This is a genomic window from Streptococcus xiaochunlingii (genome assembly GCF_006385805.1).
Lineage (GTDB): Bacteria > Bacillota > Bacilli > Lactobacillales > Streptococcaceae > Streptococcus > Streptococcus xiaochunlingii.
Map to the genome: position 1 here is coordinate 1 of NZ_VFSG01000003.1, position 57,325 is coordinate 57,325.

A 57,325-nucleotide genomic window follows, 5' to 3' on the forward strand; every position below is an offset into this window, starting at 1 on the left:
AGGCGGTTAGAGGTTCGACTCCTCTAGGGTGCATAAAGCGTAAGCTTTAGTTCGGGAAGTAGCTCAGCTTGGTAGAGTACTTGGTTTGGGACCAAGGTGTCGCAGGTTCGAATCCTGTCTTCCCGATTTATGGCGGTGTAGCTCAGCTGGCTAGAGCGTCCGGTTCATACCCGGGAGGTCGGGGGTTCGATCCCCTTCGCCGCTATACTATTGATCTTGTCGGACCTTTAGCTCAGCTGGTTAGAGCTCTCGGCTCATAACCGAGTGGTCGTAGGTTCAAGTCCTACAAGGTCCATAATTAGCTGGAGGATTACCCAAGTCCGGCTGAAGGGAACGGTCTTGAAAACCGTCAGGCGTGTAAAAGCGTGCGTGGGTTCGAATCCCACATCCTCCTTAATAGTAACGCGGGATGGAGCAGCTCGGTAGCTCGTCGGGCTCATAACCCGAAGGTCGTAGGTTCAAATCCTGCTCCCGCAATATTTGGCTCGGTAGCTCAGTTGGTAGAGCAATGGATTGAAGCTCCATGTGTCGGCGGTTCGATTCCGTCTCGCGCCATTTTCCTTAATAATAAGCGGGTGTAGTTTAGTGGTAAAACTACAGCCTTCCAAGCTGTTGTCGCGAGTTCGATTCTCGTCACCCGCTTTGAACTTTTGTTCATTACCAAGTTTTTAACTTGGGCGCGTAGCTCAGGTGGTTAGAGCGCACGCCTGATAAGCGTGAGGTCGGTGGTTCGAGTCCACTCGTGCCCATTTTGGAGAATTACTCAAGAGGCTGAAGAGGACGGTTTGCTAAATCGTTAGGTCGGGTAACTGGCGCGGGGGTTCGAATCCCCCATTCTCCGTACGAAATCAAGTTAGCTTTCTAGCTAACTTTTTTTGTTACTTTGATACATCAATAGAAATAAAATTGTAACAAAGGCGTAATATAAAATCTTTCATTTTCTGTTATACTAGTTAGTGTCTTATATGAAGGAGTCTTTTATTTTATGAAGAAAAAATTATTAACGACTATTTTACTTACTACAGTTGCTTTATCACAAGTAGGTACAGTTATTTCTGTAGGAGCTGATTCTACTGATGATAAAATTGCTGCACAAGATAATAAGATTGCTGATTTGAGTTCAAAAGAACAAAGTGCGCAAGCACAAGTTGATCAAATTCAAGCTCAAGTTTCTGAAATCAAAAAACAACAAGAAACTCTTAAAGCTGAAAATGAACGTTTGAATGAAGAGTCTGCTAAACTTTCTGCAGAGATTGAAGAGCTCTCTAAGAACATTGTTGCTCGTCAAGAATCATTAGCGAACCAAGCACGTAGTGCTCAAACAACAGGAACTGCTACAAGTTACATTAACGCTATTGTAAGTTCTGGTTCTTTGACTGAAGCTATTTCACGCGTTTCTGCAATGAATGAGATTGCTAGTGCTAATAACAAAATGTTGGAAGAGCAAAAACGTGATAAAGAAGATATCGATGCTAAGCAAAAAGAAAACAACGATGCCATTAACACTGTTATTGCAAACCAACAACAATTAAATGATGATGAACAAGCTTTAGCAACTAAGGAAGCTGAGTTGAAAGTCGCTCAATTGAATTTAGCGGCTGAAAAGTCAACAGCTGAAAATGAAAAGAATGCTTTGCTTGAAGAAAAAGCAGCAGCTGAGAAAGCAGCAACTGAGAAAGCAGCTGCAGAAGCTGCATACCGTGCTCAACAAGAAGAACAGCGTAAGGCTGTAGAAGCATCTGCTAATACTAACTTGCAAGCACAAGTGCAAGCTGCTACTCAAACACCTGCAGCTGAAGGTGCACAACCTCAAGCAACTGTTGCAACTCCTGCTGCAGCACCAGCAGTTCAAACTCAAACAGTTGCTACACCAGCAGCAACTAGTCGTCCAACATACAGCTCTTCTGCAAGTTCTTACCCAGTAGGTGAATGTACTTGGGGTGCGAAAGTATTGGCTCCTTGGGCTGGCGATTACTGGGGTAATGGAGCACAGTGGGCTGCAAGTGCCGCAGCTGCTGGATTCCGTACTGGTAGCCAACCACAAGTTGGAGCTATTGCATGTTGGAATGACGGTGGATATGGACACGTAGCAGTGGTTACAGCTGTTCAATCTACTACAAGTATCCAAGTATCTGAATCTAACTACTTAGGTATCCGTAGCATTGGGAACTACCGTGGATGGTTCAACCCAGTGAATGCACAAGGATCAGTTACTTATATCTATCCAAACTAAAAAATTAAAACACTCACTTTTAGTGGGTGTTTTTTACTATAGTTACTATTTTAATTTTTGATGGATTATGGATTGAAAAATCATGTAAAAAGGGTTACAATGGGTAAAGAGAAGATTTGTACATTTGTACATTGTGGTTAATTTTATGTGGAGGAAATCATGTCGTTTTCGGATTTAATGCTGTTTGCTTTATCTTCTAACCAAGATTTGGCTGAACGTGTCTCTAAGGAGATGGGATTGCCACTTGGTAAGTCGACCGTACGTCAATTTTCAGATGGGGAAATCCAGGTCAATATCGAGGAGTCTATTCGTGGTAAAGAGGTCTATATTCTACAATCTACGAGCTCTCCTGTCAATGATAATTTAATGGAGATTTTGATCATGGTAGACGCCTTAAAACGTGCCAGTGCTCAAACCATTAATGTAGTGATGCCTTATTATGGTTATGCCCGTCAAGACCGTAAAGCTCGTGCTCGTGAGCCGATTACATCTAAATTGGTTGCCAATATGTTAGAGATTGCTGGTGTGGATCGCCTTTTAACCATTGATTTGCATGCGGCTCAGATTCAAGGGTTCTTTGATATTCCAGTGGATCATTTGATGGGGGCTCCATTGATTGCAGACTACTTTGAACGTCGTGGCATGATTGGTTCTGACTATGTGGTAGTCAGTCCAGACCACGGTGGTGTGACGCGTGCTCGTAAGCTAGCTGAATTTTTGAAAACACCGATCGCCATCATTGATAAACGTCGGAGTGTCGATAAAATGAACACCAGTGAAGTCATGAACATCATTGGGAATGTCGAAGGGAAAACTTGTATCCTGATTGATGATATGATTGATACTGCGGGAACCATTTGCCACGCTGCGGATGCACTTGCTGAAGCGGGAGCAGTAGAAGTCTATGCTAGCTGTACGCATCCGGTATTATCTGGTCCAGCTATGGACAATATTCAGAAATCAGCCATTAAGAAGTTGGTAGTATTGGATACCATTTACCTACCTGAAGAGCGCTTAATCGATAAAATTGAACAAATCTCCATCGCAAAACTATTGGCAGAAGCGATTATCCGTATCCATGAAAAACGTCCTCTGTCTCCTCTATTTGAAATTGGAAATGCTAAAAAATCTTAAAAATATAAAAAAAGAGGTTGTAGAAAGCCTCTTTTTTAAGAAAGGAAAAATATGTTTTTCAACTGGTTTAAAAAAGAAAGTAAGATCAATAATCAGAGGGAGGAGTTGCTGAAAGAAGCACAAAAAAATGAGGATAGATTGGATCCTTGTCTCCCCAAAAAGACCTTGCCAAAGAGTGGTGTAGTCAAATAGAGGAAGGAAAATGCCTTAGAAAATCAAATAGTTTGTTTCCTAAAAAAAAATTAAAAAAAGTTTTAAATTAGCTAAAAAATTTGTTGACAGATATATGATATAGTAGTATACTTAAACTAGTTACGAAGTAACGAAATATTTTTAAAATGAAAAAAGGAGATAAAACAATGAAAAAAGTTTTATTATCATCAGTAGCAGCACTTGCAGTATTTGCAGCAGCAGCACCAGTTTTCGCTAACGACGGTCATGTTCACACAGGAAGCCTTGATAACAAAACAGAAGTGACTGGTCCTGAATTCTTCACAAACAGTGAAAGTGGTCTTACTCCAGAAGCTAAAAAAGGTCTTGACAACGTTGATGCTGAATCAACTGAAGCTAAATTCAACGAAAATGGCGAAAAACTTGTACCTGTACCAGGTAAACCAGGTGAATTCGTAGTTGAAGGTTCAGCTAAAGATGCTAAAAAAGAAGCTAAAAAAGAAGAAGGAAAAGCTCCAGCAGCAGCAGGACAAAAAACTCTTCCAAAAACAAGCGCAGTTAAATAATTAAATTATTAATTAGCTCATAAAAATACACTGGGTCCTTGGGCTCAGTGTATTTTTTAGAAAAAATTGAATACTTAGGAGAGTTCTAATTTATGAAACGAGCAGAGAAACAGACGACTTCAAAAGGAAAAGGATTGGGAATTCTCTTTGCCTTAGTAGCCGTTGTAGCACTTGTTCTTGGGTTTATTTTCTTCAATCCATTTGGTAAACAAAAATCCACATCGACACATCAGGAAACTGCGAAATCTACAAGTGGTTCGACTAGTTCTAAACAAGAGGTAAAATATACCCCTAGTCAAGAGGAGAAAGATTACCTAGCAAATCGTTTTGCTCAATTTACTGCAGTTAATCCAGAGACGATTGCTTATGTTTATGCTCCTGGTACGGAGTTAGATGAGCCAGTGGTTCAAACAGGTGATAATGCTACTTACTTAGATAAAACTTTTGATGGTGGCTATCAACCGTATTTAGGTACGGTCTTTATGGATACGGATAACAAAAAAGATTTTAGTGATCGGTTGACATGGTTATTCGGTCATGCTCGTGGGAGCAAGGTTGCAGATCATCGGATGTTTAACGATGTTAACTTCTATGATAACCAAGAGTACTTTGATCAACATCCTTATGTAGTTATTGAAACACCTGAGCGTAAGTATTATTATGAAGCAATGTGCTTGGTCATTGTTCCTGAAACGACTGCTTTCTACCGTACAAGCTTTAAGGATGATGAAGATTTCACTACCCAATTGAAGCATAACTATGAAGGAGCTCGTACCAAGAATCCAAATATCAAAATCAAAGCTTCTGATAAATACCTAGTCTTGTCTACTTGTCGTGAAGAAGATGAAACGATCCGTTCCAATCTCTACCTTCGTCAAATTCCAGATTCAGAAATGAAGGATTTCTTGGCGAAACATGGTGACCAGTTGAATTATGTGGCAACACGTGGTCAATAATAAAAAAGATTTGGAAAATTTATTCAATGAGAGGATTTAGCATGTGCTAAGTCCTTTTTTGATGCGAAAGGTCATTATTGTATCAATTTAGTTGGGGCTAGCCCCTTTTTTGCGATGCTTTTCCATTTATAGTATAATGGTGATAGAACTTTTTTTGGAGGTGGCTATGGATTTAACAAAACGGTTTAATCAAAATTTGAATCGAATCGAGATTTCTTTGATTCGTCAGTTTGACCAAGCCATTTCTTCTATTCCAGGTGTCTTACGTTTGACCTTGGGTGAGCCAGACTTTACGACACCAGATCATGTAAAGGAAGCAGCAAAAGCGGCTATTGACGCCAACCAGAGCCATTATACGGGGATGAGTGGCTTGCTAGCTCTACGTGAAGCTGCTAGTCAGTTTGTAGCTGAAAAATATAACCTACAGTATCGACCAGAGGATGAAATTTTGGTCACGATTGGGGCAACGGAGGCCCTTTCTGCGACCTTGACGGCTATATTGGAACCGGGAGATGTAGTGCTCTTACCAGCACCTGCTTATCCTGGTTACGAACCCATTATTAAACTGATGGGGGCTAGTGTCGTCGAAATCGATACGACAGACAATCGCTTTATCCTCAGCCCAGAGGCTTTAGAAAAGGCCTTAGAAGAGCAAGAGGATCGCGTCAAGGCGGTTATTCTCAACTACCCAGCTAATCCGACAGGTGTCACCTACTCTAAGGAGCAGATGCAGGATTTGGCTAGTGTTTTAAAGAAATATGAAGTTTTTGTCGTTTGTGACGAGGTCTATTCAGAATTAACTTACACAGGTCAGCCTCACGTTTCCTTGGGATCCTATCTACGGGACCAAGCCATTATTATCAATGGCTTATCTAAGTCTCATGCTATGACAGGCTGGAGACTTGGTTTTATCTTTGCGCCTGCTTCCTTGACAGCTCAATTAATCAAGAGTCATCAGTACTTGGTGACTGCGGCGGGGACCATGAACCAGTATGCAGCCATTGAAGCCTTAACGGTTGGTAAAGACGACGCAGAGCCGATGAAACGGGAATACATAGAGCGTCGAGATTATATCATCAAAGAAATGTCTGCCATGGGCTTTGATATTATCCGCCCGGATGGGGCCTTCTATATTTTTGCTAAGATCCCACAAGGATATAACCAAGACTCCTTCGATTTTTTGAAGCTCCTAGCCCAAGAAAAGGCTGTTGCCTTTATCCCAGGAATGGCTTTTGGCCCATATGGAGAAGGCTATGTGCGCTTGTCCTATGCAGCAAGTATGGAAGTGATCCAAGAAGCGATGAGTCGGTTGAAGGAGTTTATGAAAGAACATGCTGGAGAGCATTGAGAGTCGTGGCATCGTCCTCTACCATCGGGATTACCGAGAGGATGATAAGCTGGTTAAAATCTTTACAGAGCAAGCTGGCAAGCTCATGTTTTTCGTGAAACATGCCAATCGTTCTCGGTTGAATTCTATGATCCAACCGTTGACTTTAGCGGATATGTATCTGAAAATCAATGATGACGGACTCAGCTATATCGAAGATATTCATGAGGTTCAAAGCTTCCAAGGGATTAATAAAGATCTTTTTCGTCTTTCCTACGCAACCTATATACTGGCCTTGGCAGATGCTAGTATACAGGATCGTCAACCTGATCCAGCTTTATTTGCTTTTTTAGAGCAGACCTTGCAATTGATGGATCGGGGCTTGGATTATGAAATCTTGACCAATATTTTTGAAATGCAGATTTTATCCCGATTTGGTGTCGCCTTAAACGTTCATGAGTGTTGTGTCTGTCATCGAGTGGGGCTGCCTTTTGATTTTTCATTCCGCTTGGGTGGTGTCCTTTGCCCAGATCATTATGATCGTGACGAAAGACGGGCCCACTGGGATCCCAATGCCCTCTATTTGCTGGATCGTTTTCAAGCTGTGAAATTTAGTGAGTTAGAGACGATTTCTATCCATGATGCGATGAAGAAAGAGTTGAGAAAGTGTCTAGACCAACTCTATGATGAATATGTCGGCATTCATTTAAAAGCTAAGAAATTTATTGATTCCCTGGGAAGCTGGGGAGAGATCTTAAAAGATCAGTCTGGAGGTAAGAAATGAAAAAAATTGCAGTTGATGCAATGGGTGGAGATCATGCTCCACAGGCCCTGGTAGAAGGGGTCAATCAAGCCATACAAGAATTTAAGGATATTGAAGTCATTTTGTATGGGGATGAGGCTAAAATTAAGCAATACCTGACAGCAACTGAACGGGTATCTATCGTCCATACAGATGAGAAAATCAACTCAGATGATGAGCCGACTCGTGCTATTCGTCGGAAAAAGCAAGCTAGCATGGTCTTAGCAGCGCATGCAGTTAAGAATGGGGAAGCGGATGCTATGCTTTCTGCAGGGAATACAGGCGCTCTTCTTGCCTCTGGTTACTTTATTGTTGGTCGGATCAAGGTCATCGATCGTCCAGGTTTGATGTCGACTCTTCCTACCCTTGATGGGAAGGGCTATGATATGTTGGATCTGGGGGCAAATGCTGAAAATACGCCAACACACTTGCACCAATATGCGATTATGGGAGCCTATTATGCAGAGAATGTCCGTGGCATTAAGCGGCCTCGTATCGGTCTCTTAAATAACGGAACAGAGGAAAGCAAGGGGGATCCCCTACGCAAGGAGACCTATCAACTATTAGCAGCGGATCCTTCTCTTAATTTTGTAGGAAATGTGGAAGCGCGTGACTTGATGGATGGAGTTGCTGACGTCATTGTGACAGATGGATTTACAGGTAATGCTGTCCTTAAGACTATGGAAGGAACTGCTCTGGGCCTCTTTAAACAGTTGAAAACGGTCCTTAGTGGTGGTGGCTTGAAAGCCAAGATTGGAGCTTTCCTCTTGAAGAATGATCTACGAGGTTTGAAAAAGACCTTGGATTATTCAGATGTTGGAGGTGCGGTCTTGTTTGGCTTGCAAGCCCCTGTCGTGAAAACCCATGGTTCTAGTGATGCAAAGGCTGTCTATAGCACGATTCGCCAGATCCGGATCATGTTGGAAACAGATGTTATTCGCAAATCTGTGGTTGAATTATCAGAATTGGAGGAAGAGAAATGAGTCGTCATCAAGAAATTTTTAAACTAGTTGAAGGGTTGATTCAAGATAATAAGGGATCTGACTATGAGGTCTCTTTGGATTTGGATTTACGAAAAGACTTGGAAGTGGATTCCGTTGATCTCATGGAATACATTATTTATTTGGAAGAAGCCTATCAAATTAATATCCCAGATAAAGACATTGATGCCATGGCAACTGTTGGAGATATGGTAGACTACGTTTTGAAGAAAACAAGCAAATAAAGTTCGGTTTTTACGAACGAATAAGCATATAAAAATAAGAGGTTGAATCTTTTTGATTCAATCTCTTATTATTTTTGTGTTACAAGCGAACAAGATACGGATTTAACTTGAAAAAACAACCTCTCTGTGATACACTGAAAGGGATAAAAGATGAAAGGCGAACAAGAAGATGTCCGATCAATTAATTTATACGGGGAAAGCAAAAGATATTTATAGTACAGAAGACGAACATGTGATTAAGTCCGTTTATAAGGACCAGGCCACCATGCTAAATGGAGCTCGCAAAGAGACCATTGAGGGGAAAGGTGTGCTCAACAATCAGATTTCGTCTCTTATTTTTGAAAAATTGAATGCTGTGGGTGTAGAGACGCACTTTATCGAACGTATTTCTGATACCGAACAATTGAACAAGAAGGTTACTATTATTCCTTTGGAGGTTGTTCTACGTAATGTGACTGCGGGTTCCTTTTCTAAACGTTTTGGCGTTGAAGAAGGTTTGGACTTGGAGACTCCAATCGTTGAATTTTACTATAAAAACGATGAGTTGGATGATCCATTCATCAATGATGAGCATGTAAAGTTCTTGGAAATTGCCAATGATGAACAAATTGCTTATATCAAGGAAGAAACGCGTCGCATCAATGAATTGCTGAAAGATTGGTTTGCACAAATTGGTCTTCGTTTGATTGACTTCAAATTGGAATTTGGTTTTGATAAGGATGGCAAGATCATCTTGGCTGATGAATTCTCACCAGATAACTGCCGCCTTTGGGATGCGGAAGGGCACCATATGGACAAGGATGTTTTCCGTCGTGATCTTGGTAGCTTGACAGATGTGTACAAGGTTGTGTTGGAGAAATTGCAGGGCTTGAAGTAAAGTTTTACTTGGTCGTCACTACAATCTTTAAGTAGAAATAGATAAAGGAAATAAAATGGATAAACGTATTTTCGTTGAGAAAAAAGCTGATTTTCGTGTGAAATCGGACTCTTTAGTAAAGGAATTACAGCATAATCTTCAGTTGAAAACCTTGAAGGATCTTCGGATTGTTCAGGTTTACGATGTCTTTGATTTGGCAGAGGACTTGTTTGCGCGTGCGGAAAAACACATCTTTTCTGAGCAGGTGACCGATACTGTTTTGGATGAAGCTGCGGTTCAGGCTGATCTTGAGAAGCATGCTTTCTTTGCCATTGAAAGCTTGCCTGGTCAATTTGACCAACGGGCGGCATCTTCACAAGAAGCTTTGCTTTTGCTTGGTAGTTCAAATGATGTAACAGTGAATACAGCACAACTCTACTTGGTTAACAAGGATATTGATGCGAATGAGTTGGAAGCTGTCAAAAACTACCTCTTGAACCCAGTGGATTCTCGTTTCAAAGATATCACTGTTGGCATCGCGAAACAGGATTTCTCTGAGTCTGACAAGACCATTCCAAGCTTGGATTTCTTTGAAACATATACGGCAGAAGATTTTGCACAGTATAAAGCTGAGCAAGGATTGGCCATGGAAGTGGATGACCTTCTCTTCATTCAAGATTACTTCAAGTCTATTGGACGTGTGCCAACTGAGACCGAGTTGAAGGTGTTGGATACTTACTGGTCTGACCACTGCCGTCATACGACTTTCGAGACTGAGTTGAAACACATCGACTTCTCAGCATCTAAATTTGAAAAACAATTGCAAGCGACTTATGACAAGTATATTGCCATGCGTGATGAGTTGGGACGTACAGAAAAACCTCAAACCTTGATGGATATGGCAACTATTTTTGGTCGCTATGAGCGTGCCAATGGTCGTTTGGATGACATGGAAGTGTCTGATGAAATTAATGCCTGCTCAGTTGAAATTGAAGTGGATGTCGATGGTGTCAAAGAACCATGGCTTCTCATGTTCAAGAACGAAACGCACAACCACCCAACGGAGATCGAACCATTTGGTGGAGCGGCTACTTGTATCGGTGGTGCCATTCGTGACCCATTGTCAGGGCGTTCCTACGTTTACCAAGCTATGCGTATCTCAGGTGCTGGTGATATTACAGCTCCAATTTCAGAAACTCGCGCTGGTAAATTGCCACAACAAGTGATTTCTAAAACAGCGGCTCACGGTTATTCTTCATACGGTAACCAAATTGGTCTTGCAACAACTTATGTTCGTGAATACTTCCACCCAGGTTTCGTTGCTAAGCGTATGGAGCTAGGTGCCGTTGTCGGTGCAGCTCCTAAGGAAAATGTTGTCCGTGAAAAGCCTGAAGCAGGTGATGTGATTATCTTGCTCGGTGGGAAGACTGGACGTGACGGTGTCGGCGGTGCGACAGGTTCTTCTAAAGTTCAAACAGTTGAATCTGTTGAAACAGCTGGTGCTGAGGTTCAAAAAGGGAATGCCATTGAAGAACGCAAGATTCAACGTCTTTTCCGTAATGGGGAAGTAACACGTCTGATTAAGAAATCAAATGACTTTGGTGCTGGTGGTGTCTGTGTGGCTATCGGTGAATTGGCAGATGGTCTTGAGATTGATCTAGACAAAGTGCCATTGAAATACCAAGGTTTGAACGGTACAGAAATTGCCATCTCTGAATCTCAAGAACGGATGGCTGTAGTGGTTCGTCCAGAAGATGTAGATGCCTTCGTTGCAGCATGTAATAAAGAAAATATTGATGCTGTTGTCGTTGCGACAGTGACGGAGAAACCAAATCTTGTCATGCACTGGAATGGTGAAACCATCGTTGATTTGGAACGTCGTTTCCTTGATACAAACGGTGTGCGTGTGGTCGTAGATGCTAAGGTGGTTGACAAGGATGTCAAGCTTCCAGAAGAACGTCAAACATCTGCTGAGACCCTTGAAGCGGATACTCTTGAAGTCTTGGCTGACCTCAACCATGCAAGTCAAAAGGGGTTGCAAACCATCTTTGATAGCTCAGTTGGTCGTTCAACAGTCAATCACCCACTTGGTGGTCGCTACCAAATCACACCAACGGAAGCTTCTGTACAGAAATTGCCAGTTCAACATGGCGTGACGCATACGGCTTCTGTCATGGCGCAAGGGTTCAACCCTTATATCGCCGAATGGTCTCCATATCATGGTGCTGCTTATGCGGTCATCGAAGCAACTGCTCGTTTGGTTGCTGCTGGTGCCAACTGGTCTAAGGCTCGCTTCTCTTATCAAGAGTACTTCGAGCGGATGGATAAACAAGCAGAGCGTTTTGGTCAACCAGTAGCTGCTCTTCTTGGATCCATCGAAGCTCAGATTCAACTTGGTTTACCATCTATCGGTGGTAAAGACTCGATGTCTGGTACCTTTGAAGAATTGACAGTACCACCAACTTTGGTTGCTTTTGGGGTAACAACTGCAGATAGCCGTAAGGTTCTTTCTCCAGAATTCAAAGCTGCTGGTGAAAATATTTACTACATTCCTGGTCAAGCTTTGGCACAAGAAATTGACTTTGAACTCATCAAGTCTAACTTTATTCAATTTGAAGCTATCCAAGCTGACCACAAAGTGACAGCCGCATCAGCTGTTAAATATGGTGGTGTGGTTGAAGCTCTTGCACTTGCAACATTTGGGAACCATATCGGAGCAAATGTCGAATTAGCAGACCTTGACACTAGCTTGACAGCCCAATTGGGTGGATTCGTCTTCACATCGCCTGAAGAAATTGTAGGTGTTGCCAAGATCGGACAAACAGTAGCAGACTTTACACTAGTTGTCAACGGTGTAACGCTGGATGGACACAAACTTGACAGTGCCTTCCAAGGTAAATTGGAAGAGGTCTACCCAACGGAATTTGCACAGGCAACTGAGTTGGAAGAAGTACCTGCTGTAGCATCAGATGCTGTGATCAAAGCTAAAGAAACAGTTGAAACACCAGTGGTTTACATCCCAGTATTCCCAGGCACCAACTCAGAATACGACTCCGCTAAGGCCTTTGAAAAAGAAGGTGCAAAAGTCAACTTGGTACCATTTGTCACACTCAACGAAGAAGCGATTGTCAAGTCTGTTGACACTATGGTTGACAATATCGAAAAAGCTAACATTATCTTCTTTGCAGGTGGCTTCTCAGCAGCGGATGAACCAGATGGATCCGCTAAATTTATCGTTAACATCTTGCTCAATGAAAAAGTTCGTTCGGCTATTGATAGCTTCATCGAACGCGGAGGCTTGATCATCGGTATCTGTAATGGATTCCAAGCTCTTGTCAAATCAGGTCTCCTTCCATACGGTAACTTTGAAGATGCAAGCAGTACCAGTCCAACCCTCTTCTACAATGATGCCAACCAACACGTGGCTAAGATGGTGGAAACACGGATTGCCAATACCAACTCACCATGGCTTGCCGGAGTAGAAGTTGGTGACATCCATGCCATCCCAGTATCACACGGTGAAGGTAAATTTGTCGTGACAGCTGAGGAATTCGCAGAGCTTCGTGACAATGGTCAAATCTTTACCCAATATGTTGACTTCGAAGGGAAACCAAGCATGGATTCAAAATACAATCCAAATGGTTCTGTCCATGCGATTGAAGGGATTACCAGCAAGAACGGTCAAATCATAGGTAAGATGGGGCACTCAGAACGTTTCGAAGACGGTCTCTTCCAAAATATTCCAGGAAATAAAGACCAACACCTCTTTGCGTCAGCGGTTCAATATTTTACTGGAAAATAAAAGGTATACAACATGACATACGAAGTAAAATCTCTTAATGAAGAGTGTGGAGTCTTTGGGATTTGGGGACATCCAGACGCAGCAAAACTCACCTATTTTGGTCTTCACAGTCTCCAACACCGGGGACAAGAGGGTGCAGGAATCCTGGCTAATGACCAAGGGATCTTGAGACGTCATCGGGATACAGGTCTTCTTTCAGAAGTCTTTCGGAATCCATTAAATCTGGAGAAATTGACAGGATCTTCTGCTATTGGACATGTTCGCTATGCGACAGCGGGGGAAGCGTCTGTGGATAACATCCAACCCTTCCTCTTCCGCTTTCACGATACGCAGTTTGGTCTGGCCCATAACGGGAATTTGACCAATGCCCAATCGCTCAAATCGGAATTAGAAAAAAATGGAGCCATCTTTAGCTCGACCTCTGACTCAGAAATTCTGGCCCACTTGATCCGTCGGAGCCACAACCCTTCCTTTATGGGGAAAATCAAGGAAGCGCTCAATACGGTCAAAGGTGGGTTTGCTTATCTGATGCTATTTGAAGATAAGCTGATTGCAGCGCTAGACCCCAATGGCTTCCGTCCTCTTTCCATCGGGAAAATGGCAAATGGAGCCTTGGTTGTTTCTTCGGAAACCTGTGCCTTTGAGGTGATTGGGGCAGAATGGATCCGAGATGTGCATCCTGGTGAGCTCGTGATCTTTGATGAAAATGGCATCACCTATGATCGCTATACGGATGATACTCAACTAGCAATTTGTTCTATGGAGTATATCTATTTTGCTCGTCCTGATTCCAATATCCAAGGGGTCAATGTCCATACGGCTCGCAAACGGATGGGCGCTCAATTAGCACGAGAATTTAAGAACCAAGCAGATATTGTGGTGGGGGTTCCCAACTCCTCTCTCAGTGCGGCCATGGGCTTTGCGGAAGAATCCGGTCTGCCAAATGAAATGGGCTTGATCAAGAATCAGTATGTCCAACGGACCTTTATCCAACCGACTCAGGAATTGCGGGAACAAGGAGTGCGAATGAAGCTCTCTGCCGTATCTGGTGTCGTGAAAGGCAAACGGGTTGTCATGATTGATGACTCTATTGTACGTGGGACAACATCACGTCGGATTGTGAAGTTATTAAAAGAAGCAGGGGCTACAGAAGTCCATGTGGCAATTGCTAGCCCAGCTCTGGCTTATCCATGTTTCTATGGAATTGATATTCAGAGTCGCGAAGAGCTAATCGCAGCCAACCATACAGTAGAGGAAACTTGTGAGATTATTGGTGCGGATAGCTTGACCTACTTGTCCATTGATGGCTTGATTGATTCTATTGGTATTGATACCGATGCACCAAACGGTGGTCTTTGTGTAGCTTACTTCGATGGGAAATACCCAACCCCTTTGTATGACTACGAAGAACGCTATTTGGAAAGCTTGAATGAGCAGACCTCCTTTTATTAGGAATTTTTGCAAATGTATCTGATCAATCACAGTAGACTCTAGGAAGAGAAAAAGGAATAAACAAATGACAAACAAAAATGCATACGCGCAGTCTGGTGTGGACGTTGAAGCGGGTTATGAAGTTGTTGAACGGATCAAAAAACACGTGGCACGTACGGAGCGTGCAGGTGTCATGGGAGCTCTTGGTGGTTTCGGTGGTATGTTTGACCTTTCAAAAACAGGTGTCAAAGAGCCTGTTTTGATCTCAGGGACGGACGGTGTCGGAACTAAGCTCATGTTAGCTATCAAGTATGACAAACACGATACAATCGGTCAGGACTGTGTGGCTATGTGTGTCAACGATATCATCGCTGCAGGTGCAGAGCCCCTCTACTTCTTGGACTACGTCGCAACTGGTAAAAATGAACCAGCTAAACTAGAACAAGTCGTTGCTGGTGTGGCTGAAGGGTGTGTACAAGCAGGTGCAGTCCTCATCGGTGGGGAAACTGCTGAAATGCCTGGTATGTATGGCGAAGACGACTATGACTTGGCTGGTTTCGCAGTAGGTGTTGCTGAAAAATCTCAAATCATCGACGGTTCAAAAGTAGCAGTAGGGGATGTGATTCTGGGGCTTGCTTCAAGCGGTATCCACTCAAATGGTTACTCACTCGTTCGTCGTGTCTTTGCGGATTACACAGGTGAAGAAGTTCTCCCAGAATTGGAAGGCAAGAAACTTAAAGACGTTCTTTTGGAACCAACTCGTATCTACGTTAAGGCTGTTCTACCGCTCATCAAAGAAGAATTGGTCAACGGAATTGCCCATATCACAGGTGGTGGTTTCATCGAAAATGTACCACGGATGTTCGCTGATGACTTGGCTGCTGAAATTGACGAAAGCAAAGTACCAGTTCTTCCAATTTTCAAAGCCCTTGAAAAATATGGTGAGATCAAACACGAAGAAATGTTTGAAATCTTCAACATGGGTATTGGCCTCATGCTTGCGGTTAAACCAGAGAATGTGGAACGTGTCAAAGAACTTCTTGACGAACCTGTTTATGAAATTGGTCGTATTGTGAAGAAAGATGGCGCAAGTGTGGTGATTAAATAATGACTAAAAGGATTGCTGTTTTTGCTTCCGGAAATGGTTCAAACTTCCAGGTGATCGCGGAACAATTTCCAGTAGAATTTGTCTTTTCAGATCACCGGGATGCCTATGTCATAGAACGTGCCGAAAAGCTAGGGGTATTATCCTACGCTTTTGAACTCAAAGAGTTTGAGAACAAGGCAGACTATGAAGGAGCCATTGTCGAACTTTTGGATGAACATCAGATTGACTTGGTTTGTCTGGCAGGCTACATGAAAATCGTCGGTCCAACCTTGCTAGCAGCTTATGAAGGCCGTATCATTAATATTCACCCGGCTTATCTTCCTGAATTTCCAGGTGCTCATGGTATTGAGGATGCTTGGAATGCAGGCGTTGACCAGTCTGGCGTGACTATTCACTGGGTGGACTCTGGTGTTGACACTGGTAAGGTTATCAAACAAGTCCGTGTGCCACGCCTTGAAGGGGATACCCTTGATACTTTCGAGACGCGCATCCACGAAACAGAGTACAAGCTCTATCCAGAAGTGTTGGATGGTTTGGGAGTGGAGAGGAAGAAATGATTATGGACCAATACTATATGGAGTTAAAGAATAAGTTATCTAACAGACCAATCCTACTGGATAATACTAATGATTTTCTTTTTGTTTTAGTAAATACAGTGAAAGCTATGATAGAAAATACTGATAAAAGTCAGCTTTCAGAGTTAGATAAAATTTTAGACGGTGTCACAAGTCAAGAATTAAAACTTGCCTATGATTTTTGTCAAGGGAAATTCGGTCAAGCAGGTTTTTCTTATCGTCGGCACCCGAATTATTTTTATTTGTCCAGTTTAATTGCGACTTTTCCAGAATTTGAGTTGTCTAAAGCAGACCGAGATTACCTCAAAGGAATCATAAATTTTGATAACTACCTTTTATATGAGTTAGATTAGTCTTTAATCACCTCAAAATCCTATTTATTCAAAAGGAGAAAAATGATTAATCTGAAATTAGTAGATGAGAGCAGTTTTCAGGCAGTGCTGGATTTGAAAATATCTGATGCTGATGAACGAGCGCGTTTTGTAGCTCCCAATGTGCGTTCTTTAGCTGACGCATGGCTCTACCGAGAGAATGGGGATGTGTTTCCCATGGCAATCTATTGGAATGAGCTAGTAGTTGGTTTTCTACTGTTGGAAATAGATAAGGATGAGGCAGAATATTTTATCTGGCGGATAATGATTGGCCAGCAGTACCAAGGAAAAAGTTATGGACGAAAAGCCTTGGAAGTTCTGATCAAAGAGGCTCAGATGGATAGAGCTTGCAATCATATTATCGCAGATTATGTGGTTGGAAATGAAAAAATGAAGTACCTGCTGACTAGTTTGGGTTTTCAGGAAACAGGATTTATAGAAGAAAATAACGAAGTCGCTATGCGGTTGGATCTAAAGAAAGAGGAATAGAATGACTAAACGCGCACTAATTAGTGTCTCAGACAAAGCGGGCATTGTTGAATTTGCCCAAGAACTTAAAAAACTTGGTTGGGATATCATCTCAACAGGTGGTACCAAGGTTGCCCTTGACAATGCTGGGGTAGACACCATTGCTATCGACGATGTGACTGGTTTCCCAGAAATGATGGACGGTCGCGTCAAGACTCTCCACCCAAATATTCACGGGGGTCTTCTTGCTCGTCGTGACCTCGATAGTCACCTAGAAGCTGCTAAGGACAATCAGATTGAGCTCATTGATCTTGTAGTGGTAAACCTCTACCCATTCAAGGAGACTATTCTCAAACCAGACGTGACTTACGCTGATGCGGTGGAGAACATCGATATCGGTGGGCCGTCTATGCTTCGTTCAGCAGCGAAAAACCATGCTAGCGTCACAGTTGTGGTAGATCCTGCTGACTATGCTGTTGTTTTGGAAGAATTGGCAGCCAATGGCGAAACAACTTACGAAACTCGCCAACGTCTGGCAGCTAAGGTTTTCCGTCACACAGCAGCTTATGATGCCTTGATTGCAGAATATTTCACAGCTCAAGTGGGTGAAGAAAAACCTGAAAAACTCACTTTAACCTATGACCTCAAACAAGCTATGCGTTACGGGGAAAACCCTCAACAAGACGCAGATTTCTACCAAAAAGCTTTGCCGACGGATTACTCGATTGCGTCCGCTAAACAGCTCAACGGTAAAGAATTGTCCTTCAATAACATCCGTGATGCGGATGCTGCTATCCGTATCATCCGTGATTTCAAAGACCGCCCAACCGTTGTGGCTCTCAAACACATGAACCCATGTGGGATCGGTCAAGCTGACGACATCGAAACTGCTTGGGACTACGCTTATGAGTCTGACCCAGTATCTATCTTTGGTGGTATTGTCGTTCTCAACCGTGAAGTTGACGCTGCGACAGCTGAGAAGATGCATGGTGTTTTCCTCGAAATCATCATTGCACCAAGCTATACGGATGAAGCGCTAGCCATTTTGACCAACAAAAAGAAAAATTTGCGTATCCTTGCCTTGCCATTCGACGCTCAAGACGCCAGTGAAGTGGAAGCAGAATATACAGGTGTTGTCGGTGGACTCCTCGTTCAAAACCAAGACGTGGTCAAAGAAAGCCCAGCTGACTGGCAAGTGGTTACTAAACGCCAACCAACGGAGACAGAAGCGACAGCTCTTGAGTTTGCTTGGAAGGCTATCAAGTACGTCAAATCAAATGGGATCATCGTGACCAACGACCACATGACACTTGGTGTTGGCCCAGGTCAAACCAATCGTGTGGCATCTGTCCGTATCGCTATTGACCAAGCTAAAGACCGTCTTGACGGCGCTGTTCTTGCTTCTGATGCCTTCTTCCCATTTGCGGATAACGTAGAAGAAATCGCTAAGGCAGGAATTAAGGCTATCATCCAACCGGGTGGATCAGTCCGTGACCAAGAGTCAATCGAAGCGGCTGACAAATATGGTTTGACCATGATCTTTACAGGTGTTCGTCACTTCAGACATTAATCTAAAAAGGCACTCATCGATGGATGAGCGCCTTTTGTTCTGGTTAGGAATTCCTTAATTTGGATAGATATAGCTGACTGTTCCCCAGACAACATTCGTGGGGTCAAACCAGCCACGGAAATTGTTGATGGTCCGATTTCCATTGTAATTAGCTTCTTTTACTTGGATTTTTTGATCATGTTCGACCTCTGTCACGACTGCAACGTGGCCATAGCCTCCATTATCCCAACAGGCGATAGCACCGACCTCTGGGGTATTTCCTGTCCGGAAGCCCGCAGCACGTGCACTAGTAGCCCACATACCACCGTTTCCCCACCAGTTTTGTGACCAAGGCGCCAGCTCTTTTGCTGCCCAGGTACATTCGCCGACGGGATAGTAATTATCCGGTTGGGTGACCAGTGGAGCAGGTTTAGCCCGCTCGACCGGAAATTCAGTGGCAAGTAAACCTTTTAAGTGCCCCTTGTCTTTTTGGTAGACGTGGAGATGAAAGGTTCCTTTCCCTGTATGTTTCTCGGCATTGAAGGATAATTGGTAGCGACCAGGTGCCGTTCTTTTTGCGGGATACCAGATCAAGTCGTCTTGGCCATCTTGTTCAGACCAGATGGGAAAGAAGACCTCCTCCACATCCTCAAAAAGCTGGAGTTGGATCTCAAATAGCTGTGTAGTGCTAGGTCGGACTGTAATCTTGGGTTGGGAAGAAGCCAGATCTTTTTCTTCAACGATTGTCTGTAGAGGAAACAGTCCTTCAATATTTCCGTTAGAATGGATCCCGTAGACATGGATGTGATAAAGTCCTGCTTGATCCAAATGATTGGTCAGAGGTACTTGCAAATCAAACCCATTTTCTCCTCGTTGGACAGGATACCAAATGAGGTCGTCCTGGCCATTTTGCTCGGACCAAATGGGGACGCTAACGCTTTGGAAGCGATCTGGAATGGTACCGAGGTGGACAACTAATTGTCCTTTTTCCTTGTAGATATAATTGACGTTTTGGTCTGCTCTTGCAACTTGTGAAGCTCCTGCCCAGAAAAGACAAGCTGCCAAGAGTAGTTTCTTTATTCTCTGCATAAAACTCCTTTTTTAAAAAATATTAGAGGTCTCAATTATAATATTCGTAAAAAGGAGCAGAAATTTTAAAAAAAATGAAAAAAGTTTGTTTTCTAATGAAAATCATCGGATATTCCTTGAAATATTAGAATAAAACGAACGATTATGATATAATTTAATAAAATAATTCGCAAAAGAGGTTCGAGATGAAACTTTTGGTTGTTGGATCTGGCGGTCGTGAGCATGCGATTGCCAAGAAATTGTTGGAGTCTAAGGACGTTGAGCAGGTTTTTGTGGCCCCTGGTAATGACGGGATGCGATTAGATGGTCTGGATTTGATCAATATCGGAATTTCCGAACATTCTAAGCTAATTGACTTCGCAAAAGTCAACGATATTGCTTGGAACTTTATTGGTCCAGATGATGCCCTTGCAGCTGGAATAGTGGATGATTTCAATGCAGCTGGTCTCAAGGCATTTGGTCCGACCAAGGCTGCGGCTGAGCTGGAGTGGTCTAAGGATTTTGCTAAGGAAATCATGGTCAAATACGACGTTCCGACAGCAGCTTACGGCACATTTTCAGATTTCGAAGAAGCCAAGGCCTACATCGAAGAAAAAGGCGCTCCAATCGTCGTCAAGGCAGATGGTTTAGCCCTTGGGAAAGGTGTCGTCGTTGCGGAGACGGTTGAGCAAGCAGTTGAAGCTGCTCACGAGATGCTTTTGGACAATAAATTCGGTGATTCAGGTGCACGTGTGGTCATCGAGGAATTCCTTGACGGAGAAGAGTTTTCTCTCTTTGCCTTTGTCAATGGGGACAAGTTCTACATCATGCCAACGGCTCAGGACCATAAACGTGCCTACGATGGCGACAAGGGTCCTAACACTGGTGGGATGGGTGCCTATGCGCCAGTGCCCCACTTGCCACAGAGCGTAGTTGACACAGCGGTTGACACTATTGTCAAGCCCGTTCTTGAAGGCATGATTAAAGAAGGGCGCTCCTATCTTGGTGTCCTTTACGCGGGGCTTATCTTGACAGCTGATGGACCTAAGGTGATCGAGTTCAACTCTCGTTTTGGTGATCCTGAAACGCAAATCATCTTGCCTCGTTTGACATCTGACTTTGCACAAAATATCACTGACATTTTGGAAGGCAAAGGGCCAGCCATCACTTGGACTGACAAGGGAGTGACACTGGGCGTGGTTGTAGCATCAAACGGCTATCCACTCGCTTATGAGAAGGGTGTCAAGCTTCCAGACAAGACAGATGGTGACATCATCACTTACTATGCTGGAGCGAAATTCGCTGAAAATGGACAAGACCTCCTCTCAAACGGCGGACGCGTCTACATGCTCGTTACCACAGCAGACACCGTCAAAGACGGCCAAAACATTATCTATAACGAACTCAACAAACAAAACACAGAAGGCTTGTTCTACCGTACGGATATCGGTAGCAAGGCGATAAAGTAGAAGTACAAGAATAGCGCGACGAAGTCGCCAAATACGATAATGGCCGCCGTGGTGAAAAGACCAGAACAGTGAATATTCTGGTCGGGGGAAACTTTGAGACCCTAGGCTCAAAGTTTAGGAATGAAACCGAAGGTTTGCTTCCGTCCCCACCACCTAAGACCATTATCAAAAAAAGAAAAAGGGAAAATTATGACTAAACCAGTAATTTCTATCATCATGGGCTCAAAATCCGACTGGGCAACCATGCAAAAAGCTGCTGAAGTCCTCGACAACTTCGGCGTCGCTTACGAAAAGAAAGTTGTTTCCGCGCACCGGACGCCTGACCTCATGTTTAAACATGCCGAGGAAGCACGTAGCCGTGGTATCAAGGTCATCATCGCGGGTGCAGGTGGGGCAGCCCACTTGCCAGGGATGGTTGCTGCTAAAACAACCCTTCCAGTTATCGGGGTACCCGTCAAATCACGTGCCCTTAGCGGTGTGGATTCACTTTATTCCATCGTTCAGATGCCAGGTGGAGTGCCTGTCGCAACTATGGCGATCGGTGAAGCTGGTGCGACTAATGCAGCCCTCTTTGCCCTCCGTCTCCTTTCAGTAGAGGATCAGGCTATTGCGACAGCGTTAGCGGATTTTGCTGAAGAACAAGGAAAAATCGCAGAGGAGTCTACAAATGAGCTCAACTAAAACCATTGGCATCATCGGTGGTGGCCAGCTCGGTCAGATGATGGCGATCTCAGCTATCTACATGGGACACAAGGTTATCGCATTGGACCCAGCAGCTGATTGCCCAGCCTCTCGCGTGGCAGAAATCATCGTGGCCCCATACGACGACGTGGATGCTCTTCGTCAGTTGGCAGACCGCTGTGATGTTCTTACTTATGAATTTGAAAATGTGGATGCTGACGGTTTGGATGCTGTTATCAAAGAAGGCCAGCTTCCACAAGGAACAGATCTGCTTCGCATTTCTCAAAATCGCATTTTTGAGAAGGACTTTCTTTCCAAGAAGGCACAAGTCACTGTGGCTCCTTACAAGGTTGTGACATCGAGCCAAGACTTGGCAGATATCGACCTCTCTAAAAACTATGTCCTCAAGACAGCAACCGGTGGTTACGATGGCCATGGTCAAAAGGTTATTTGTTCAGAAGCAGATTTGGAAGAAGCATACACTTTAGCCGATTCAGCAGACTGCGTCTTAGAAGAGTTCGTCAACTTTGACCTTGAGATTTCTGTCATCGTGTCTGGAAATGGCAAGGACGTGACAGTTTTCCCAGTTCAGGAAAATATCCACCGAAACAACATTCTTTCAAAAACCATTGTGCCTGCTCGCATTTCAGAAAGTCTAGCTGAAAAAGCCAAGGCCATGGCAGTGCGAATCGCAGAACAACTGAACCTTTCTGGAACGCTTTGCGTAGAAATGTTTGCGACGGCTGATGACATCATCGTTAATGAGATTGCCCCACGTCCCCACAATTCAGGGCACTATTCGATTGAAGCCTGCGACTTTTCACAGTTTGACACCCATATCTTGGGCGTTCTCGGAGCGCCACTCCCGGCAATCCACCTCCACGCGCCTGCTGTCATGCTTAACGTTCTCGGCCAGCATGTCGAGGCTGCTGAACAATATGTGACAGAAAATCCAAGCGCTCACCTCCACTTATATGGTAAACTAGAAGCAAAGCACAACCGCAAAATGGGACATGTGACTTTGTTTAGTATTGAACCAGATAAGGTTGAGGAGTTTGGGGAGTAAGACAGGACCCCAGCAATAAGGTCCGTCGTCTTACCCCTGCAAGGTTGACTAGGCTTGTCGCAGGTGAAAAATCGACAAGAGAAGCCAGACAACTACTGCTGGAAAGGAATTGATTTTTAAGTGAAAATAGCGATTCTAGGACTTGGAGTCATCGGGACCACTTATGCCTACGCCTTTCAAAAAGCAGGCCATCAAGTAGAGCACGTACTGAGAGATAGTAAGAAAAGCACTGCTCCGAAGGAATTGTCGGTTGATCTACTAGATGGTCGCTATCATTCCAAGGGTGAGAACAAACACGATACCTATGAGGTTCGTGTGGCAGAAGCTGATTCGGAATATGATTTTATTTTTCTGAGTGTGCGTCATGGGCTTGTCAAAGAAGCTGTGGAGACCTTGCTAAAAAATAATATCAAAGGCACCCTTGTTTTCTTCTGTAATTTTTGGGATACTCGAAAAGAGGTCCAAGAGTGGGCAGGAGATTATGACTATATTTTAGCTTTTCCAACAGCTGGAGGTCACATGCAGGAGGACCATTTGGATGGTGTCTTGTTCGACCATTTAATGCTAGAAGGTGAGCAAAAAGCACAGATTTCTAACTATGCTGATCTGACAACTTTACTGACTTCTGCAGATTTGAAGTGGGAAGTGCCTCATGATATGGTCGAGTGGATTTGGATTCACATGGCGATTAACGCAGGTGTTACTTCGACAGCCGCACGTTCGGGAAATCTGGAAAATCCAGAAGAATTGGCTTTGAACTTGATGAATAGTTCTTCGGAATTATCATTAGCCATCAAGGCCATTCGAGAGGCTTTGAAAGTTGTAGAAGCGCGTGGAGTGAATTTGAAGCTTTATAAAGCCGAGCTCTTGCCATACAAAATCCCTGCTTGGATAGCCGGAAAAGCCATGAAAATCATGTTTGCGAAAAATGAGCTGACTCGAAAAATTATGACCTTACACAATGATAAACAGGATATCTTCTATTGTTGTCAAAGTGTCTATCAGACTGGTCAGGAGTTAGGTGTGAAGATGCCTATTCTGGAAGCAAATATGAAGGGAATTTCGATTTAGGAGGTTTTATGATTCAACTCATCGTCAACGCATTTGTTGAAAAAGATAAGACTGGAGCAGTCGTCGAAGTCTTGTATGCTAGTAGTGATCATGAAAAAGTGAAAGCTAAGTATGAAGAGCTAGTTACACAATATCCTGAAAACTATTTAGCCATCTATGATCTACCGTTAGATACGGATTTGAATACACTGGATCATTATCCATCAGTGTGGATTGGGAAAGAAGAATTTTAATAAAACGACTTTTGTTCGTTAAACGGATGTTTCACGCCGTGGGGAAAGCGTAAGCGACGGAAATCTTGAGACTAGAGGCTCAAGATTTAGTCATGAGATTCCGGAGGAAGCTGCTGACGTCCGCCCCACATAAGTGAAACATCAAAAGAAAGGAAAATTAAACATGATTGATAGATATAGTCGCCCAGAAATGGCGAACATTTGGACTGAAGAAAATAAATACCGTGCTTGGCTTGAGGTGGAAATCTTGGCTGACGAGGCATGGGCTGAATTGGGAGAAATCCCTAAGGAAGATGTGGCTTTGATCCGCGAAAAAGCGGACTTTGACATCGACCGTATTTTGGAAATCGAGCAGGAGACGCGTCACGATGTGGTTGCCTTTACACGTGCGGTTTCTGAAACGCTTGGTGAAGAGCGTAAGTGGGTTCACTATGGGTTGACTTCTACTGACGTGGTCGATACGGCCTATGGTTACCTCTACAAACAAGCCAACGACATCATCCGTCGTGACCTTGAAAATTTCACCAACATCATCGCTGACAAAGCGAAGGAACACAAGTTCACCATCATGATGGGTCGTACCCACGGGGTGCACGCTGAGCCGACAACTTTTGGTCTTAAATTGGCTACTTGGTACAGCGAAATGAAACGTAACATCGAGCGTTTCGAGCATGCGGCTGCTGGAGTGGAAGCTGGTAAGATTTCTGGTGCGGTTGGTAACTTTGCCAACATCCCACCATTTGTTGAAAAATACGTCTGCGACAAACTTGGTATCCGTGCTCAAGAAATCTCTACACAGGTCCTTCCTCGTGACCTTCACGCTGAGTACTTTGCAGTTCTCGCTAGCATCGCAACTTCTATCGAGCGTATGGCGACTGAAATCCGTGGTCTTCAAAAATCTGAACAACGTGAAGTGGAAGAGTTCTTTGCTAAGGGTCAAAAGGGATCTTCAGCAATGCCTCACAAACGGAACCCTATCGGTTCTGAAAACATGACAGGTCTTGCGCGTGTGATCCGTGGTCACATGGTAACAGCTTATGAAAACGTGTCCCTATGGCATGAACGTGATATCTCTCACTCATCAGCTGAGCGGATCATTGCACCAGACACAACAATCTTGATCGACTACATGCTCAACCGTTTCGGAAACATCGTTAAGAACTTGACAGTCTTCCCTGAAAACATGATCCGCAACATGAACTCTACATTTGGTTTGATCTTCAGCCAACGTGCCATGCTAACTTTAATCGAAAAAGGCATGACACGTGAGCAAGCTTACGACCTTGTTCAACCAAAGACTGCCCAATCATGGGATAACCAAGTTGACTTCAAACCACTTCTTGAGGCAGACCCAGAAGTGACATCACGCCTCACTCAAGAAGAAATCGACGAAATCTTTAACCCAACTTACTACACCAAACGGGTGGATGAAATCTTCGAACGCATCGGTTTAGGTGACTAAGCCCCTCATAAATTTGATCAAAAAAGAGGCTGGGACAAAAGTCCTAGCCTCTTAATTGTTTTTGGATTGTCGAGCAAGACGCAGTGGTTGAGTGAGCTCTACTACGCTGATTTCATCAGCTTTTACAGCCCTACTCAACTGTGCGGAGGTGGGACGACGAAATCGAATTCTAACGAATTACCGATTTCTGTCCCACTCTCTTTTTCTTTGCCTATATCAGGTGCTCTAGACACGGAATTTATCATAATAAATTTTGACTGATTAAACTATTTATAGGAAGTCTATCACTAATTATAGATTATTCGTTTTACATGTTTTAGGAACTATTTTTTCATGCTATAATTTGTATCATAAAAGTCTGAGGCCAAACCCCAGACTTTGAATGATCAATGATCACGATCACAAGAGATAAATTTGATTTTATAGTAGTCGCCGCGTTTATAGGTTTCGCTATATTCGAGAATTTGACCGGTCGCCTCCAATTTTGTCGTCTTCACTTGACGAACAGTTGGGAAGTTTTCATCGATATTCAACACAGAAGCGATTTTGCTTGGTGTTGGAAATACAATATCATTGATTTCTTCAAAGTGTTCATCATTCATATGGATATGATAATCTTCTTTAAAGCGATCATAAATCGAACTATAGTAATCTAAGCTCGGATAATTTGGGTTAATATATTGCTCTGGGACATAAGTCTGGTGGTAGATATAAGTATCTTCACCAATATGACGGGTCCGATCAATCTTGTAATAGAATTGAGTTGGAGCAAGTCCTAGTTTATCCAAGATGTTCAGTGCGTTGCCACGCTTGATAGAGAGAACTTTTACGGTCGCTTTTTGGATAGGGAAGGTTTCAACGTCTGAAAACTCAACCAGTTTGTGTTTTCTAGCGCGCGAAACAAAGGTTCCTTTTCCTTGTTGGCGGACGATGTATCCATCGCTAGCCAAATCGTTCAAAGCACGAACAACAGTAATCGAGCTAACATTATAAATCTTAATCAACTCGGCTTCTGTGTAAAATTTATCTCCATTTTCAAATTTACCTGAGATAATTTGTTGCTTCAAATCATCTTTGATGTGTTGGTATTTTGGGATTGCCATGTACTTCACCTCTTTTTTCGATATCTCTTGTTAATATTATTTTAACATATTTTTTTGAAAGTGGTTGACATTTTTTCGTTAATATATTATATTAATAAATGAAAAGGGTTTCTTAGAAGGAGGTTCTCAGTATGGGGGCATTTGAAATCCGTGAAGATTTTTATTTAAATGATCAACCTTTTAAGATTTTATCTGGTGCAATTCATTATTTTCGGATCGATCGTGAGGATTGGTATCATTCCTTATATAACCTAAAAGCTCTAGGTTTTAATACTGTTGAAACCTATGTTCCATGGAATGCTCATGAGCCACAAAGAGGCCACTTTCACTTTGAAGGGAATTTGGACCTGGAGCACTTTATCCAAGTAGCTCAAGAGTTGGATCTGTATGTAATCCTCCGCCCATCACCGTTTATTTGTTCGGAGTGGGAATTTGGGGGCTTGCCAGCTTGGTTAATCGAAGAAGATCTTCGGATTCGCTCATCGGATCCGGCCTTTCTCGAGGAAGTGGCTCGCTATTACAACGAGCTCCTGCCACGTGTGGCCAAGTACCAATTGGATCGTGGGGGCAATATCCTCATGATGCAGGTAGAAAATGAATACGGCTCATACGGGGAAGACAAAGCCTATCTTCGGGCGATCAGAGATCTAATGATCGAGCGGGACATTACCTGTCCACTCTTTACTTCTGATGGACCTTGGAGGGCGACTCTTCGAGCAGGGACTTTGATTGAGGATGGACTCTTTGTAACCGGTAATTTTGGTTCGCGAGCAAATTACAATTTCTCTCAGATGAAAGAGTTCTTTGCGGAGCATGACAAAAAGTGGCCACTCATGTGTATGGAATTTTGGGATGGCTGGTTCAATCGTTGGAAAGAACCCATCATCAAGCGAGATTCAGAAGAGTTGGCAGAAGCGGTCCATGAGGTCTTACAAGAAGGCTCTATCAATCTCTACATGTTTCATGGTGGGACCAACTTCGGATTTATGAACGGTTGCTCAGCACGAGGGACCGTCGATCTACCGCAGGTGACATCCTACGACTATGACGCTCTCTTAGATGAGCAGGGCAACCCGACTCCTAAGTACGATGCAGTCAAGCAGATGATGGCGACCTACTATCCAGAGTATCCACAGATGGATCCGCTTGTGAAGTCGAGTTTATCTGAACGAACATTGGAGTTGACCCAAAAGACTAGTTTGTTCGGCAATTTAAACGAGATTGCTCAAGTCACTAAAAGTCTTTACCCACAGACCATGGAAGAAATCGACCACCCATTAGGCTATCTGCTCTATGAGACAGAAGTGGAAATGGATGCGGAAGAAGAGCGCTTGCGTATCATCGATGCGCGTGATCGGGTACAGGTTTATGCCAATGATCAGTTGATTGCCACTCAATACCAAGAAGAAATCGGTCAAGATCTTTTTTTAAACGGAGAAAAGAAAACGATTACAAACCTAAAACTCTTGATCGAAAACATGGGAAGAGTCAATTATGGGCACAAACTTTTAGCGGATTCCCAACGAAAAGGAATCCGAACAGGGGTTTGTATCGATCTTCATTTCAAGCTTCATTGGAAACAATATGCGCTTGATTTTAGCCAGCTGGATCGCTTGGATTTTTCGAAAGAATGGCAAGAAGGTCAACCAGCTTTTTATCAATTTGCTTTTCATCTAGATCAGGTTGAGGATACCTTCCTTGATATGACTGGATTTGGAAAAGGGATCGTTCTTGTAAATGGCCACCATATCGGTCGTTTCTGGGAAGTCGGTCCAACACTCTCCCTCTACATCCCTCATGGTTTTCTCAAAGATGGGGAAAATGAGATCCTCGTCTTTGAGACAGAGGGCACTTGGAAGGAGACCTTAAAACTTGTTTCACAACCTACATTCAAAGAAGTAAAGGGGGAAAACTTATGACTATTGTAGGATGCCGTATCGATGGACGTTTGATCCACGGGCAGGTAGCCAACCTTTGGACTACCAAACTAAATATTTCACGTATCATGGTGATCGATGATGAAGTCGCTCAAAATGATATCGAAAAAAGTGGCTTGAAATTAGCGACACCACCTGGTGTCAAGCTCAGTATCTTGCCAGTAGCAAAGGCTGCAGAAAATATCTTGGCTGGAAAATATGACAGTCAACGTCTCTTCATCGTAGCTCGCAAACCAGACCGCTTCCTCGGTTTGGTAGAAGCAGGGGTGCCACTTGAAACCTTAAACGTAGGGAACATGTCTCAGTCAGACGAGACTCGTCCCGTTACTCGTTCGATCAACGTGGTGGATGCCGATGTGGAAGCTTTCCACAAGCTAGCTGAAAAAGGAGTTAAGCTAACTGCTCAAATGGTTCCAAATGATCCAGTTGAAGACTTCTTGAAGTTGCTCAAATAGTTTATAAATAAAAAGAAAAATTTTAGGAGGAAATTGTCATGATACAATGGTGGCAAATTTTACTACTTACTTTGTACTCAGCTTATCAAATCTGTGATGAGTTGACGATTGTTTCATCAGCAGGATCACCAGTCTTTGCTGGTTTCATTACAGGACTTGTCATGGGGGATTTAAAGACAGGTCTCTTTATCGGAGCTTCTCTTCAATTGACAGTACTCGGTGTTGGTACTTTTGGTGGAGCTTCTCGTATTGACGCGACTTCTGGTGCCGTTCTTGCGACTGCTTTCTCAGTAGCACAAGGGATTGATGCAGAGCTTGCTATTGCTACAATCGCTGTGCCAGTAGCAACTTTGTTGACCTACTTTGATATTCTTGGTCGTATGACTACAACTTACTTCGCTCACCGTGTAGATGCTGCAATCGACCGCTTTGACTACAAAGGTATCGAACGCAACTACCTTCTTGGAGCGATTCCTTGGGCTCTTTCTCGAGCTCTCCCAGTTTTCTTCGCTCTTGCTTTTGGTGGAGCTTTCGTAGAAACTGTTGTTACAGGTCTTGCTAATGTACAATGGTTGGCAAACGGTCTGAAACTTGCTGGTCAAATGCTTCCAGGTCTTGGATTTGCGATCTTGCTTCGTTACCTTCCTGTTCGTCGTAACCTTCACTACTTAGCACTTGGCTTTGGCTTAACAGCAATGTTGACAGTGCTTTATAGCAATGTTCAAAGTGTTGGTAACGCCGTTTCAGCAATGCTTGGAACAGATGCTTTTGCAAAACTTCCAAAAGAACAAATGGTTGCCTTCACAAACAACTTCAAATCTGTATCTATGATTGGTATTGCCATTATCGGTATCTTCCTTGCAGTGCAACACTTTAAAAACAGCCAACGTACAGTTGTAGCTGCTCCAGCAAGCAATGTAGAAAGCGGGGAAATTGAAGATGACGAATTCTAAGAACTACAAACTCACTAAAGAGGATTTCAAACAAATCAACAAACGTAGCCTCTTCACCTTCCAATTGGGTTGGAACTACGAACGGATGCAGGCTTCTGGTTACCTTTACATGCTTCTTCCACAATTGCGGAAAATGTATGGAGACGGTACGCCTGAATTGAAAGAAATGATGAAATTGCATACGCAATTCTTCAATACTTCACCATTCTTCCACACTATTATCACTGGTTTTGATTTGGCCTTGGAAGAAAAAGATGGTGTCAACTCTAAAGATGCAGTTAACGGGATCAAGACAGGTCTCATGGGACCATTCGCTCCTCTTGGGGACTCAATCTTTGGATCATTGGTACCAGCTATTATGGGTTCAATCGCAGCAACTTTGGCTGTTGCAGGAAACCCAGCCGGTATCTTATTGTGGATCGCTGTGGCAGTTGCTTATGACATTTTCCGTTGGAAACAATTGGAATTTGCCTATAAAGAAGGGGTTAACCTCATCAACAACATGCAAAGTACCTTGACAGCTTTGATCGATGCAGCTGCCGTTCTGGGTATCTTCATGGTTGGTGCCTTGATTGCCAGCATGATTGGTGTTGAAGTTTCTTGGACTCCACACATTGGGGACAAAGCGATTGAAATTCAAGATATGCTCAACCTTATCTTCCCACGTTTGGTACCAGCTATCATCACAGGTGTAATCTACTGGTTGCTTGGACGTAAGGGTATGAACTCTACAAAAGCTATCTTGCTCATCATCCTTGCAGCAATCGCATTCTCAGCATTTGGCCACTTCTTCTTTGGAATGGCATAATGGAGTAAGGTATGGCAAAACACCTAGTATTGGTCAGTCATGGTCGCTTCTGTGAAGAGCTCAAGGCCAGCACAGAAATGATTATGGGACCACAAGACAACATTCATGCCGTGGCCCTCTTGCCAGAGGAAGGTCCTGAGGAGTTTACAGCCAAGTTTGAAACCTGTGTTGCAGACTTCGATGACTACATCGTCTTTGCGGATCTTTTGGGAGGCACTCCTTGTAATACGGTTAGCCGTCTGATTCTTGAAGGGCGTGCCATTGACCTCTATGCAGGGATGAACTTGCCAATGGTAATTGAATTTATTAATAACAGCCTGGTCGGAGGAGAAGAAGCTTATCCAGCGCGTGCACAAGAAAGCATCGTGAAGGTTAATGATCTCTTATCCAACTTTGATGACGACGAGGATGAGTAAAATACGATAGCGAAAACCGCTTGAACATTCGGAATGGGGCTGGGACAATTGTCTCGGCCTCTTACCGCTTATAAGGCGAGTAGAAAAGAGGAGAAGCATGCTAGATTATACAAAAGAAGAACTGCTGGAACTGGGGGCTGAGATTACGACGCGTGAAATTTACCAGCAACCGGAAGTTTGGAAAGAGACCTATCGTCTCTATCAGGAGAAAGCAAAAGAAATTCAAGAGTTTTTAGAGACCATTGGGAAGCGTCATGGATACATCAAAGTGATCTTGACAGGTGCGGGAACTTCAGCCTATGTGGGGGACACCTTGGTTCCGTATTTGCAGGAAGTGCACGATGAACGGCATTGGAATTTCCAATCCATTGCGACGACCGATATCGTGGCGCATCCACAAATCTATCTCAAAAAAGAAGTGGCGACGATCTTGGTTTCCTTTGCACGAAGCGGCAACTCTCCTGAAAGTGTCGCAACAGTGCAGCTGGCCCAAGACTTGGTTGATGAACTTTATCAGATCACCATTACTTGTGCAGCAGAAGGAAAACTGGCCCAGCAGGCCCACGGAGATGAGCGCAATCTCTTGCTTTTACAACCAAAAGAAACCAACGACGCCGGCTTTGCCATGACCTCCAGCTTTACCTCTATGCTCCTGACAGCCCTCTTGGTCTTTGATCCAAGCGAGGAAGAAATCAAGGCAAAACGAGTAGAAGAATTGATTCGTCTGTCAGAGCAAGTCTTGGAGAAAGACCGTGAGGTCAAGGAAGTTGTAGATTTAGATTTCGAACGCGTCATCTATCTGGGGGCAGGACCTTTCTTTGGGCTAGCTCATGAAGCTCAACTCAAGATTTTGGAATTGACTGCCGGTAAAATCGCGACCATGTACGAGAGTCCTGTCGGCTTCCGTCACGGACCGAAATCTCTTATCAATGACCAAACTCTCGTCTTGGTATTTGGCTCCATTGATCCTTATACGCGTCAGTATGATCTAGATTTGGTTGGAGAAGTAGCAGGGGATCAGATTGCCCGTCAGGTCGTCCTCTTGACGGACCAAGCTGCAGGTATTGAGCAGGTACGAGAAGTGTTAGTAGAAGCTTCTGCAGACTCACTAGATATCTACCGTGCCTTCCCATACATTATCTACGGTCAATTGATTTCTCTCTTGACTTCGCTCAAGGTTCAAAATCGTCCAGACACGCCATCACCAACCGGTACCGTCAATCGGGTTGTACAAGGAGTGGTGATTCACCCTTTTCACTAGAATGAATGATCTTGGAGGAGACAACTTGTGAAACACTATCAAAAATATCTATTTGGTCAACTGGACGGCCAAGACGTAGAAGCTTATCGCCTCGAAAATGTCCTAGGTTATCAATTGTCTGTCATGACCTATGGGGCGACGATCTTAGAGTATGTGACACCAGACAAGCATGATCAATTCGCTAATATTGTATTGGGCTTTGACAATTTTGATGCCTATGTCGGCAATAGCCCCAAGTATGGAGCTAGCATTGGCCCAGTCGCGGGCCGGATTGCGGAGGCAAGTTTTGAGCTCAATGGTCAAACCTATCACTTAGAAGCCAATAATGGTGCCAACTGCAACCACAGTGGACCGACTGGCTGGGACGGCGCCTTGTTTAGCGTGGAATCCGTGACAGACCAAGAAATCACCCTGTACACAGAGCGTGCGGATGGTACCGGCGGTTTTCCTGGAAATCTCAAGATCTGGGTGACCTATGGCTTGACGGAAGCAGGGGAGTTGGAAATCAGCTATCGAGTAGAAACGGACCAAGATACTCTAGTTAATCCGACCAACCACAGCTATTTCAACCTATCAGGCAACTTCACTCAGCCGATTAATGACCATGTCTTTCAGATCAACCATCAAGGACTTTACCCTATCCATCCCGACGGTGTCCCTCTTCACACTGTGGACAAAGAAAGTCCGGTTGTTCAGCATCTCTACCAAGCTATGCTCTTAGAGGATCTCTTTAAGGATTCTGATCCGCAAATCCGCCTGGTAGAAGGCTTGGACCATCCATTTGCTCTTCCAGAAGGGCATGAGAATGCAGGCTTCTTCTATCATCAGCCGTCTGGACGCTTTTTGACCTTCAAGTCAGAAGCTCCCGCCTTGGTGGTGTATTCTGCTAACTTTGTGGATGAAAAGGTTTATCTGGAAGGAAAACCAATGGTTCAACACAATGGCTTGGCTCTAGAATTCCAAACCGTACCAGATGCCATTCATAGCGACCAAGCTGAAAAGGTTATCTTGAGAGCGGGTCAAGTCTTCACCAGCAAGACTAGCTACCATGCCATCGCTAAGAAATAATGAGGACAGGGGAGTGGCCAAACAAGGATGTGAAAACCTTGCTTGGAACCTCCTCTTTTTTTGAAAAAAATTTTAAAAATGACTATAAGGAAACTTTAAGCTTCCCGTCGTATACTAATACCATCATCAAAGACCTCCTAACTTTGAATGATAAAACTCCTAAAACTTTTTCATAATAATCTCCCTATAAGAGCCACCAAAACCGGTGGCTTTTTTTCTGGGAGTGAGACAGAACAATTTTTAAAAATTGTTCGTTGTCTCACCCCCGCACAGTTGATTAGGTAATCTTTGGAGCTATAAGAGCGAACAAAGATACCAATCAACCACTGCGTTATGTAATTATTACTAAACCTATTTCATCTAACCAAGCCTGATAGGGACGTAGACGAGCTTAGGTACGTTGACGCAGTTTGAGCGGAGCGAAAACTACGTTCTTATTCTTTACGAGTATTAGCGAGTTTAGGTACGTTCCTTAAAAAGAAACAAGGTAGTTTAAGAGGGGAATCGATTCCCAACACCCGACAATCAATAATATGTGATAGATCAAATAGAATATGATTTTAAATCATCAGAGGCATCATTTTTTGCTATAATAGACTGTATGAGTAGAATTTTAGACAATGAAATCATGGGCGATGAAGAGGCCGTTGAACGGACGCTACGCCCGCAATATTTACATGAATATATTGGTCAAGATAAGGTTAAAGACCAGCTAAAAATCTTTATCGAGGCAGCCAAGCTTCGGGATGAGGCGCTGGATCATGTCCTTCTTTTTGGCCCTCCGGGACTAGGGAAGACTACGATGGCTTTTGTCATTGCCAATGAACTGGGCGTCAATCTAAAGCAGACTTCCGGTCCTGTCATTGAAAAGGCTGGTGATTTGGTAGCTATCCTCAATGATCTAGAGCCAGGCGATGTTCTCTTTATCGATGAAATCCACCGTCTTCCTATGTCAGTCGAAGAAGTACTATACAGCGCCATGGAAGATTTTTACATCGACATCATGATTGGTGCTGGCGAGACCAGCCGGAGTGTCCATCTGGATCTTCCTCCCTTTACCTTGATTGGTGCGACGACTCGAGCTGGGATGCTGTCCAATCCCTTGCGCGCTCGCTTTGGAATTACCGGTCATATGGAATACTACGAGCAAGATGATCTGACAGAGATTGTCGAGCGGACCGCCGAGATTTTTGAGATGGAGATTACCCACGAGGCTGCCGAGGAGCTTTCTCTTCGTAGTCGGGGGACTCCTCGGATTGCCAACCGTTTGCTGAAGCGGGTGCGTGATTTTGCTCAGATTATGGGTGATGGCTTGATTGATGACACCATTACTGACAAGGCCCTCTCTATGCTAGATGTGGACCATGAAGGACTGGACTATGTCGATCAAAAGATCCTGCGCACCATGATTGAAATGTACGGCGGTGGCCCGGTCGGGCTTGGGACTCTATCGGTTAACATTGCCGAAGAGCGCGAGACCGTAGAAGATATGTATGAGCCTTACTTGATTCAGAAAGGCTTTATCATGCGGACCCGGACAGGGCGCGTGGCGACTCGCAAGGCTTATGAACACCTCGGTTATCCCTACAATGGAGACTAGAAGAAGATGCTGACGGAAGAAGCAATAGTAGAACAAATCCAAGCGGATCCGGAGATGATGATTGTCTTGGCCATTATTCGGGATCAAGACTTGGCAGATGCCTGGTTAGCAACAGGCGCGGTGCGCAATTTCATCTGGAACCAGCTCTCTGGAAAACCAGGATTTGATGCGACGACCGATATGGATCTGGTCTTTTATGACCCTGAGATCAGCTATGAGGAGACTCAGCAGATCGAGCAGGAGTTAAAGAAGACCTATCCCCAGTACGCTTGGGAAGTGAAAAATCAAGTCTATATGCACCAGCATAGTCCAGGGACGGCTCCTTATCGCAGTGCTTGTGACGCGGTTTCCAAATACCCCGGGCAGTGTACAGCAATTGCAGTTCGCTTAAGGAAAAATGGTCAGCTAGAGCTCTTTCTCCCCTATGGGACAAGGGATATCGAAGATTTCATCGTTCAGCCGACTCCACATTTTTTAGCCAGTCCCGAGCGTTTGGCGGTTTATACAGAGCGTATGCGGAAGAAAGATTGGAAACGAAAATGGCTATCCCTTCAGATCATCCTGCCTGAATAAAAAAGAAAGTCAGCCCACCTCAACGATGGACAGGCTTTTTTCGTCTTGCCTCAAAAATATAATTTTAGCAGATTATATTTTTCTTACATTCTGTTATAATAGAAAGGAGGTGCTGTCATGAAAAAAATCGTATTTGTGTGTTTAGGAAATATTTGTCGAAGCCCCATGGCAGAGTTTGTCATGAAGGATTTGACCAACCAGTATGAGATTGAAAGTCGTGCTACATCTAACTGGGAGCACGGAAACCCTATTCACCAAGGGACTCAAAAGATTTTTCGCAGTCATGGCGTGCCCTATGATGCGTCTAAAACATCCCTTCAAATCAGTGACCAAGATTTTCGTACCTTTGATCTGATCTTAGGAATGGATGAGAACAATGTAGCTGACCTCAAACGAATGGCACCTCCTGGAACAGAGCACAAGATTCATCTCTTTGCAGGAGAAAGTGTTCCAGATCCATGGTACACAGGAGATTTCGAAGAGACCTATCGCCGTGTTCTAGCTGGTTGTCAAGAGTGGTTGGATCGATTAGAAGATTAGTTTCGGACTGGCTCCTGAAATGAGTAACCGGCTGAAGATAAAAAGAATGAACAGAGTATGGAAAAAATAAAAAAATTATTTGAGACCTATAAGGTCTATGTTACGAGAGAGAATATTGAACGATTGTCCTTGGGGATTATTGTTCTATCTGCTTTGTGGGTATTTCTTTCCTCCATTCCTTTCGGAGGTGTGTTGACCCTCGATAAGGGAGCTATTCGCTACGACGGAAGTGTCGTCCGAGGCAAGATGAATGGCCAAGGGACGGTGACTTTTGAGAATGGGGACACCTACAAGGGCAATTTTGTCAATGGGACCTTTAGTGGTTATGGAACCTTTACAGCCAAGGCTGGCTGGAAATATGAAGGTGAATTTGTCAATGGCCAACCAGAAGGCCAGGGAACCTTGACGACAGAACAAAATGTCGTCTATAAGGGAACGTTTAAACAAGGAATTTATCAAAATGCGAATTAAATGGTTTTCATTGGTACGGATAACGGGACTTCTTCTCGTTCTTCTCTACCATTTCTTCCAAAAAGTTTTTCCTGGTGGATTTATTGGAGTAGATATCTTCTTTACTTTCTCAGGATTTTTGATCACGGCTCTTCTGATTGATGAGTTTGCCCGTCATCAAAAAATTGATCTCAAGGGCTTCCTTAGACGACGCTTCTACCGGATTGTTCCTCCTCTAGTCTTTATGGTCTTGCTAGTCATGCCTTTTACCTTCTTGGTCAGACGAGACTTTATTGCTGGGCTTGGGACACAGGTTGCTGCCGTCTTTGGCTTTGTGACCAACTTCTATGAGATGTTAAGTGGCGGAAGTTACGAAAGTCAGTTCATCCCCCATCTTTTCATTCATACTTGGAGTTTGGCTCTTGAAGTTCATTACTACGTCCTCTGGGCTCTTTTGGCTTGGTTTTTGGGTAAAAAAGCTAAGTCAGTTGGCCAATATAGAGGCTATATCTTCCTGTCGTCGACAGGTCTCTTTTTGGTGACCTTCCTGACCTTCTTTGTCGGAGCGTTGGTCACCAAGAATTTGTCCAATGTCTATTTTTCTAGTATCGCTCACGTCTTTCCTTTCTTTGTGGGGAGTGCTTTAGCTACAGTGACAGGGATTACAACGACCAGCCCAAATCTTACTCAATTAGTGAAGAAGCTATCTCTACAGAAGACGTTAGCGATTTTAGCGGGTGCTTTTCTAGTTTTGTTGGTCTTGACCTTTATTCTTCCATTTGATAGTGTTTGGACCTATTTATTTGGCTTTTTAGTAGCGACTCTTGCTGCATCTGTGATGATTGTGATGACTCGTGTCCTTCATGAAAAGACGCCAGATCAGAAAGAACCTGCAGTAATTACCTTTATTGCGGATACAAGTTATGGGGTCTATCTCTTCCACTGGCCATTTTATATCATCTTTTCTCAATTAATGACCAATGGATGGGCTTCTCTATTAACAGCGCTTGTATCCTTCAGTCTTGCTGCCTTGAGTTTCTATATTATTGAACCAACCTTGGCTGGACGTGAACCGAAGATTTTTGGGATCTCGATGGATCTCAGAAGTTTCACGAAACCACTCTTTTACAGCGCGATTCCCTTGACCTTGCTCATGTTTGGGATTGCACTCTTTGCGCCACGCGTCGGAGCCTTTGATGAAAACCTGATTACCGAAGGGCTTCGTCAATCCGACAGCAAGATGCAGATCACGCGTGCCCAAGTTGACAATGCTTCAGCGACTTCCTACAATGTATCAGATGGCGTGACCATGATCGGAGATTCTGTAAACCTTAGGGCATCAGATTATCTGAAACAAGTTCTGCCAGATATCCAACTAGATGCTTTGGTGAGTCGCAATCTGGACTCAGGCTTAAAGGTATATGAAACGGATATTGCCAATAGAGTCTTGCTCAAGAACGTGGTGATCGCACTTGGAACGAACTCTTCTAATAATTATCAAGAATTGTTGGATAAGTTTGTTCAAGAACTACCAAAAGGACACCGCTTAATCTTTGTGACCCCATATGATGGACGTGAAGCAAATGATAGCAAGAGCGTCACCGTTCAGACTCGAAAGTATGAGCTAGAGTTAGCTAAAAAATACGATTATGTCTATGTAGCGGACTGGCATCAAGTTGCTGTCGAAAATCCAGCTATCTGGGCTGGAACGGATAGTGTCCACTTTGGTTTAGAATCAGATGGCTCCATCGATGTTGGGGGAAATCTATACGCTAACGTCGTAAAAGAAGCAGTTGATCAAGCAAATCGGGGGCCAGTTAAGCCGTAAAAATTACTAAACGACTTAAGCAATTTTCACTTGAAGAAAATTGCTTTTTTTAGTAAAATTAAGAAAACGCTTACAAAAATTGCGTGAAAATATTTGTTTGTGAAATTGAAGTGCGTTCTCAAAAAAATCCTTCAATTTTTTCTTGATAATACTCCTGTATAGAAGGAGAAGGAGGGTTCATGGAAAAAAAGTTAAAAAAATCTTTGTGAAACTATTTACAAATTTTCTAAAATAGAGTACAATAATATTGTGAAAAAATTAACAAATCGAAATTTCTTACACTATTCTTGAAAGTTTCTGAAAACAGGAAAAAGTTCCGGAAAAGGATAAGGGTTTCAAACATTGGAGGAAAGCATCAAATGGCTGATAAAAAAACTCAATCACCTGAAGAAAAGAAACTCGCTGCTGAAAAACATGTAGACGAGTTGGTGCAAAAAGCGCTCGTAGCGCTTGAAGAAATGCGCAAATTGGATCAGGAGCAAGTAGACTACATTGTGGCGAAAGCATCTGTAGCTGCTCTTGACGCTCACGGTGAGCTCGCTCTTCATGCCTATGAAGAAACTGGTCGTGGAGTCTTTGAAGACAAGGCGACTAAGAACTTGTTCGCTTGTGAGCACGTTGTAAACAACATGCGTCACACCAAGACAGTTGGTGTCATTCAAGAAGATGATGTCACTGGTTTGACCTTGATTGCTGAGCCAGTCGGAGTAGTCTGCGGGATCACACCTACAACCAACCCAACTTCAACAGCAATCTTTAAAGCATTGATTTCCTTGAAGACACGGAACCCTATCGTCTTTGCTTTCCACCCATCAGCGCAAGAATCATCTGCTCATGCGGCACAAATCGTCCGCGATGCAGCGATTAAAGCAGGAGCTCCTGAAAACTGTGTGCAATGGATCACGCAACCATCTATGGAAGCAACCAGTGCTCTTATGAACCACGAAGGGATTGCGACTATCCTTGCAACAGGTGGTAACGCAATGGTGAAAGCTGCCTATTCTTGCGGTAAACCAGCTCTTGGGGTCGGTGCCGGAAACGTTCCTGCTTATGTCGAAAAATCAGCTAACATCCGCCAAGCGGCACACGATATCGTCATGTCTAAATCATTTGACAATGGTATGGTCTGTGCGTCTGAACAAGCGGTCATCATCGATAAAGAAATCTACGATGAGTTTGTTGAAGAATTCAAATCTTACCACACTTACTTCGTCAACAAAAAAGAAAAAGCCCTTCTTGAAGAGTTCTGCTTTGGTGTGAAAGCTAACAGCAAAAACTGTGCGGGTGCGAAATTGAATGCGGACATCGTTGGGAAACCAGCAGCATGGATCGCAGAACAAGCTGGCTTCTCAGTTCCAGAAGGAACCAATATCCTTGCGGCAGAATGTAAAGAAGTTGGTGAAAAAGAGCCTTTGACTCGTGAAAAATTGTCACCAGTTATCGCTGTCTTGAAATCTGAAAGCCGTGAAGACGGAATTAACAAAGCACGCCAAATGGTTGAATTCAACGGTCTTGGTCACTCAGCTGCTATCCATACAGCTGACGAAGAATTGACCAAAGAATTTGGTAAAGCAGTTAAAGCCATTCGTGTGATCTGCAACTCTCCTTCGACTTTCGGTGGTATCGGGGATGTTTACAATGCCTTCTTGCCATCATTAACACTTGGATGTGGTTCTTACGGACGCAACTCTGTTGGGGACAACGTTAGTGCCATCAACCTCTTGAATATCAAAAAAGTCGGACGCCGGAGAAATAACATGCAATGGATGAAACTTCCTTCAAAAACATACTTTGAACGTGATTCAATTGAATACCTACAAAAATGTCGTGACGTTGAACGTGTCATGATCGTTACAGACCACGCTATGGTAGAGCTTGGTTTCCTTGATCGTATCATCGAACAGCTTGACCTTCGTCGCAACAAGGTAGTTTACCAAATCTTCGCAGACGTTGAACCAGATCCAGATATCACAACTGTTGAACGTGGTACAGAGATCATGCGTGCCTTCAAACCAGATACTATCGTCGCTCTCGGTGGTGGATCTCCAATGGATGCGGCTAAAGTAATGTGGCTCTTCTATGAACAACCAGAAGTGGACTTCCGTGACCTTGTACAAAAATTCATGGATATCCGTAAACGTGCCTTTAAGTTCCCATTGCTTGGTAAGAAAACTAAATTCATCGCGATCCCAACAACATCTGGTACAGGATCTGAAGTAACGCCATTTGCCGTTATCTCTGATAAAGCAAACAATCGTAAATACCCAATCGCAGACTACTCATTGACACCAACCGTTGCCATCGTAGACCCTGCCTTGGTATTGACAGTTCCTGGATTTGTAGCTGCTGATACTGGTATGGACGTATTGACGCACGCGACTGAAGCTTACGTATCACAAATGGCTAGCGACTACACTGATGGTCTTGCTCTTCAAGCCATCAAACTTGTCTTTGAAAACTTGGAAAGCTCAGTGAAAAATGCAGACTTCCACTCACGTGAGAAAATGCATAACGCTTCAACTATTGCTGGTATGGCCTTTGCGAATGCCTTCCTCGGTATTTCTCACTCAATGGCTCACAAGATTGGTGCGCAATTCCACACCATTCACGGACGGACCAATGCGATCTTGCTTCCATACGTTATCCGCTACAACGGTACACGCCCAGCTAAGACAGCAACATGGCCTAAGTACAACTACTACCGTGCAGATGAGAAGTATCAAGACATCGCTCGTATGCTTGGCCTTCCATGCTCTACACCAGAAGAAGCAGTTGAAGCTTACGCGAAAGCTGTTTACGAACTCGGTGAGCGCGTAGGAATTGAAATGAACTTCAAAGCACAAGGAATTGACGAAAAAGAATGGAAGAAACATTCTCGCGAATTGGCCTTCCTTGCTTACGAAGATCAATGTTCACCAGCTAACCCACGTCTTCCAATGGTAGACCATATGCAAGAAATCATCGAAGATGCATACTATGGTTACAAAGAACGTCCAGGACGTCGTAAATAAGGCGCTAGAGAATAACTGATGTTTATCAGCTCCCCCTCGCTCAAAAGAGCGAGGGATTTTTCTTTATCTTAACGCTAGAAATTGATTTTTGTGATCTGAAAACTATCTTTTAAAGAAATCTAATAAATATATTGCAAGCGCTTACTTTGTGTGTTATAATATTCACAAATTAAAAACTGTAATAAAATGGTTTGATAAAACCAACAAAAAAGGAGTCGCTTATGAAAGCAGCAACATATGTATCCGCAGGAAATCTTCAGTTGATTGATCAACCAAAACCAGTGATCAAGAAACCAACCGATGCGATTGTTCGTTTAGTGAAAACGACCATTTGTGGAACAGACCTCCATATTTTGGGTGGTGATGTTCCAGCTTGTAAAGAAGGGACCATCCTGGGTCACGAAGGAATTGGGATTGTCGAAGAAGTCGGCGATGCGGTTACGAACTTTAAGGTAGGAGACAAGGTTATCATCTCTTGCGTAACAGCTTGTAACACTTGCTACTACTGTAAACGTGGTTTGCCTTCCCACTGTGAAGATGGGGGCTGGATCCTTGGCCACTTGATCAACGGTACCCAAGCAGAGTATGTCCATATCCCTCACGCAGACGGCAGTCTCTATCATGCGCCAGCTTCTGTAGATGATGAAGCTCTGGTTATGCTCTCTGATATCCTGCCTACTTCCTATGAGATTGGTGTTCTTCCTTCTCACGTGAAACCTGGAGACAACGTTTGTATCGTTGGTGCAGGGCCAATCGGTTTGGCAGCTCTCTTAACCGTGCAATTCTTCTCACCAGCTACTATTATCATGGTAGACTTGTCAGAATCACGTCTCGAAGCTTCTAAGAAGTTTGGAGCTACTCATACCATCTGTTCAAGTGATATTGATGAAATCAAGGCCTTTATCAATGAAGTGACCGATGGTCGTGGTGTTGATATCTCCATGGAATGTGTGGGCTATCCAGCTACCTTTGATGTCTGCCAAAATATTATCTCTGTCGGCGGTCATATTGCCAACGTCGGAGTGCATGGTAAACCAGTTAGCTTCAATCTTGATGACCTTTGGATTAAGAACATTACGCTCAATACTGGTTTGGTCAATGCCAATACAACTGAAATGCTTCTTAACGTCTTGAAATCTGGCAAGATTGATGCTACGAAGTTGGTGACCCACCACTTCAAACTTTCAGAAGCAGAAAAGGCATACGAAATTTTCAAACATGCTGGCGAAAACAATGCCTTGAAAGTCATTATTGATAACGACCTCAGCTAAGAAGGCTCAATCGTTTGATGCTGAAACAAAAAGGACAGGAACAGTTTCATGTTCCTGTCCTTTTTAACAGATGTAGTAGTTGTTCTTGTCACATCTATTTACTTGCCACTCCTAATAAAACGAACTATAATATGATTAGAAATATAACATAAATAGAAAGGTGTGACCTTATGAAAATGTTCCATTATCATCGTGAGTTCTGGTTGGACTTCCATTTCTGGCTCTTGGTCTTACTTTTAGTGGCTGTAGCTATGATGACACAGGATCCGCTTTCGGTTGTTAGCCTTGCTTATCTTGCTTTTGTAGGGATTTTGATTCTTCTTCAGGTCTTTCAACCGCAGGTGTCCAATCGCCAGCATCCAGTAGGTAGCTGCCATTTCAATTGGGACTTTTATCGTGACACCAGACTGTATATTGATCTCTTTTTATTGGCTGGTCTCTTAGAAGGTCCGTTTACTTCAACGGATATAGTTTATTGGATCTTGCTTGGGGCATTCGTCGGCTCTATTGGCTTTGTGTTTGTCGTAAAGGAAAAACCGATTCAAAAAACGGCCTAGTGCATTGAAAGTTCTAGAAGACATTTATTTGGGATCTCTCTCCTCGATGATGAAGAGGGAGAATAGAAAAAAGGCTTGCTTCGTTCAAACGAAAAAATCCTAGCTTTTTTAAAAGCTGGGATTTTTTGTACTGTTTAGTGAGATGATAAAGAAGTGTTACTATTTGCCTCGTTTGCGAGCGTATTCGTCAAAGGCGCCAGCGAAGGTTCCCATGAGTAGGGGAGTTGCGATTAGTCCAACAGTGATCCAGACGGATCCACCATCTACATGGCTGAGTTCCTGCTCGGATAAGCTTCTAAAACGTGTTTCTTCGAGTTTCATGCTTGCTCCTTTCTAGTGCATGATGCCATTGATGATACTACGGCCAAAATCACGTCCAGAATTGTATAAAATATTCCATGTTTGAACGATGAATTTTGCCGAGTCAAAGACGGAGGCTCCTCCATCAATGGTGGCCAGTTCAGCTTCCGTTAGGCAAGTATAATGGATGCTTGTATCCATAGGTGTCCTCCTTAATGTAAGATCGTGTAGAGTAAATCAATTGCCTCGTTGAGAATGGTGAAAGTGACCATGAAGGCAATAGCAAATTTAGGAAAGTACCCTTCTACCTGTTTGGGTGCTTTTTTATCAAGAATGCAGTATCCTGTCAAAAGGATGAGGGTGATAAATACCAGACTCATTGGTCTCCTCCTTTACCATTTCCGTGTCATATTACTATGAAATGCATCGATCAGTTTTGTTGTCCCGATATAAGCAGAAGAAAAACCGTAAGCGAAAACTAATAGAAAAGGGAGTCCTCCACCATTAATATCACTTAATTCTTCATGCGTGAGATCTTTAAATTGTACTTGGTCTATCATTGCTTTTCTCCTTCAAATTAATTATTTAAATGCTCCCCAAATGGCAGTTCCGACAGCTGTTACACCACCAGCAATAGTGCCAGATAGATAGGGATGAGCAAGGATCCAAGCAACCAATGGGATAGCTCCCCCATCAACTTGTGTCAATTCTTCTTCTGTTAAGGGTGTGAATTTTTGTGTAAATTCTGTTGTCATTTAATTTTCCTCTTTCTTTCTTGTTTGTCGCCATCTAGCATCAACTGCTAGATAGATTGTAGCCGCAATGGCTAAATTCATCTGTGGTTGAAACGCAATCAGATGTGCATCATGTAAAACAGTTAATGCGATAATGATTGCAAAGATTATAGTGTGGATAGGCCATCTCATATTTTAATAATCCTAATTTTTGTTGAGAAGCAAAGCTAGGGTAATTTTCCAATAGAGCTAGCTTGTATGGGTAACCTTTTATTCATCTTGTGTCAGCTAAGCTGATTAGATGAAGCAAGGATAAGGTCAATAGCCAATGCTGTGTTTTTCTTACGTTTCAAGATTTGAGTTTAAAACAAGATCAATGAAAGCAAGATTAATAGAACAAAAGCTTTGGTATTCTTTTTCATGTTCGGCATTCCCTTTCATTATTTATTTACGGAAGAAGTAATACAAAAACCATGGGATGATAATGGGAGTATAGTACATCTGTGGTCCTCCTTTCTTTTGTTTGGTCACTTATACTATTCGTATAAAAATCTGGAAATGGAAAAAATTTCTAAAAAAGTTTTAGAATGTTTGCATCTCTGAAACTAGTTTCAGAGGAAAGGGATGATAGTTTAAAATATGAAACTATAATCAAAATAGCTCTACAATATTGTAAGCGCTTTAAAAATACTATATAATAACTTTACAAGTACTCGAGTTGACGTAATAAATAAAGGAGATGGAATGTATGTCCAAGATCACGAAAGAAGAATTAATTCAACAGATCAAAGACGGCATTATCGTTTCTTGTCAGGCGCTTCCTCATGAACCTCTCTACACAGAGGCAGGAGGTGTGATTCCTCTCTTGGTCAAAGCAGCTGAGCAAGGAGGGGCGGTTGGAATCCGAGCGAATAGTGTCCGCGATATCAAAGAAATCAAGGAAGTGACAAAGCTTCCGATTATCGGGATCATCAAGAGAGATTATCCTCCTGAAGAACCATTCATTACTGCTACTATGAAAGAAGTAGATGAATTGGCCGTATTAGATATCGCAGTGATTGCCCTGGATTGTACCAAACGTCCGCGTCATGACGGTCTATCGATTGTCGACTTTATCCAGCAAGTGAAGGAGAAATATCCTGATCAACTCTTGATGGCAGATATCAGCACCTTTGAAGAAGGCTTAACAGCTGTCGAAGCAGGAGTTGATTTTGTCGGAACGACCTTATCTGGGTACACAGATTATAGCCCGAAAGTAGACGGACCTGACATTGACTTGATTCGCCAACTCTGCCAAGCGGGTGTCGATGTGATTGCTGAAGGTAAGATTCATTATCCTGCACAAGCCAAAGAAATTCATGACCTGGGTGTCAGAGGGGTTGTAGTAGGGGGAGCTATCACACGACCTAAAGAAATTACAGAACGCTTCGTCGCAGCTTTAAAATAGAAAAAAAGAACAGCAAAAAGAGACAAGGAGGAAGCTAGGAAGAGAGAAGTCACCCAGTATAAAAGAAAATATTTAATGACCACTGTCCTCGGTGAGGATACACTAAGTAAGAGAAATCTTACCGCAAACGTGAGGAGAAATCACATGAAAATGAAAAAAGTACTGTACTCGTTGGTAGCTGGTGCAGCGGTGCTAGCACTTGCAGCTTGTGGATCTGGAGGAGGATCTAAGTCTGAATCTTCAAGCGACAATTCTGGTAAAACAGAAATCACTTGGTGGGCCTTCCCAGTCTTTACACAAGAAAAAGCTGAAGATGGCGTAGGAACTTACGAAAAATCAATTATCGAAGCTTTCGAAAAAGCTAATCCAGATATCAAAGTTAAACTAGAAACCATCGACTTCAAATCTGGTCCTGAAAAGATCACTACTGCCATCGAAGCCGGAACTGCTCCAGACGTTCTCTTTGACGCACCAGGGCGGATTATTCAATACGGTAAAAATGGTAAATTGGCTGACTTGAATGATCTCTTTACTGAAGATTTTGTAAAAGATGTCAACAACGACAATATCATCCAAGCTAGCAAGGCCGGCGACACTGCTTACATGTACCCAATCAGTTCAGCACCATTCTACATGGCGATGAACAAGAAGATGTTGGAAGATGCAGGAGTTCTAGACCTTGTCAAAGAAGGTTGGACAACAGACGACTTTGAAAAAGTCTTGAAAGCTTTGAAAGACAAAGGTTACACACCAGGATCACTCTTCAGTAACGGTCAAGGTGGAGACCAAGGTACTCGTGCCTTTATCGCTAACCTTTACGGTGGTTCTGTAACAGATGAAAAAGTAACCAAGTATACAACAGATGATCCAAAATTTGTCAAAGGTTTAGAAAAAGCTTCTAAATGGATTGAAGATGGTTTGATGATGAATGGTTCCCAATTCGACGGTGGAGCAGACATCCAAAACTTCGCTAACGGTCAAACTTCTTACACCATCTTGTGGGCACCTTCACAAAACGGTATCCAAGCTAAATTGTTGGAAGCAAGTAAAGTTGAAGTAGTCGAAGTACCATTCCCATCTGATAGCGGTAAACCAAAATTGGAATACCTTGTCAATGGTTTTGCAGTCTTCAACAACAAGGATGAAAAGAAAGTAGCAGCAGCTAAGAAATTTGTTCAATTCATCGCAGACGACAAAGAATGGGGTCCTAAGAACGTTGTTCGTACAGGTGCCTTCCCAGTTCGTAGTTCATTTGGTAAATTGTATGATGACAAACGGATGGAAACCATCAGTACTTGGACTCAATACTACTCACCATACTACAACACAATCGACGGCTTTGCAGAAATGCGTACACTTTGGTTCCCAATGTTGCAATCTGTTTCAAACGGGGATGAAAAAGCAGAACCAGCTTTGAAGACCTTTACTGAAAAAGCAAACGAAACGATCAAGAAAAAATAGATCATCTATGAAACTCAAATGATCCTTTCATAGAAATAAGAAAGCATAGGCCCCCTCGATTTCTTATCTCCATGTGTAGATTGAAAGAGGGGGCCTTCGTGTTTTCGCTCTCCTAATTATCATATGTAGGAAAGGGCAGTGCTATCCGTTCCACATAGGAATCAAGGAAAAAATAGAAAAAGAACATCAGGAGGTGCCTTATTGTGAAGGTAAACAAAATCCGAATGAGGGAGACGCTGGTTTCCTACGCATTCTTAGCACCCATTTTAATCTTCTTTATTGTCTTTGTATTAGCACCAATGATTATGGGGTTTGTCACTAGTTTCTTCAACTACTCGATGACCTCCTTCAAATTTGTTGGTCTTGAAAATTATTCCCGCATGTTTGCGGATAAGGTCTTTATCAAGTCCTTGATCAATACTGTCATCATCGTTATCGGATCCGTTCCAATCGTAGTATTGTTCTCCTTGTTTGTGGCTTCTCAGACCTACCATCAAAATGCCATTGCGCGTTCCTTCTACCGTTTCGTCTTCTTCCTTCCTGTAGTTACAGGGAGTGTAGCCGTTACAGTGGTATGGAAATGGATCTACGATCCACTATCTGGTATTTTGAACTTCGTCCTTAAATCTGGTCATGTTATCCAACAAAATATTTCTTGGTTGGGAGATAAGAACTGGGCTTTGATGGCCATTATTGTCATCTTATTGACAACCTCTGTTGGTCAACCGATCATCCTCTACATCGCAGCTATGGGAAATATTGATAACTCTCTCGTAGAAGCAGCGCGTGTGGATGGTGCGACAGAACTTCAAGTTTTCTGGAAGATCAAATGGCCAAGCTTATTGCCAACAACTTTGTACATTGCGATCATTACGACCATTAACTCTTTCCAATGTTTCGCCTTGATCCAATTGTTGACATCTGGCGGTCCTAACTACTCAACGAGTACCCTTATGTACTACCTCTATGAAAAAGCCTTTAAACTCTCTGAATACGGTTATGCCAACACCATGGGTGTCTTCCTTGCGGTGATGATTGCCATTATCAGTTTTGCGCAATTCAAGATCCTTGGAAACGACGTAGAATACTAAAGAAAGGAGTCTCAGATGAAATCAACACAAAAGAAACCAATTACTGCCTTTACAGTGATTTCTACCATCGTTTTGCTCCTTTTGACAGTTTTGTTCATTTTCCCATTCTATTGGATTTTGACAGGGGCCTTTAAGTCTCAACCAGATACCATTATGATCCCACCTCAGTGGTGGCCAAAGACACCAACTATGGAAAACTTCCAACAATTGATGGTTCAAAACCCAGCCCTGCAATGGTTGTGGAACAGTGTCTTTATTTCCCTTGCTACCATGCTTTTGGTATGTATGACGTCTTCTTTGGCGGGCTATGTCCTGGCTAAGAAACGTTTCTATGGGCAACGAATTCTCTTTGCTATCTTTATCGCAGCCATGGCCCTTCCAAAACAAGTTGTCTTGGTTCCATTGGTGCGCATTATCAACTTTATGGGAATCCACGACACCCTTGCAGCGGTTATCTTGCCGCTGGTCGGATGGCCATTCGGGGTCTTCTTGATGAAGCAATTTAGTGAAAACATCCCAACAGAACTCTTAGAATCTGCTAAGATCGATGGTTGTGGAGAGTTACGGACTTTCTGGAGCGTTGCCTTCCCAATTGTCAAGCCGGGATTTGCAGCCCTTGCCATCTTTACCTTCATCAACACCTGGAACGACTACTTTATGCAATTGGTGATGCTGACCTCTCGTCAAAACTTGACTATTTCACTAGGGGTTGCGACCATGCAGGCTGAAATGGCCACCAACTATGGCTTGATCATGGCTGGAGCAGCTTTGGCTGCGGTGCCAATCGTTACGGTCTTCCTCGTTTTCCAAAAATCCTTCACTCAAGGGATTACCATGGGAGCGGTCAAAGGATGAGCCGTCTGCTTGGACAAACGATAGTAGTGTACAGATACTTTTTTCTAGGCTGAGAGGTGTAGGGTTCTTGCAGGCTCTACATCTCATCGGTGCCCTAGAAGGGGCTAGGGAAGAAATCACTTGTTTTCTTTTCTCGTCCTAAGAAGTGTCGAAAGGAAAAGTGTATGATATTTGATGATTTAATAAACATCACCTTTTACAAAGGGATCCATCCCAATCTAGATCAGGCCATTGATTTTCTCTATGAGCATCGGAAGGATTCTTTTGAATTAGGGAGATACGACATTGATGGAGATAAGGTCTTTCTCGTCGTTCAAGAAAACACCCTCAATAAAGAAGAAAGCAATCGCTTTGAGCACCACAAAAGATATGCCGATTTGCATCTTTTGGTAGAAGGACATGAGTTTTCGAGTTATGGATCTCGTGTGACAGGTGAGGCGCTCGCCTTTGATGAAGCATCGGACATCGGTTTTGTCCATTGCCAGGAGTCCTATCCACTTCATCTGGGTTATCATAATTTTGCGATTTTCTTCCCAGGAGAACCTCATCAACCAAATGGTTATGCGGGTCAAGAAGAAGTCGTTCGAAAACATTTAGTGAAAATTTTAATCGATTAAGAGAGTCAGAAAGGAGACGGTATGTCACAAAGAGAAACAGGATTGATCAAAACAGTTTTTAATACTGACAATCTGGTGATGCGAATCAGCGAGAAAATAGCGGACTTAGTCACAGTCAATCTTCTTTTTGTGCTGAGCTGTCTGCCGATTGTCACCATCGGGATCGCAAAGATTAGTTTGTATCAAACGGTTTTTGCCATCAAACACCAGCGTCGCCTACCAGTCATTCGGACCTACATCAGCGCCTTTCGTGAAAATTGGAAGTTGGGCCTTCAGCTCGGAGGGATAGAGTTGCTCATTTCAGGGATCTGTCTCTTTGACTTGTTCCTCTTTTGGAGCCAGACAGCCTTGCCAATGCAGGTGTTAAAAGCTGTTTGTCTAGGACTCTTTATCTTCCTAGTTCTGGTCATGCTAGCGGCCTATCCAATTGCGGCGCGTTATCGATTGACTTGGACAGAGTGTCTACAAAAAGCTCTGATTGTATCCGGTTTGTATTTCCCATGGTTCTTCGTTATGGGGGCTCTCTTGTTGCTAGTAGCTATGGTGTTTGTGACTTCTGTCTTAAGCTTTTTACTAGGACTCATGGTCTTCTTCTTGATTGGTTTTTCTAGCCTGACCTTCCTACAGGTTGGATTGATGGAAAAGATATTTGCTCGTTTTAAAGAATAAAAAAGAAAAATAGGATTTGGTAAACATTCGTGAAAGGAGAAAAGAATGTCAGATTTAAAAAAATATGAAGGAGTCATCCCGGCTTTTTATGCCTGCTATGATGACCAAGGAGAAATTAGCCCGGAGCGGGTACGTGCGCTGGTAGAATATTTTATCGCGAAAGGTGTGCAGGGCTTGTATGTCAACGGATCTTCCGGAGAATGTATCTACCAGAGCGTAGCCGATCGCAAGCTGGTCTTAGAAGAAGTCATGGCAGTGGCTAAAGGAAAATTGACCATCATCGCTCACGTGGCCTGCAACAATACCAAGGACAGCGTGGAATTGGCACGACATGCAGAAGAGCTAGGAGTAGATGCCATTGCGGCCATTCCGCCAATTTATTTCCGCTTGCCAGAATACAGTGTTGCCCACTACTGGAATGAAATCAGCGCAGCAGCACCAAACACAGACTTTGTCATCTATAATATCCCGCAATTGGCAGGGGTAGCTTTGACACCGAGTCTGTATACAGAAATGTTGAAAAACCCACGTGTGATTGGGGTGAAGAATTCCTCTATGCCTGTTCAGGATATTCAGACCTTTGCTTCTTTGGGAGGCGATGACCATATCGTCTTTAATGGTCCAGATGAACAATTCTTAGGTGGCCGTCTTATGGGAGCAGGAGCTGGTATTGGGGGAACCTATGGTGCTATGCCAGAGCTCTTCTTGAAACTCAATCAGCTGATTGCTGAGAAAGACTTGGAAACTGCGCGTGCCTTGCAATTTGCCATCAATGGTATTATCGGAGTCTTGACGTCTGCTCATGGAAACATGTATGGCGTCATTAAAGAAGTCTTGCGGATCAATGAAGGTCTAGAACTGGGATCTGTTCGGAGTCCATTAAGTCCAGTAACTGAAGGAGACCAGGAAGTGGTTCAAAAAGCAGCTAGCTTAATCCGTGAAGTCAAGGAACGTTTCCTTTAAAAAAGAGTGTAAATCGGAAAGGAGAGGTGTATGGCCTATTACCTAGCGATTGATATCGGTGGGACCAATATCAAATATGGTCTGATTGATGAAGCAGAGAATTTGATTGAGTCGCATGAAATGCCGACAGAAGCTGAAAAAGGGGGACCTGGGATTCTAGGGAAAACCAAAGCTTTAGTAGAATCTTACCTCGAAGAAAATACCATCCTTGGAGTCTGTATTTCGTCAGCTGGGATGGTTGACCCCGATAAGGGGGAAATCTTTTATGCAGGCCCTCAGATTCCCAATTATGCAGGAACACAGTTCAAAAAAGAAATTGAAGAGACCTATCAAATCCCCTGCGAAATTGAAAATGACGTCAACTGTGCTGGTTTAGCAGAAGTCATGTCAGGGAATGGCCAGGGTGCTCAAGTTGCCGTCTGTTTAACGGTCGGTACTGGCATTGGTGGCTGTCTCTTGATCAATGGGGAGATTTTCCATGGCTTTAGCAATTCTGCTTGCGAGGTAGGTTACCTTCATCTTCAAGATGGCGCCTTCCAAGATTTGGCCTCGACGACAGCTTTGGTTGAATATGTTGCCAAGCAGCATGGGGATCCTGTTGAACAATGGAGTGGTCGTCGCATATTCAAGGAAGCGACCCAAGGAAATACCATCTGTATGGCAGGAATCGATCGCATGGTCGACTACCTGGGCAAGGGGCTTGCCAATATCTGTTATGTTGTCAATCCTCAAGTAGTCATTCTTGGTGGTGGGGTCATGGGACAGGAAGCTATATTGAAACCAAAAATTTCAGCTGCCCTCCAAGAATCCCTCGTTCCAAGCCTAGCAGACAAGACGCAATTGGAGTTTGCGCATCATCAAAATACGGCAGGGATGATAGGAGCTTACTACCATTTCAAACAACAACAAGCCAGACGGAATTAAATCAAAAATGCTCACCACTTAGGTGAGCATTTTTTGAATGTAGACAAACTATTGTTTTACATAAAACGGCTAGATAATTTTCAAAAAATGACTTATATTTATAGTCATTTAAGAAGATTAAAAACTTTCCGCTGTGAGAAAAGTTCCTGAAACACTTGTGTTTCAGGAATTCGGGAGTTTTGGAACCTTAGGTCCAAAACTAAGTCATGGAACTTCTTCGAATTTCGCTGACGTCCGTACTCACCTAAGGAAAGTTTTTTTAGAAGACTTTATTTCAATCTGAAACGCTCACCTAAGCAGTAAGCATTTTCTATTGAAAAGAAAAACCAGAATGCAGAGGAAAAGATCCTCAGCTTCTGGTGATATTTAGGGAGACTAGCGTCTACGTGAATCGTAGCCATTGAGTTTTTTGTTTTCCCAATAGCTATTGAAAATTCTTTCTTTACGCTCCCGATCCATTTCGAGAAAGTGAGCATAGATTAAATCAATCGTGGTTAAGAAGGGAAGGGTTGCCGTAATACGGTCGATATAGGTGCTTCCAGGTAGGGGAGCAACTGGTAAGATTTCTGTAAAGTCATCTTTGATAGCGTCTGGTTGAGCAGTAAGAAGAACGGTTTTCGCTCCCATTTCTTGAGCATCCAGAAGGCTATGGATAATCGAGCGTGTAGTTCCCGATAGAGAGAAGGCAATGACTAGGCAGGATTTATCCAAGATACTGGTCGTCCATGCAAAGCCGTCTTGATCGGTTAGGGCCTCGCAAACAACGCCCAGTCGGAGGAAGCGAAGTTTCATCTCGGAGGCGACTAGACCGGAGCTTCCTTTTCCAAAGAAGTAGACCCGATCTGCTTGAGTGATTAAGTTGGCGACTTCTTTGATTTGGTCATCTTTTGCTAGGGTTTCTGTAACCTGAAGGACCTGCTGGTAGCGACGCAAGACATCCTGGGTTAGTTCGTCGTGCGGGGATTGTTGCTTTTGAGATTTGGTTTCTTCGTTAAAGTGATAAATAAATTCACGGTAGCCTGTGAAGCCACACTTTTGGGAAAAACGGGTCAAAGCAGCTTTTGATACATGCAAAAGTTCCGTCACTCTAGACGAGGAAAGAGAGTGTTGCTGCGCTTCAGGAGATAAAAAATAGCGGGCAATGTCTAGCTCTAGCTCCGTCATTTCTTCTTGATGGCTCTTAATAATGCTTCGGAGATCACGATCTTGTTTCACAGCAGTCCTCCTTTCAACCGATGTTACACCTGGAGAAAATCCTATAATATATTTCACAGTATAACATAAAAAGCTGTGATATACAAGGAATACGACCAGCGAACGACTGAAAGAAGGAACAGAATCCGCATCTTTTTTGAATCACCTTTGTTAAAAAAATAACCTCTGGAAACAAAGGAAAGACGCTGAAAAAAGTTGATGAAATATGTTATAATTTACACAAGAATTTGTTCCTTTTCATAAAGGAAGAGGTAAGGAGGTGGAGTGATGGCCAACGCAACTCTCGAAATGATGCAAGAGATTGAAATGGCGGCGGAAGCCGTTGTCGCAAGTTACGAGAATCAGATCCAAGATTTGCGCCAACAGCTAGGTAATCACCTACAGGAGGTAGCAGCATACTATGACAAAGAGACTGCTAAGCTGGTCGCAGAGCGGGAAGAGTCCTCGAAAGCGACGATTGCTAGCTTGGAAGCAGACCTGGCAGTGACCAGTCAACGCAATGACGAAAAGGTGCAGCAAGCTATGACAGATAAGCGCGCAGCTTTGGTAGACGAAATTGTAGAAAAGGTGGTAGCAACCTATGGCAATTAGTCCAATGCAACACCTTTCTCTGGTCTCGCCCACAAATCTAATGGACGAGCTTCTCTTGTCGCTCCAGTCAGAGGAATCAGTCCAAATCTATGATTTGAGCGAGCAAGAGGATTGGCAAGTTGCCTTTCAGACGAGTGATGGGTCCAAAGGATCAGCTCTAAGAATGGATGAACTAAGACGTCGGGAAGAGCAGTTAGAAAAGGCCATACAGGCCTTAGAGCCTTTTATTCCTCAGAAGAAGGGATTAGAAAAACTAAAAGAAGCTCCCTTGTCCTTGTCTTTTCACGATCTAGAGTCTCATGGGGTCATCCGTGATGAGCAACGTCTTTTACAATCCGTACAAAAACAATTGGCTGTCTTAGCAAAGGCTCGGGATCGCATCCAGCAAGCCCAAGAGGAAATCGCCTCTTTAGAAAAATGGGCTGCCTTGACGACAACACCTGACCAGCTCAAGCGTTTCCGTTATGTTCGTGGCTTAATCGGTATCATTCCGAATAGTGAACAGGATCAGGCGAGACAAGCCTTGCTGGCTCATCCAGATGTAGAGGTCGATGTGGTCTTCAGCTCGGAAACGGAGCATGGGGTAGTAGTCTTGTATAAGTCTGGGGATTTAACAGACCTTCAAGATACGCTGACTAGTTCGCATTTCAAAGAGTTTGACTACCAAGGAGAGACCCTACCAAAAGAACGTTTGGAGCAACTCAAGAGAGAGATTAAAGAACAAGGTGCTGTCGAAGCAGCTACGTTGGAAACGCTCAGTCAAGCCAAGGAAGACCTTAATCAACTCAAGTACCAACTCGATTATGTCTTGAGTCTAGGGGCCCGGGAAGAGGCCAAAGGCTCTCTTGCCAGTACAGCCCATCTAGTCGCATTAGAAGGGTGGATTGAAACTGCTCAACTCGATGCTTTAAAAGCCAAACTTCAAAAGGAGTTTGGGAACCAAGTCGTCTTGCAGACACGTGAAGTCGCTCAAGAAGAATGGGACCAGGTACCAATCAAACTGAAAAACAATGCCTTGGTGGAGCCCTTCGAGTTAGTGACGGAGATGTATGCTTTGCCCAAGTATTACGAGAAAGATCCGACACCAATCGTCTCTCTCTTCTACTTTGTTTTCTTCGGCATGATGGTAGCAGATATCGGCTATGGTCTCTTGTTGACGTTGGCAACTGGCTTTGCTCTAAAAGCTTTCAAGCTTCAGCCGAGCGCAGCAAAAAACCTTCGCTTTTTCTGCCTCTTAGGAATCTCGGTAGCCCTTTGGGGAGTCGTCTACGGTTCCTTCTTCGGCTTTGAGATGCCCTTTGCTTTGATCAGTACGACGACCAATGCCATGACTATCTTGATCCTATCGGTTGTCTTTGGTTTCATCACCGTTCTGGTCGGTCTCTTCCTAGGTGGGATGAAAAATGTCCGCCTGAAAGACTACACCGAAGCCTACAATGCAGGCTTTGCCTGGGTCTTGATTTTATTGGGCTTGATGCTCTTAGCGGTCGGAAACATCCTACCAGGCTTATCCTACCTAGTCCCCATTGGCCAGTGGCTAGCCATTCTCAATGCGATTGGCATTTTGGTCGTGTCCATTGTCAGTGCTAAGAAATTATCAGGACTTGCAGCTGGTCTCTTTAATCTCTACAATGTTAGTGGCTATGTCGGAGACTTGGTCAGCTTTACCCGTTTGATGGCGCTTGGTTTATCAGGGGCCAGCATCGGGTCGGCCTTTAACCTGATTGTCAATCTCTTCCCAACCCTGGGACGATTCACCGTCGGCCTTGTCCTCTTTGTCCTCCTTCATGCCATCAACATGTTCCTGTCCTTCTTATCAGGCTATGTGCATGGAGCACGTTTGATCTTTGTCGAGTTCTTTGGCAAGTTCTACGAGGGTGGTGGCAAGCCCTTCCGACCTCTAAAACCGTCGGAACGCTATGTCAAAACAAAAAAATAATTTAGTAAATCAATCATAAAAAATTTTATAGGAGTATATTCATGGAATCTTTAGCTTCATATTTCTCAACCCATGGGGGTGCCTTCTTTGCAGCACTTGGTGTAGCCATTGCAGTGGCTCTTAGTGGAATGGGTTCAGCCCTCGGTGTTGGTAAGACTGGTCAAGCAGCTGCCGCACTCTTGAAAGAACAGCCAGAAAAATTTGCCCAAGCCTTGATCTTGCAATTGTTGCCAGGTACACAAGGTTTGTACGGTTTCGTTATCGGGATCTTGATCTGGTTGCAAATTAAACCAGATATGGCTCTTGAAACAGGAGTTGCTTACTTCTTCACAGCCCTTCCAGTAGCGATCGTCGGCTATTTCTCAGCAAAACACCAAGGAAATGTCGCAACTGCTGGGATGCAAATCTTGGCAAAACGCCCTGAAGACATGATGAAAGGGGTTATCCTTGCGGCCATGGTTGAAACCTATGCCATCTTGGCCTTCGTTGTGTCCTTCCTTTTGACTCTTCGCGTCGGCTAATCTAGACACACCTCAGTCAAAGAAGAGGAATGTTCTCTTCGTCTATTATCGGTGGCGAAGAACTCCAAAGGAGGAAATAAAAACAATGACGGATTATTCCCAATTAAAGGATTCCATCCTTGAACAGGCCCATGAAAAAGGTCGGAAATTAGTAGCGGAAGCAACGGCTAAGGTTCAAGCAGAGTCCCAGTTGCAGGAAGCTCGTTTGGTAGAAGAAAAGTTACACCAACGGACGGTTCAATTGCAAACCATTGAGCGCTGCTTGCAACGTGAAAGCCAACAAATAGAAAATCAAAAGCGCCAATCGACATTGGTCACCAAGCAACGGGTCTTAAAAGAGTTGTTTGCGGATGCCTACCAGAAAATGGCTACTTGGTCACGCCAAGAAGAACTCGCATTTCTGCATCGCGTTCTTCCTCGCTATGCAGATCGAGCAATGGTCTTAACGTTTGGTGCTGTGACGGCAGAAAAATTGACAGATCAAGATCGTCAGGATTTGATAGAGGCCTATCCACAGCTTCAATTAGCGAAAGAAACGCTTAC

At 43.5% G+C, this 57,325-nt stretch carries 57 protein-coding genes and 9 tRNA genes (1 of these 66 cut by a window edge); 58 read left to right on the forward strand and 8 right to left on the reverse strand.

Annotation, left to right across the window (positions count from 1 at the left end):
• Positions 1–52 precede the first annotated feature (52 nt).
• From FJR71_RS08680 to purH, 25 genes are all read left to right on the forward strand, one after another.
• A tRNA-Pro gene (locus FJR71_RS08680) sits at positions 53–126 on the forward strand.
• Between the two features lie 5 nt (positions 127–131).
• Positions 132–205: transfer RNA gene (locus FJR71_RS08685), tRNA-Met, on the forward strand.
• 16 nt (positions 206–221) lie between these two features.
• A tRNA-Ile gene (locus FJR71_RS08690) sits at positions 222–295 on the forward strand.
• A 9-nt stretch (positions 296–304) separates the two neighbouring features.
• Positions 305–394, forward strand: a tRNA-Ser gene (locus FJR71_RS08695).
• A 9-nt stretch (positions 395–403) separates the two neighbouring features.
• Positions 404–477 (forward strand) — tRNA-Met (locus tag FJR71_RS08700).
• 5 nt (positions 478–482) lie between these two features.
• A tRNA-Phe gene (locus tag FJR71_RS08705) sits at positions 483–555 on the forward strand.
• A 16-nt stretch (positions 556–571) separates the two neighbouring features.
• Positions 572–642 (forward strand) — tRNA-Gly (locus FJR71_RS08710).
• A 33-nt stretch (positions 643–675) separates the two neighbouring features.
• Positions 676–749: transfer RNA gene (locus tag FJR71_RS08715), tRNA-Ile, on the forward strand.
• Between the two features lie 4 nt (positions 750–753).
• A tRNA-Ser gene (locus FJR71_RS08720) sits at positions 754–841 on the forward strand.
• Positions 842–985: 144 nt separating this feature from the next.
• The gene (gene pcsB, locus FJR71_RS08725) at positions 986–2,233 is read left to right on the forward strand and encodes a peptidoglycan hydrolase PcsB (RefSeq protein WP_140814670.1); all 1,248 of its coding nucleotides are present in this window, start codon (positions 986–988) and stop codon (positions 2,231–2,233) included.
• A 159-nt stretch (positions 2,234–2,392) separates the two neighbouring features.
• Positions 2,393–3,367: a ribose-phosphate diphosphokinase gene (locus FJR71_RS08730; protein ID WP_023027441.1), complete on the forward strand. Its 975-nt coding sequence runs from the start codon at positions 2,393–2,395 to the stop codon at positions 3,365–3,367.
• A gap of 359 nt (positions 3,368–3,726) precedes the next feature.
• Positions 3,727–4,104 carry an LPKTxAVK-anchored surface protein gene (locus tag FJR71_RS08740; RefSeq protein ID WP_048687901.1) on the forward strand — a complete coding sequence of 126 codons (378 nt, stop codon included), beginning with the start codon at positions 3,727–3,729 and terminating at the stop codon, positions 4,102–4,104.
• A 92-nt stretch (positions 4,105–4,196) separates the two neighbouring features.
• The gene (gene srtB / locus FJR71_RS08745) at positions 4,197–5,060 is read left to right on the forward strand and encodes a class B sortase, LPKTxAVK-specific (RefSeq protein ID WP_023024851.1); all 864 of its coding nucleotides are present in this window, start codon (positions 4,197–4,199) and stop codon (positions 5,058–5,060) included.
• Between the two features lie 166 nt (positions 5,061–5,226).
• On the forward strand, positions 5,227–6,408 hold the full coding sequence (locus tag FJR71_RS08750; RefSeq protein ID WP_140814675.1) for a pyridoxal phosphate-dependent aminotransferase: 1,182 nt from the start codon (positions 5,227–5,229) through the stop codon (positions 6,406–6,408).
• Positions 6,392–7,171 carry a DNA repair protein RecO gene (gene recO / locus FJR71_RS08755; RefSeq protein ID WP_140814677.1) on the forward strand — a complete coding sequence of 260 codons (780 nt, stop codon included), beginning with the start codon at positions 6,392–6,394 and terminating at the stop codon, positions 7,169–7,171. The genes FJR71_RS08750 and recO overlap by 17 nt, the downstream gene beginning before the upstream one ends.
• The gene (gene plsX, locus FJR71_RS08760; protein ID WP_125330018.1) at positions 7,168–8,172 is read left to right on the forward strand and encodes a phosphate acyltransferase PlsX; all 1,005 of its coding nucleotides are present in this window, start codon (positions 7,168–7,170) and stop codon (positions 8,170–8,172) included. Before recO ends, plsX begins: the two co-directional genes overlap by 4 nt.
• Positions 8,169–8,414: a phosphopantetheine-binding protein gene (locus FJR71_RS08765; RefSeq protein ID WP_048687889.1), complete on the forward strand. Its 246-nt coding sequence runs from the start codon at positions 8,169–8,171 to the stop codon at positions 8,412–8,414. Before plsX ends, FJR71_RS08765 begins: the two co-directional genes overlap by 4 nt.
• A 169-nt stretch (positions 8,415–8,583) precedes the next feature.
• Positions 8,584–9,291, forward strand: coding sequence for a phosphoribosylaminoimidazolesuccinocarboxamide synthase (gene purC, locus FJR71_RS08770; RefSeq protein WP_125330016.1), 708 nt, complete (start codon positions 8,584–8,586; stop codon positions 9,289–9,291).
• A 55-nt stretch (positions 9,292–9,346) separates the two neighbouring features.
• The gene (locus FJR71_RS08775; protein ID WP_140814680.1) at positions 9,347–13,072 is read left to right on the forward strand and encodes a phosphoribosylformylglycinamidine synthase; all 3,726 of its coding nucleotides are present in this window, start codon (positions 9,347–9,349) and stop codon (positions 13,070–13,072) included.
• 12 nt (positions 13,073–13,084) lie between these two features.
• On the forward strand, positions 13,085–14,524 hold the full coding sequence (gene purF, locus FJR71_RS08780; protein WP_140814682.1) for an amidophosphoribosyltransferase: 1,440 nt from the start codon (positions 13,085–13,087) through the stop codon (positions 14,522–14,524).
• Between the two features lie 64 nt (positions 14,525–14,588).
• Positions 14,589–15,611 carry a phosphoribosylformylglycinamidine cyclo-ligase gene (gene purM / locus FJR71_RS08785; protein WP_140814684.1) on the forward strand — a complete coding sequence of 341 codons (1,023 nt, stop codon included), beginning with the start codon at positions 14,589–14,591 and terminating at the stop codon, positions 15,609–15,611.
• On the forward strand, positions 15,611–16,168 hold the full coding sequence (purN, locus tag FJR71_RS08790) for a phosphoribosylglycinamide formyltransferase (protein ID WP_140814687.1): 558 nt from the start codon (positions 15,611–15,613) through the stop codon (positions 16,166–16,168). Before purM ends, purN begins: the two co-directional genes overlap by 1 nt.
• 2 nt (positions 16,169–16,170) lie before the next feature.
• A complete protein-coding gene (locus FJR71_RS08795) occupies positions 16,171–16,539 on the forward strand; it encodes a hypothetical protein (protein ID WP_002224354.1) in 369 nt (122 codons plus the stop codon).
• A gap of 42 nt (positions 16,540–16,581) precedes the next feature.
• A complete protein-coding gene (locus FJR71_RS08800; protein WP_140814689.1) occupies positions 16,582–17,046 on the forward strand; it encodes a GNAT family N-acetyltransferase in 465 nt (154 codons plus the stop codon).
• Position 17,047: 1 nt separating this feature from the next.
• The gene (purH, locus tag FJR71_RS08805; RefSeq protein WP_140814692.1) at positions 17,048–18,595 is read left to right on the forward strand and encodes a bifunctional phosphoribosylaminoimidazolecarboxamide formyltransferase/IMP cyclohydrolase; all 1,548 of its coding nucleotides are present in this window, start codon (positions 17,048–17,050) and stop codon (positions 18,593–18,595) included.
• A 54-nt stretch (positions 18,596–18,649) separates the two neighbouring features.
• Here the strand turns inward: purH and FJR71_RS08810 are convergent, their stop codons facing one another.
• Positions 18,650–19,663 (reverse strand): GBS Bsp-like repeat-containing protein, encoded by a 1,014-nt coding sequence (locus FJR71_RS08810; RefSeq protein WP_140814694.1) that lies wholly within the window; start codon positions 19,661–19,663, stop codon positions 18,650–18,652.
• Between the two features lie 185 nt (positions 19,664–19,848).
• On the opposite strand from FJR71_RS08810, the gene purD reads away from it, so the two are divergent.
• The 6 genes from purD (at position 19,849) to purB (ending at position 25,624) form a co-directional block, all read left to right on the forward strand.
• The gene (purD, locus tag FJR71_RS08815; protein WP_140814696.1) at positions 19,849–21,111 is read left to right on the forward strand and encodes a phosphoribosylamine--glycine ligase; all 1,263 of its coding nucleotides are present in this window, start codon (positions 19,849–19,851) and stop codon (positions 21,109–21,111) included.
• Between the two features lie 189 nt (positions 21,112–21,300).
• Entirely contained in the window at positions 21,301–21,792 is a 492-nt protein-coding gene (purE, locus tag FJR71_RS08820; RefSeq protein WP_013904394.1) for a 5-(carboxyamino)imidazole ribonucleotide mutase, read from the forward strand.
• Positions 21,779–22,858, forward strand: a complete 1,080-nt coding sequence (gene purK / locus FJR71_RS08825) for a 5-(carboxyamino)imidazole ribonucleotide synthase (protein WP_140814699.1) — start codon at positions 21,779–21,781, stop codon at positions 22,856–22,858. Before purE ends, purK begins: the two co-directional genes overlap by 14 nt.
• A 120-nt stretch (positions 22,859–22,978) precedes the next feature.
• On the forward strand, positions 22,979–23,929 hold the full coding sequence (locus FJR71_RS08830; protein WP_048789410.1) for a ketopantoate reductase family protein: 951 nt from the start codon (positions 22,979–22,981) through the stop codon (positions 23,927–23,929).
• A gap of 8 nt (positions 23,930–23,937) precedes the next feature.
• Entirely contained in the window at positions 23,938–24,162 is a 225-nt protein-coding gene (locus FJR71_RS08835) for a hypothetical protein (protein WP_048687864.1), read from the forward strand.
• A 163-nt stretch (positions 24,163–24,325) separates the two neighbouring features.
• Positions 24,326–25,624 carry an adenylosuccinate lyase gene (gene purB, locus FJR71_RS08840; RefSeq protein ID WP_048687861.1) on the forward strand — a complete coding sequence of 433 codons (1,299 nt, stop codon included), beginning with the start codon at positions 24,326–24,328 and terminating at the stop codon, positions 25,622–25,624.
• 386 nt (positions 25,625–26,010) lie between these two features.
• Here the strand turns inward: purB and FJR71_RS08855 are convergent, their stop codons facing one another.
• Positions 26,011–26,727, reverse strand: coding sequence for a GntR family transcriptional regulator (locus FJR71_RS08855; protein WP_006595289.1), 717 nt, complete (start codon positions 26,725–26,727; stop codon positions 26,011–26,013).
• A 131-nt stretch (positions 26,728–26,858) separates the two neighbouring features.
• Between FJR71_RS08855 and FJR71_RS08860 the strand changes: the two genes are divergently transcribed.
• The 15 genes from FJR71_RS08860 to FJR71_RS08935 all read left to right on the forward strand — a co-directional run bounded on the left by FJR71_RS08860 (position 26,859) and on the right by FJR71_RS08935 (position 43,455).
• Entirely contained in the window at positions 26,859–28,646 is a 1,788-nt protein-coding gene (locus tag FJR71_RS08860; RefSeq protein ID WP_140814701.1) for a glycoside hydrolase family 35 protein, read from the forward strand.
• Positions 28,643–29,119: a PTS sugar transporter subunit IIB gene (locus FJR71_RS08865; RefSeq protein ID WP_006595287.1), complete on the forward strand. Its 477-nt coding sequence runs from the start codon at positions 28,643–28,645 to the stop codon at positions 29,117–29,119. Before FJR71_RS08860 ends, FJR71_RS08865 begins: the two co-directional genes overlap by 4 nt.
• Before the next feature lie 38 nt (positions 29,120–29,157).
• Positions 29,158–30,072 (forward strand): PTS mannose/fructose/sorbose/N-acetylgalactosamine transporter subunit IIC, encoded by a 915-nt coding sequence (locus FJR71_RS08870; RefSeq protein ID WP_061564571.1) that lies wholly within the window; start codon positions 29,158–29,160, stop codon positions 30,070–30,072.
• Positions 30,059–30,880 (forward strand): PTS system mannose/fructose/sorbose family transporter subunit IID, encoded by an 822-nt coding sequence (locus tag FJR71_RS08875; RefSeq protein WP_061564572.1) that lies wholly within the window; start codon positions 30,059–30,061, stop codon positions 30,878–30,880. The genes FJR71_RS08870 and FJR71_RS08875 overlap by 14 nt, the downstream gene beginning before the upstream one ends.
• 11 nt (positions 30,881–30,891) lie before the next feature.
• Positions 30,892–31,296, forward strand: coding sequence for a PTS sugar transporter subunit IIA (locus tag FJR71_RS08880; protein ID WP_140814703.1), 405 nt, complete (start codon positions 30,892–30,894; stop codon positions 31,294–31,296).
• A gap of 97 nt (positions 31,297–31,393) precedes the next feature.
• The gene (locus tag FJR71_RS08885) at positions 31,394–32,557 is read left to right on the forward strand and encodes an SIS domain-containing protein (protein ID WP_048687851.1); all 1,164 of its coding nucleotides are present in this window, start codon (positions 31,394–31,396) and stop codon (positions 32,555–32,557) included.
• A 27-nt stretch (positions 32,558–32,584) separates the two neighbouring features.
• The gene (locus tag FJR71_RS08890; protein ID WP_140814705.1) at positions 32,585–33,625 is read left to right on the forward strand and encodes an aldose epimerase family protein; all 1,041 of its coding nucleotides are present in this window, start codon (positions 32,585–32,587) and stop codon (positions 33,623–33,625) included.
• 601 nt (positions 33,626–34,226) lie between these two features.
• A complete protein-coding gene (gene ruvB, locus FJR71_RS08900; protein ID WP_045760104.1) occupies positions 34,227–35,225 on the forward strand; it encodes a Holliday junction branch migration DNA helicase RuvB in 999 nt (332 codons plus the stop codon).
• 6 nt (positions 35,226–35,231) lie between these two features.
• A complete protein-coding gene (locus FJR71_RS08905; protein WP_140814708.1) occupies positions 35,232–35,798 on the forward strand; it encodes a nucleotidyltransferase family protein in 567 nt (188 codons plus the stop codon).
• Between the two features lie 117 nt (positions 35,799–35,915).
• A complete protein-coding gene (locus FJR71_RS08910; protein WP_006595278.1) occupies positions 35,916–36,338 on the forward strand; it encodes a low molecular weight protein-tyrosine-phosphatase in 423 nt (140 codons plus the stop codon).
• Between the two features lie 57 nt (positions 36,339–36,395).
• Positions 36,396–36,809, forward strand: coding sequence for an MORN repeat-containing protein (locus FJR71_RS08915; RefSeq protein ID WP_140814710.1), 414 nt, complete (start codon positions 36,396–36,398; stop codon positions 36,807–36,809).
• Positions 36,799–38,616 (forward strand): acyltransferase family protein, encoded by a 1,818-nt coding sequence (locus tag FJR71_RS08920; RefSeq protein WP_140814713.1) that lies wholly within the window; start codon positions 36,799–36,801, stop codon positions 38,614–38,616. Before FJR71_RS08915 ends, FJR71_RS08920 begins: the two co-directional genes overlap by 11 nt.
• A gap of 359 nt (positions 38,617–38,975) precedes the next feature.
• Positions 38,976–41,627: a bifunctional acetaldehyde-CoA/alcohol dehydrogenase gene (gene adhE / locus FJR71_RS08925; RefSeq protein ID WP_140814716.1), complete on the forward strand. Its 2,652-nt coding sequence runs from the start codon at positions 38,976–38,978 to the stop codon at positions 41,625–41,627.
• 221 nt (positions 41,628–41,848) lie between these two features.
• A complete protein-coding gene (locus FJR71_RS08930) occupies positions 41,849–42,898 on the forward strand; it encodes a zinc-dependent alcohol dehydrogenase family protein (protein ID WP_023027479.1) in 1,050 nt (349 codons plus the stop codon).
• A 170-nt stretch (positions 42,899–43,068) separates the two neighbouring features.
• Entirely contained in the window at positions 43,069–43,455 is a 387-nt protein-coding gene (locus FJR71_RS08935; protein WP_140814718.1) for an ABC transporter permease, read from the forward strand.
• Positions 43,456–43,614: 159 nt separating this feature from the next.
• On the opposite strand, the gene FJR71_RS10005 is transcribed toward FJR71_RS08935, so the two are convergent.
• From FJR71_RS10005 to FJR71_RS08950, 5 genes are read right to left on the reverse strand one after another with little or no spacing between them, the layout of a single operon-like run.
• Positions 43,615–43,776, reverse strand: coding sequence for a hypothetical protein (locus tag FJR71_RS10005; protein ID WP_006595272.1), 162 nt, complete (start codon positions 43,774–43,776; stop codon positions 43,615–43,617).
• A gap of 12 nt (positions 43,777–43,788) precedes the next feature.
• Positions 43,789–43,956, reverse strand: coding sequence for a hypothetical protein (locus FJR71_RS08940; RefSeq protein ID WP_023024913.1), 168 nt, complete (start codon positions 43,954–43,956; stop codon positions 43,789–43,791).
• Between the two features lie 11 nt (positions 43,957–43,967).
• Complete coding sequence (locus tag FJR71_RS10010) at positions 43,968–44,135, reverse strand: hypothetical protein (RefSeq protein WP_006595270.1); 168 nt, start codon at positions 44,133–44,135, stop codon at positions 43,968–43,970.
• Between the two features lie 12 nt (positions 44,136–44,147).
• Complete coding sequence (locus FJR71_RS08945) at positions 44,148–44,315, reverse strand: class IIb bacteriocin, lactobin A/cerein 7B family (RefSeq protein ID WP_006595269.1); 168 nt, start codon at positions 44,313–44,315, stop codon at positions 44,148–44,150.
• Between the two features lie 21 nt (positions 44,316–44,336).
• Positions 44,337–44,510, reverse strand: coding sequence for a Blp family class II bacteriocin (locus tag FJR71_RS08950; protein ID WP_006595268.1), 174 nt, complete (start codon positions 44,508–44,510; stop codon positions 44,337–44,339).
• A 727-nt stretch (positions 44,511–45,237) separates the two neighbouring features.
• Between FJR71_RS08950 and FJR71_RS08960 the strand changes: the two genes are divergently transcribed.
• The 8 genes from FJR71_RS08960 to FJR71_RS08995 all read left to right on the forward strand — a co-directional run bounded on the left by FJR71_RS08960 (position 45,238) and on the right by FJR71_RS08995 (position 52,516).
• Complete coding sequence (locus FJR71_RS08960; RefSeq protein WP_061564585.1) at positions 45,238–45,936, forward strand: N-acetylmannosamine-6-phosphate 2-epimerase; 699 nt, start codon at positions 45,238–45,240, stop codon at positions 45,934–45,936.
• A gap of 144 nt (positions 45,937–46,080) precedes the next feature.
• Positions 46,081–47,397: an extracellular solute-binding protein gene (locus FJR71_RS08965; RefSeq protein WP_048788697.1), complete on the forward strand. Its 1,317-nt coding sequence runs from the start codon at positions 46,081–46,083 to the stop codon at positions 47,395–47,397.
• A gap of 203 nt (positions 47,398–47,600) precedes the next feature.
• Positions 47,601–48,488, forward strand: a complete 888-nt coding sequence (locus tag FJR71_RS08970; protein WP_048788696.1) for a carbohydrate ABC transporter permease — start codon at positions 47,601–47,603, stop codon at positions 48,486–48,488.
• Positions 48,489–48,503: 15 nt separating this feature from the next.
• Positions 48,504–49,343 carry a carbohydrate ABC transporter permease gene (locus FJR71_RS08975; RefSeq protein ID WP_048788695.1) on the forward strand — a complete coding sequence of 280 codons (840 nt, stop codon included), beginning with the start codon at positions 48,504–48,506 and terminating at the stop codon, positions 49,341–49,343.
• A 164-nt stretch (positions 49,344–49,507) separates the two neighbouring features.
• Entirely contained in the window at positions 49,508–49,960 is a 453-nt protein-coding gene (locus FJR71_RS08980) for a NanQ anomerase/TabA/YiaL family protein (protein WP_048788694.1), read from the forward strand.
• Between the two features lie 21 nt (positions 49,961–49,981).
• Positions 49,982–50,629, forward strand: coding sequence for a YesL family protein (locus tag FJR71_RS08985; RefSeq protein ID WP_061564587.1), 648 nt, complete (start codon positions 49,982–49,984; stop codon positions 50,627–50,629).
• A gap of 45 nt (positions 50,630–50,674) precedes the next feature.
• Positions 50,675–51,592 carry a dihydrodipicolinate synthase family protein gene (locus tag FJR71_RS08990; protein WP_125336211.1) on the forward strand — a complete coding sequence of 306 codons (918 nt, stop codon included), beginning with the start codon at positions 50,675–50,677 and terminating at the stop codon, positions 51,590–51,592.
• Between the two features lie 30 nt (positions 51,593–51,622).
• Positions 51,623–52,516, forward strand: a complete 894-nt coding sequence (locus tag FJR71_RS08995) for an ROK family protein (RefSeq protein ID WP_048788691.1) — start codon at positions 51,623–51,625, stop codon at positions 52,514–52,516.
• A 375-nt stretch (positions 52,517–52,891) separates the two neighbouring features.
• On the opposite strand, the gene FJR71_RS09000 is transcribed toward FJR71_RS08995, so the two are convergent.
• Complete coding sequence (locus FJR71_RS09000) at positions 52,892–53,731, reverse strand: MurR/RpiR family transcriptional regulator (RefSeq protein WP_048789848.1); 840 nt, start codon at positions 53,729–53,731, stop codon at positions 52,892–52,894.
• A 267-nt stretch (positions 53,732–53,998) separates the two neighbouring features.
• Here FJR71_RS09000 and FJR71_RS09005 point away from each other — a divergent pair, with 267 nt between their 5' ends.
• The 4 genes from FJR71_RS09005 to FJR71_RS09020 form a co-directional block, all read left to right on the forward strand.
• On the forward strand, positions 53,999–54,322 hold the full coding sequence (locus FJR71_RS09005; protein WP_048789849.1) for a hypothetical protein: 324 nt from the start codon (positions 53,999–54,001) through the stop codon (positions 54,320–54,322).
• Positions 54,312–56,261: a V-type ATP synthase subunit I gene (locus tag FJR71_RS09010; protein WP_140814720.1), complete on the forward strand. Its 1,950-nt coding sequence runs from the start codon at positions 54,312–54,314 to the stop codon at positions 56,259–56,261. The genes FJR71_RS09005 and FJR71_RS09010 overlap by 11 nt, the downstream gene beginning before the upstream one ends.
• A 41-nt stretch (positions 56,262–56,302) precedes the next feature.
• Positions 56,303–56,782, forward strand: coding sequence for a V-type ATP synthase subunit K (locus tag FJR71_RS09015; protein WP_023024938.1), 480 nt, complete (start codon positions 56,303–56,305; stop codon positions 56,780–56,782).
• A gap of 85 nt (positions 56,783–56,867) precedes the next feature.
• On the forward strand, positions 56,868–57,325 hold the 5' portion of the coding sequence (locus tag FJR71_RS09020) for a hypothetical protein (protein ID WP_140814723.1). The gene runs 133 nt beyond the window's last position; the window shows 458 of its 591 coding nt (coding positions 1–458); its start codon is at positions 56,868–56,870; its stop codon lies off the right edge, out of view.

Bases quoted from the DNA above. Each gene is read 5' to 3' on its own strand.
- FJR71_RS10005 (WP_006595272.1), bottom strand. From the start codon at position 43,776: ATGAAACTCGAAGAAACACGTTTTAGAAGCTTATCCGAGCAGGAACTC.
- FJR71_RS08905 (WP_140814708.1), top strand. From the start codon at position 35,232: ATGCTGACGGAAGAAGCAATAGTAGAACAAATCCAAGCGGATCCGGAG.
- FJR71_RS08985 (WP_061564587.1), top strand. From the start codon at position 49,982: ATGTCACAAAGAGAAACAGGATTGATCAAAACAGTTTTTAATACTGAC.
- purC (WP_125330016.1), top strand. From the start codon at position 8,584: ATGTCCGATCAATTAATTTATACGGGGAAAGCAAAAGATATTTATAGT.
- FJR71_RS08860 (WP_140814701.1), top strand. From the start codon at position 26,859: ATGGGGGCATTTGAAATCCGTGAAGATTTTTATTTAAATGATCAACCT.
- FJR71_RS09005 (WP_048789849.1), top strand. From the start codon at position 53,999: ATGGCCAACGCAACTCTCGAAATGATGCAAGAGATTGAAATGGCGGCG.
- FJR71_RS08865 (WP_006595287.1), top strand. From the start codon at position 28,643: ATGACTATTGTAGGATGCCGTATCGATGGACGTTTGATCCACGGGCAG.
- FJR71_RS08940 (WP_023024913.1), bottom strand. From the start codon at position 43,956: ATGGATACAAGCATCCATTATACTTGCCTAACGGAAGCTGAACTGGCC.
- purN (WP_140814687.1), top strand. From the start codon at position 15,611: ATGACTAAAAGGATTGCTGTTTTTGCTTCCGGAAATGGTTCAAACTTC.
- FJR71_RS08975 (WP_048788695.1), top strand. From the start codon at position 48,504: ATGAAATCAACACAAAAGAAACCAATTACTGCCTTTACAGTGATTTCT.
- FJR71_RS08880 (WP_140814703.1), top strand. From the start codon at position 30,892: ATGGCAAAACACCTAGTATTGGTCAGTCATGGTCGCTTCTGTGAAGAG.
- plsX (WP_125330018.1), top strand. From the start codon at position 7,168: ATGAAAAAAATTGCAGTTGATGCAATGGGTGGAGATCATGCTCCACAG.
- purK (WP_140814699.1), top strand. From the start codon at position 21,779: ATGAGCTCAACTAAAACCATTGGCATCATCGGTGGTGGCCAGCTCGGT.
- FJR71_RS08795 (WP_002224354.1), top strand. From the start codon at position 16,171: ATGGACCAATACTATATGGAGTTAAAGAATAAGTTATCTAACAGACCA.
- FJR71_RS08800 (WP_140814689.1), top strand. From the start codon at position 16,582: ATGATTAATCTGAAATTAGTAGATGAGAGCAGTTTTCAGGCAGTGCTG.
- FJR71_RS08910 (WP_006595278.1), top strand. From the start codon at position 35,916: ATGAAAAAAATCGTATTTGTGTGTTTAGGAAATATTTGTCGAAGCCCC.
- FJR71_RS09010 (WP_140814720.1), top strand. From the start codon at position 54,312: ATGGCAATTAGTCCAATGCAACACCTTTCTCTGGTCTCGCCCACAAAT.
- FJR71_RS08980 (WP_048788694.1), top strand. From the start codon at position 49,508: ATGATATTTGATGATTTAATAAACATCACCTTTTACAAAGGGATCCAT.
- purD (WP_140814696.1), top strand. From the start codon at position 19,849: ATGAAACTTTTGGTTGTTGGATCTGGCGGTCGTGAGCATGCGATTGCC.
- FJR71_RS08870 (WP_061564571.1), top strand. From the start codon at position 29,158: ATGATACAATGGTGGCAAATTTTACTACTTACTTTGTACTCAGCTTAT.
- FJR71_RS08775 (WP_140814680.1), top strand. From the start codon at position 9,347: ATGGATAAACGTATTTTCGTTGAGAAAAAAGCTGATTTTCGTGTGAAA.
- purH (WP_140814692.1), top strand. From the start codon at position 17,048: ATGACTAAACGCGCACTAATTAGTGTCTCAGACAAAGCGGGCATTGTT.
- adhE (WP_140814716.1), top strand. From the start codon at position 38,976: ATGGCTGATAAAAAAACTCAATCACCTGAAGAAAAGAAACTCGCTGCT.
- purM (WP_140814684.1), top strand. From the start codon at position 14,589: ATGACAAACAAAAATGCATACGCGCAGTCTGGTGTGGACGTTGAAGCG.
- FJR71_RS08935 (WP_140814718.1), top strand. From the start codon at position 43,069: ATGAAAATGTTCCATTATCATCGTGAGTTCTGGTTGGACTTCCATTTC.
- srtB (WP_023024851.1), top strand. From the start codon at position 4,197: ATGAAACGAGCAGAGAAACAGACGACTTCAAAAGGAAAAGGATTGGGA.
- recO (WP_140814677.1), top strand. From the start codon at position 6,392: ATGCTGGAGAGCATTGAGAGTCGTGGCATCGTCCTCTACCATCGGGAT.
- FJR71_RS08945 (WP_006595269.1), bottom strand. From the start codon at position 44,315: ATGATAGACCAAGTACAATTTAAAGATCTCACGCATGAAGAATTAAGT.
- FJR71_RS08965 (WP_048788697.1), top strand. From the start codon at position 46,081: ATGAAAATGAAAAAAGTACTGTACTCGTTGGTAGCTGGTGCAGCGGTG.
- FJR71_RS10010 (WP_006595270.1), bottom strand. From the start codon at position 44,135: ATGAGTCTGGTATTTATCACCCTCATCCTTTTGACAGGATACTGCATT.
- FJR71_RS08995 (WP_048788691.1), top strand. From the start codon at position 51,623: ATGGCCTATTACCTAGCGATTGATATCGGTGGGACCAATATCAAATAT.
- FJR71_RS08930 (WP_023027479.1), top strand. From the start codon at position 41,849: ATGAAAGCAGCAACATATGTATCCGCAGGAAATCTTCAGTTGATTGAT.
- FJR71_RS08915 (WP_140814710.1), top strand. From the start codon at position 36,396: ATGGAAAAAATAAAAAAATTATTTGAGACCTATAAGGTCTATGTTACG.
- FJR71_RS08885 (WP_048687851.1), top strand. From the start codon at position 31,394: ATGCTAGATTATACAAAAGAAGAACTGCTGGAACTGGGGGCTGAGATT.
- FJR71_RS08740 (WP_048687901.1), top strand. From the start codon at position 3,727: ATGAAAAAAGTTTTATTATCATCAGTAGCAGCACTTGCAGTATTTGCA.
- FJR71_RS08855 (WP_006595289.1), bottom strand. From the start codon at position 26,727: ATGGCAATCCCAAAATACCAACACATCAAAGATGATTTGAAGCAACAA.
- FJR71_RS08750 (WP_140814675.1), top strand. From the start codon at position 5,227: ATGGATTTAACAAAACGGTTTAATCAAAATTTGAATCGAATCGAGATT.
- FJR71_RS08835 (WP_048687864.1), top strand. From the start codon at position 23,938: ATGATTCAACTCATCGTCAACGCATTTGTTGAAAAAGATAAGACTGGA.
- FJR71_RS08920 (WP_140814713.1), top strand. From the start codon at position 36,799: ATGCGAATTAAATGGTTTTCATTGGTACGGATAACGGGACTTCTTCTC.
- FJR71_RS08960 (WP_061564585.1), top strand. From the start codon at position 45,238: ATGTCCAAGATCACGAAAGAAGAATTAATTCAACAGATCAAAGACGGC.
- FJR71_RS08810 (WP_140814694.1), bottom strand. From the start codon at position 19,663: ATGCAGAGAATAAAGAAACTACTCTTGGCAGCTTGTCTTTTCTGGGCA.
- purB (WP_048687861.1), top strand. From the start codon at position 24,326: ATGATTGATAGATATAGTCGCCCAGAAATGGCGAACATTTGGACTGAA.
- FJR71_RS08950 (WP_006595268.1), bottom strand. From the start codon at position 44,510: ATGACAACAGAATTTACACAAAAATTCACACCCTTAACAGAAGAAGAA.
- FJR71_RS08875 (WP_061564572.1), top strand. From the start codon at position 30,059: ATGACGAATTCTAAGAACTACAAACTCACTAAAGAGGATTTCAAACAA.
- FJR71_RS08730 (WP_023027441.1), top strand. From the start codon at position 2,393: ATGTCGTTTTCGGATTTAATGCTGTTTGCTTTATCTTCTAACCAAGAT.
- purF (WP_140814682.1), top strand. From the start codon at position 13,085: ATGACATACGAAGTAAAATCTCTTAATGAAGAGTGTGGAGTCTTTGGG.
- FJR71_RS08990 (WP_125336211.1), top strand. From the start codon at position 50,675: ATGTCAGATTTAAAAAAATATGAAGGAGTCATCCCGGCTTTTTATGCC.
- FJR71_RS08765 (WP_048687889.1), top strand. From the start codon at position 8,169: ATGAGTCGTCATCAAGAAATTTTTAAACTAGTTGAAGGGTTGATTCAA.
- purE (WP_013904394.1), top strand. From the start codon at position 21,301: ATGACTAAACCAGTAATTTCTATCATCATGGGCTCAAAATCCGACTGG.
- FJR71_RS09015 (WP_023024938.1), top strand. From the start codon at position 56,303: ATGGAATCTTTAGCTTCATATTTCTCAACCCATGGGGGTGCCTTCTTT.
- pcsB (WP_140814670.1), top strand. From the start codon at position 986: ATGAAGAAAAAATTATTAACGACTATTTTACTTACTACAGTTGCTTTA.
- ruvB (WP_045760104.1), top strand. From the start codon at position 34,227: ATGAGTAGAATTTTAGACAATGAAATCATGGGCGATGAAGAGGCCGTT.